General features: G+C 69.0%; 55 protein-coding genes and 1 tRNA gene (2 of these 56 running past the window's edge). 35 read left to right on the top strand and 21 right to left on the bottom strand.

Annotated features, from left to right (window positions below):
* A protein-coding gene (locus BZG35_RS03320) for a M3 family metallopeptidase (RefSeq protein WP_077354351.1) crosses the window boundary here: on the bottom strand, positions 1-1,644 show its 5' portion. 513 nt of this gene lie to the left of the window's left edge; the window shows 1,644 of its 2,157 coding nt (coding positions 1-1,644); its start codon is at positions 1,642-1,644; its stop codon lies beyond the left edge, outside the window.
* A gap of 121 nt (positions 1,645-1,765) precedes the next feature.
* Here BZG35_RS03320 and BZG35_RS03315 point away from each other — a divergent pair, with 121 nt between their 5' ends.
* Positions 1,766-2,629: a glutamate racemase gene (locus BZG35_RS03315; protein ID WP_077354350.1), complete on the top strand. Its 864-nt coding sequence runs from the start codon at positions 1,766-1,768 to the stop codon at positions 2,627-2,629.
* Here the strand turns inward: BZG35_RS03315 and BZG35_RS03310 are convergent.
* Positions 2,626-3,159 (bottom strand): carboxymuconolactone decarboxylase family protein, encoded by a 534-nt coding sequence (locus tag BZG35_RS03310; protein ID WP_077354349.1) that lies wholly within the window; start codon positions 3,157-3,159, stop codon positions 2,626-2,628. The genes BZG35_RS03315 and BZG35_RS03310 overlap by 4 nt on opposite strands.
* An 83-nt stretch (positions 3,160-3,242) precedes the next feature.
* Complete coding sequence (locus BZG35_RS03305; protein ID WP_077354348.1) at positions 3,243-3,797, bottom strand: peroxiredoxin; 555 nt, start codon at positions 3,795-3,797, stop codon at positions 3,243-3,245.
* A 244-nt stretch (positions 3,798-4,041) separates the two neighbouring features.
* Between BZG35_RS03305 and katG the strand changes: the two genes are divergently transcribed.
* The 3 genes from katG to BZG35_RS03290 all read left to right on the top strand — a co-directional run bounded on the left by katG (position 4,042) and on the right by BZG35_RS03290 (position 7,866).
* Entirely contained in the window at positions 4,042-6,282 is a 2,241-nt protein-coding gene (katG, locus tag BZG35_RS03300) for a catalase/peroxidase HPI (RefSeq protein ID WP_077354347.1), read from the top strand.
* Positions 6,283-6,379: 97 nt separating this feature from the next.
* Positions 6,380-7,267 (top strand): hydrogen peroxide-inducible genes activator, encoded by an 888-nt coding sequence (locus BZG35_RS03295; RefSeq protein WP_077354346.1) that lies wholly within the window; start codon positions 6,380-6,382, stop codon positions 7,265-7,267.
* A 77-nt stretch (positions 7,268-7,344) separates the two neighbouring features.
* On the top strand, positions 7,345-7,866 hold the full coding sequence (locus tag BZG35_RS03290) for a hypothetical protein (protein WP_077354345.1): 522 nt from the start codon (positions 7,345-7,347) through the stop codon (positions 7,864-7,866).
* 66 nt (positions 7,867-7,932) lie between these two features.
* Here BZG35_RS03290 and acnA read toward each other — a convergent pair whose 3' ends face one another.
* Positions 7,933-10,626, bottom strand: coding sequence for an aconitate hydratase AcnA (gene acnA / locus BZG35_RS03285; RefSeq protein ID WP_077354344.1), 2,694 nt, complete (start codon positions 10,624-10,626; stop codon positions 7,933-7,935).
* 197 nt (positions 10,627-10,823) lie between these two features.
* Between acnA and ccmA the strand changes: the two genes are divergently transcribed.
* Both ccmA and ccmB read left to right on the top strand, forming a co-directional pair.
* Positions 10,824-11,447, top strand: a complete 624-nt coding sequence (gene ccmA, locus BZG35_RS03280; RefSeq protein WP_077354343.1) for a heme ABC exporter ATP-binding protein CcmA — start codon at positions 10,824-10,826, stop codon at positions 11,445-11,447.
* Entirely contained in the window at positions 11,444-12,109 is a 666-nt protein-coding gene (gene ccmB / locus BZG35_RS03275) for a heme exporter protein CcmB (protein WP_077354342.1), read from the top strand. Before ccmA ends, ccmB begins: the two co-directional genes overlap by 4 nt.
* A gap of 5 nt (positions 12,110-12,114) precedes the next feature.
* On the opposite strand, the gene BZG35_RS03270 is transcribed toward ccmB, so the two are convergent.
* On the bottom strand, positions 12,115-12,423 hold the full coding sequence (locus BZG35_RS03270) for a hypothetical protein (protein ID WP_077354341.1): 309 nt from the start codon (positions 12,421-12,423) through the stop codon (positions 12,115-12,117).
* A gap of 191 nt (positions 12,424-12,614) precedes the next feature.
* On the opposite strand from BZG35_RS03270, the gene BZG35_RS03265 reads away from it, so the two are divergent.
* The 8 genes from BZG35_RS03265 (at position 12,615) to BZG35_RS03230 (ending at position 20,850) form a co-directional block, all read left to right on the top strand.
* Positions 12,615-14,675: an AsmA family protein gene (locus BZG35_RS03265; protein ID WP_077354340.1), complete on the top strand. Its 2,061-nt coding sequence runs from the start codon at positions 12,615-12,617 to the stop codon at positions 14,673-14,675.
* An 83-nt stretch (positions 14,676-14,758) separates the two neighbouring features.
* A complete protein-coding gene (locus BZG35_RS03260) occupies positions 14,759-15,631 on the top strand; it encodes an alpha/beta hydrolase (RefSeq protein WP_077354339.1) in 873 nt (290 codons plus the stop codon).
* A 63-nt stretch (positions 15,632-15,694) separates the two neighbouring features.
* A complete protein-coding gene (locus BZG35_RS03255; protein ID WP_371454834.1) occupies positions 15,695-17,140 on the top strand; it encodes an AMP nucleosidase in 1,446 nt (481 codons plus the stop codon).
* 68 nt (positions 17,141-17,208) lie between these two features.
* Complete coding sequence (locus BZG35_RS03250) at positions 17,209-17,781, top strand: hypothetical protein (protein WP_077354337.1); 573 nt, start codon at positions 17,209-17,211, stop codon at positions 17,779-17,781.
* A 23-nt stretch (positions 17,782-17,804) separates the two neighbouring features.
* Entirely contained in the window at positions 17,805-18,425 is a 621-nt protein-coding gene (locus BZG35_RS03245) for a hypothetical protein (protein ID WP_150125909.1), read from the top strand.
* A gap of 2 nt (positions 18,426-18,427) precedes the next feature.
* Entirely contained in the window at positions 18,428-18,733 is a 306-nt protein-coding gene (locus tag BZG35_RS03240; protein WP_077354335.1) for a transcriptional regulator, read from the top strand.
* Between the two features lie 42 nt (positions 18,734-18,775).
* Positions 18,776-19,555: a tyrosine-protein phosphatase gene (locus tag BZG35_RS03235; RefSeq protein WP_077354334.1), complete on the top strand. Its 780-nt coding sequence runs from the start codon at positions 18,776-18,778 to the stop codon at positions 19,553-19,555.
* Positions 19,552-20,850: an anthranilate synthase component I family protein gene (locus BZG35_RS03230; RefSeq protein ID WP_077354333.1), complete on the top strand. Its 1,299-nt coding sequence runs from the start codon at positions 19,552-19,554 to the stop codon at positions 20,848-20,850. Before BZG35_RS03235 ends, BZG35_RS03230 begins: the two co-directional genes overlap by 4 nt.
* 20 nt (positions 20,851-20,870) lie before the next feature.
* Here BZG35_RS03230 and BZG35_RS03225 read toward each other — a convergent pair whose 3' ends face one another.
* From BZG35_RS03225 to BZG35_RS03215, 3 genes are all read right to left on the bottom strand, one after another.
* On the bottom strand, positions 20,871-21,428 hold the full coding sequence (locus BZG35_RS03225) for a TadE/TadG family type IV pilus assembly protein (protein WP_077354332.1): 558 nt from the start codon (positions 21,426-21,428) through the stop codon (positions 20,871-20,873).
* Positions 21,425-21,904 carry a TadE/TadG family type IV pilus assembly protein gene (locus BZG35_RS03220; protein WP_253189252.1) on the bottom strand — a complete coding sequence of 160 codons (480 nt, stop codon included), beginning with the start codon at positions 21,902-21,904 and terminating at the stop codon, positions 21,425-21,427. Before BZG35_RS03220 ends, BZG35_RS03225 begins: the two co-directional genes overlap by 4 nt.
* A gap of 68 nt (positions 21,905-21,972) precedes the next feature.
* On the bottom strand, positions 21,973-22,365 hold the full coding sequence (locus BZG35_RS03215) for a pilus assembly protein N-terminal domain-containing protein (RefSeq protein WP_077357780.1): 393 nt from the start codon (positions 22,363-22,365) through the stop codon (positions 21,973-21,975).
* Between the two features lie 345 nt (positions 22,366-22,710).
* Between BZG35_RS03215 and BZG35_RS03210 the strand changes: the two genes are divergently transcribed.
* The 9 genes from BZG35_RS03210 to BZG35_RS03170 all read left to right on the top strand — a co-directional run bounded on the left by BZG35_RS03210 (position 22,711) and on the right by BZG35_RS03170 (position 31,972).
* Positions 22,711-22,899 carry a Flp family type IVb pilin gene (locus BZG35_RS03210; protein WP_077354331.1) on the top strand — a complete coding sequence of 63 codons (189 nt, stop codon included), beginning with the start codon at positions 22,711-22,713 and terminating at the stop codon, positions 22,897-22,899.
* 124 nt (positions 22,900-23,023) lie between these two features.
* Positions 23,024-23,536 (top strand): prepilin peptidase, encoded by a 513-nt coding sequence (locus BZG35_RS03205; protein ID WP_077354330.1) that lies wholly within the window; start codon positions 23,024-23,026, stop codon positions 23,534-23,536.
* Positions 23,537-23,642: 106 nt separating this feature from the next.
* Positions 23,643-24,560 (top strand): Flp pilus assembly protein CpaB, encoded by a 918-nt coding sequence (gene cpaB, locus BZG35_RS03200; protein ID WP_077354329.1) that lies wholly within the window; start codon positions 23,643-23,645, stop codon positions 24,558-24,560.
* Positions 24,557-26,119, top strand: coding sequence for a type II and III secretion system protein family protein (locus BZG35_RS03195; RefSeq protein ID WP_077354328.1), 1,563 nt, complete (start codon positions 24,557-24,559; stop codon positions 26,117-26,119). The genes cpaB and BZG35_RS03195 overlap by 4 nt, the downstream gene beginning before the upstream one ends.
* A gap of 8 nt (positions 26,120-26,127) precedes the next feature.
* Positions 26,128-26,811 (top strand): CpaD family pilus assembly protein, encoded by a 684-nt coding sequence (locus tag BZG35_RS03190; RefSeq protein ID WP_077354327.1) that lies wholly within the window; start codon positions 26,128-26,130, stop codon positions 26,809-26,811.
* A gap of 6 nt (positions 26,812-26,817) precedes the next feature.
* Entirely contained in the window at positions 26,818-28,344 is a 1,527-nt protein-coding gene (locus BZG35_RS03185) for a cellulose synthase operon protein YhjQ/BcsQ (protein WP_077354326.1), read from the top strand.
* Between the two features lie 3 nt (positions 28,345-28,347).
* Positions 28,348-29,967: a CpaF family protein gene (locus BZG35_RS03180; RefSeq protein WP_077354325.1), complete on the top strand. Its 1,620-nt coding sequence runs from the start codon at positions 28,348-28,350 to the stop codon at positions 29,965-29,967.
* 6 nt (positions 29,968-29,973) lie between these two features.
* Positions 29,974-30,954: a type II secretion system F family protein gene (locus BZG35_RS03175; protein WP_077354324.1), complete on the top strand. Its 981-nt coding sequence runs from the start codon at positions 29,974-29,976 to the stop codon at positions 30,952-30,954.
* Between the two features lie 19 nt (positions 30,955-30,973).
* Positions 30,974-31,972 carry a type II secretion system F family protein gene (locus BZG35_RS03170; protein WP_371454833.1) on the top strand — a complete coding sequence of 333 codons (999 nt, stop codon included), beginning with the start codon at positions 30,974-30,976 and terminating at the stop codon, positions 31,970-31,972.
* Here BZG35_RS03170 and BZG35_RS03165 read toward each other — a convergent pair.
* From BZG35_RS03165 to BZG35_RS03155, 3 genes are all read right to left on the bottom strand, one after another.
* On the bottom strand, positions 31,969-32,400 hold the full coding sequence (locus tag BZG35_RS03165; RefSeq protein WP_077354322.1) for an SRPBCC domain-containing protein: 432 nt from the start codon (positions 32,398-32,400) through the stop codon (positions 31,969-31,971). The genes BZG35_RS03170 and BZG35_RS03165 overlap by 4 nt on opposite strands.
* A gap of 73 nt (positions 32,401-32,473) precedes the next feature.
* Positions 32,474-33,769 carry an MFS transporter gene (locus BZG35_RS03160; protein WP_077354321.1) on the bottom strand — a complete coding sequence of 432 codons (1,296 nt, stop codon included), beginning with the start codon at positions 33,767-33,769 and terminating at the stop codon, positions 32,474-32,476.
* Between the two features lie 41 nt (positions 33,770-33,810).
* A complete protein-coding gene (locus BZG35_RS03155; RefSeq protein WP_077354320.1) occupies positions 33,811-34,158 on the bottom strand; it encodes a hypothetical protein in 348 nt (115 codons plus the stop codon).
* A gap of 92 nt (positions 34,159-34,250) precedes the next feature.
* Between BZG35_RS03155 and BZG35_RS03150 the strand changes: the two genes are divergently transcribed.
* Positions 34,251-35,564, top strand: coding sequence for an amidohydrolase (locus BZG35_RS03150; protein ID WP_077354319.1), 1,314 nt, complete (start codon positions 34,251-34,253; stop codon positions 35,562-35,564).
* A gap of 38 nt (positions 35,565-35,602) precedes the next feature.
* On the opposite strand, the gene dapE is transcribed toward BZG35_RS03150, so the two are convergent.
* The gene (gene dapE / locus BZG35_RS03145) at positions 35,603-36,790 is read right to left on the bottom strand and encodes a succinyl-diaminopimelate desuccinylase (RefSeq protein WP_077354318.1); all 1,188 of its coding nucleotides are present in this window, start codon (positions 36,788-36,790) and stop codon (positions 35,603-35,605) included.
* A gap of 47 nt (positions 36,791-36,837) precedes the next feature.
* Between dapE and BZG35_RS03140 the strand changes: the two genes are divergently transcribed.
* Complete coding sequence (locus tag BZG35_RS03140) at positions 36,838-37,314, top strand: cupin domain-containing protein (protein WP_077357776.1); 477 nt, start codon at positions 36,838-36,840, stop codon at positions 37,312-37,314.
* Positions 37,298-38,593, top strand: a complete 1,296-nt coding sequence (locus BZG35_RS03135; RefSeq protein ID WP_253189251.1) for an MFS transporter — start codon at positions 37,298-37,300, stop codon at positions 38,591-38,593. The genes BZG35_RS03140 and BZG35_RS03135 overlap by 17 nt, the downstream gene beginning before the upstream one ends.
* A 113-nt stretch (positions 38,594-38,706) precedes the next feature.
* Here BZG35_RS03135 and BZG35_RS03130 read toward each other — a convergent pair whose 3' ends face one another.
* Positions 38,707-39,744: a 2'-deoxycytidine 5'-triphosphate deaminase gene (locus BZG35_RS03130; RefSeq protein ID WP_077354317.1), complete on the bottom strand. Its 1,038-nt coding sequence runs from the start codon at positions 39,742-39,744 to the stop codon at positions 38,707-38,709.
* Positions 39,745-39,868: 124 nt separating this feature from the next.
* On the opposite strand from BZG35_RS03130, the gene apaG reads away from it, so the two are divergent.
* Entirely contained in the window at positions 39,869-40,273 is a 405-nt protein-coding gene (gene apaG / locus BZG35_RS03125; RefSeq protein ID WP_077354316.1) for a Co2+/Mg2+ efflux protein ApaG, read from the top strand.
* A gap of 88 nt (positions 40,274-40,361) precedes the next feature.
* Complete coding sequence (locus BZG35_RS03120) at positions 40,362-42,296, top strand: NPCBM/NEW2 domain-containing protein (RefSeq protein ID WP_077357774.1); 1,935 nt, start codon at positions 40,362-40,364, stop codon at positions 42,294-42,296.
* Between the two features lie 216 nt (positions 42,297-42,512).
* Here the strand turns inward: BZG35_RS03120 and BZG35_RS03115 are convergent, their stop codons facing one another.
* Together BZG35_RS03115 and BZG35_RS03110 are read right to left on the bottom strand one after the other, a co-directional pair.
* On the bottom strand, positions 42,513-43,028 hold the full coding sequence (locus BZG35_RS03115; protein ID WP_077354315.1) for a GcrA family cell cycle regulator: 516 nt from the start codon (positions 43,026-43,028) through the stop codon (positions 42,513-42,515).
* 185 nt (positions 43,029-43,213) lie between these two features.
* Complete coding sequence (locus tag BZG35_RS03110) at positions 43,214-44,452, bottom strand: PQQ-dependent sugar dehydrogenase (protein ID WP_077354314.1); 1,239 nt, start codon at positions 44,450-44,452, stop codon at positions 43,214-43,216.
* A 199-nt stretch (positions 44,453-44,651) separates the two neighbouring features.
* Here BZG35_RS03110 and BZG35_RS03105 point away from each other — a divergent pair.
* Together BZG35_RS03105 and BZG35_RS03100 are read left to right on the top strand one after the other, a co-directional pair.
* Positions 44,652-44,728, top strand: a tRNA-Met gene (locus BZG35_RS03105).
* Positions 44,729-44,881: 153 nt separating this feature from the next.
* Complete coding sequence (locus tag BZG35_RS03100) at positions 44,882-45,217, top strand: 50S ribosomal protein L7/L12 domain protein (protein WP_077354313.1); 336 nt, start codon at positions 44,882-44,884, stop codon at positions 45,215-45,217.
* 14 nt (positions 45,218-45,231) lie between these two features.
* Here the strand turns inward: BZG35_RS03100 and BZG35_RS03095 are convergent, their stop codons facing one another.
* A complete protein-coding gene (locus BZG35_RS03095; protein ID WP_253189250.1) occupies positions 45,232-45,846 on the bottom strand; it encodes a TlpA disulfide reductase family protein in 615 nt (204 codons plus the stop codon).
* A gap of 10 nt (positions 45,847-45,856) precedes the next feature.
* Here BZG35_RS03095 and argH point away from each other — a divergent pair, with 10 nt between their 5' ends.
* From argH to BZG35_RS03075, 4 genes are all read left to right on the top strand, one after another.
* On the top strand, positions 45,857-47,290 hold the full coding sequence (argH, locus tag BZG35_RS03090; protein ID WP_077354311.1) for an argininosuccinate lyase: 1,434 nt from the start codon (positions 45,857-45,859) through the stop codon (positions 47,288-47,290).
* Positions 47,287-47,526 (top strand): hypothetical protein, encoded by a 240-nt coding sequence (locus BZG35_RS03085; RefSeq protein ID WP_077354310.1) that lies wholly within the window; start codon positions 47,287-47,289, stop codon positions 47,524-47,526. Before argH ends, BZG35_RS03085 begins: the two co-directional genes overlap by 4 nt.
* A gap of 13 nt (positions 47,527-47,539) precedes the next feature.
* Positions 47,540-48,814, top strand: coding sequence for a diaminopimelate decarboxylase (lysA, locus tag BZG35_RS03080; RefSeq protein WP_077354309.1), 1,275 nt, complete (start codon positions 47,540-47,542; stop codon positions 48,812-48,814).
* A gap of 86 nt (positions 48,815-48,900) precedes the next feature.
* The gene (locus tag BZG35_RS03075; RefSeq protein ID WP_077354308.1) at positions 48,901-50,448 is read left to right on the top strand and encodes a bifunctional GNAT family N-acetyltransferase/carbon-nitrogen hydrolase family protein; all 1,548 of its coding nucleotides are present in this window, start codon (positions 48,901-48,903) and stop codon (positions 50,446-50,448) included.
* A gap of 2 nt (positions 50,449-50,450) precedes the next feature.
* On the opposite strand, the gene BZG35_RS03070 is transcribed toward BZG35_RS03075, so the two are convergent.
* Complete coding sequence (locus BZG35_RS03070; protein WP_077357772.1) at positions 50,451-51,350, bottom strand: alpha/beta fold hydrolase; 900 nt, start codon at positions 51,348-51,350, stop codon at positions 50,451-50,453.
* Between the two features lie 115 nt (positions 51,351-51,465).
* Between BZG35_RS03070 and BZG35_RS03065 the strand changes: the two genes are divergently transcribed.
* Positions 51,466-51,957: a hypothetical protein gene (locus tag BZG35_RS03065; protein ID WP_077354307.1), complete on the top strand. Its 492-nt coding sequence runs from the start codon at positions 51,466-51,468 to the stop codon at positions 51,955-51,957.
* Positions 51,958-52,000: 43 nt separating this feature from the next.
* Here BZG35_RS03065 and BZG35_RS03060 read toward each other — a convergent pair whose 3' ends face one another.
* The 4 genes from BZG35_RS03060 to BZG35_RS03045 all read right to left on the bottom strand — a co-directional run.
* Entirely contained in the window at positions 52,001-54,178 is a 2,178-nt protein-coding gene (locus tag BZG35_RS03060) for a 3-hydroxyacyl-CoA dehydrogenase NAD-binding domain-containing protein (protein ID WP_077354306.1), read from the bottom strand.
* A gap of 11 nt (positions 54,179-54,189) precedes the next feature.
* Positions 54,190-55,395 carry an acetyl-CoA C-acetyltransferase gene (locus BZG35_RS03055; protein ID WP_077354305.1) on the bottom strand — a complete coding sequence of 402 codons (1,206 nt, stop codon included), beginning with the start codon at positions 55,393-55,395 and terminating at the stop codon, positions 54,190-54,192.
* A 65-nt stretch (positions 55,396-55,460) separates the two neighbouring features.
* Positions 55,461-55,856, bottom strand: a complete 396-nt coding sequence (locus BZG35_RS03050) for a VOC family protein (protein ID WP_077357770.1) — start codon at positions 55,854-55,856, stop codon at positions 55,461-55,463.
* A 117-nt stretch (positions 55,857-55,973) separates the two neighbouring features.
* Positions 55,974-56,273 carry the 3' portion of a ferritin-like domain-containing protein gene (locus BZG35_RS03045; RefSeq protein WP_077354304.1) on the bottom strand. 204 nt of this gene lie beyond the right edge of the window, so only the last 300 of its 504 coding nucleotides appear in the window; its start codon lies off the right edge, out of view; the stop codon is at positions 55,974-55,976.

Below are 56,273 nucleotides of genomic sequence, written 5' to 3'. Positions count from 1 at the left end.
GCTGAGCACCCAGTGCTCGTGCACCTGGGACGGATATTCGACGAAGTCGCGCGGCGTGTTGCCGTACGACGGATAGGTCACGGTCGAGCTCAGATAGTGCAGGGCGTGGCCGAATTCGTGGAACAGGGTCTCGGCGTCGTCGAGCGAGAGCAGCACCGGCTGGCCGGGCTCGGGCTTGGTGAAGTTGTTGTTGTTCGACGCCAGGATGACCTTTGACCCGTCCAGCTTCGAGAACGACCGGTAGGTCGTCATCCAGGCCCCCGAACGCTTGCCCGGACGGGCATAGTCGTCGGTGTAGTACAGGCCGATCAGACGGCCCGAGGCCTTGTCGCGGACCTCATAGGTGGCGACGTCCGGCTCGAAGACCGAGACCGTCCCGGTCGGCTGTTTGGTGAAGGTGAAGCCGTACAGCCGCTCGGCCATGTGGAAGGAGCCGGCGCGCACCGCGTCCAGCTCGAAATAGGGCTTCAGCTGGTTCTGATCGAGATCGTATTTCGCCTTCCGCACCTTCTCGGCGAAATACAGATAGTCCCACGGCTCGATGTCGAAGCCGGCGATCGCGCGCATGTCGGCGACCTCCTCGGCGACCCGCGCCTTGGCCGGGGCCCAGACCCGGTCCATCAGCGACTGGGCGGCCGCCGGGGTCTTGGCCATAGTGTCCTGCATCCGCCATTCGGCATGGTTGCCGTAGCCGAGCAGCCGGGCCCGCTGCTGACGCAGACGCACGATCTCGGCGATCGTCGCATTGGTGTCGTTGGCGTCGCCATTGTCGCCCCGGTTGACGAACTTTTTCCAGACCTGCTCGCGCATGGCCCGGTCGTCGGCGAAGGTCAGGAAGGGGTCCACGCTGGAGCGCGTGTTCATGATCACCCAGCCGGAGACGGACTTGGCCCGCGCGGCGGAGGCGGCGGCCGCCTTGTCGGACGCCGGCAGACCGGCGACCCCGGCCTCGGTCGGGACCACGGTCCAGGCGTTCTCGTCGGCCACGACCTTCTGGCCGAAGCGGGTGAAGGCGGCCGACAGCGCGGTGTTGATGCGCCCCAGCTCGGCCTTGCCGGCCGCGTCCAGATTGGCGCCCGATCGGACGAAGGCGTCGCGGCGGCGTTCGGCCAGGCGCTGCTGTTCAGCGTTCAGGCCGGCGGGGTTGTCGGCCACCGCCTTGATCCGCTGGAACAGGGCGTCGTTGAAGGTGATCTCGTCCGACGCTGCCGACAGCAGGGGCGACACCTCGGTGTCCAGCGCGTCCCACGCCGCGCCGCCGATGTTCGAGGTCATCACGCCATACAGGTTGGTCGCCCGGTCCAGCGGCTCGCCGGCCAGCTCCAAGGCCACGATCGTATTGGCGAAGGTCGCCGGTTCGGGGTTGTCGGCGATGGCGGCGATATCGGCGCGCTGGAGATCGATACCCTCGACGATCGCTTCGCGCAGGGCGGCCGGGGTCACCTTCTCCCACGGCGGCGTGCCGTCGAAGGGGCCCGTCCAGGGCTGGAGCAGTGCGGCGCGCGGGGCCTGGGCCGCCAGCACGGCGCGCGCCGTCTCCGCTTCACTGACGGCGCTGGCACCGGCGGTGTCCATGGCGGCCGTCGCGCATCCCGTAAGAGCCATCAGGCTTGCGCCTCCCACGAGGAGCTGGCGTCTGTGCATCTGCGTAATCCATACATAAATCAACGTTCTTTCAATATGTTAGAGGGATTTCGCGCGAACGTCACGGGACAGACCGGAATCACGTTGGACGAAAGCACACGCTGCGGCTACAGGCCGCTGCATGGCGATAGGCGTGTTCGACAGCGGCGTGGGTGGCCTGACGGTGCACCGGGAACTGACCCGGCGCTTCCCGCAGCGGGATTTCGTCTATCTGGCGGATCAGGCCCATGCCCCGATCGGCTCCAAGAGCGGCGAGGAGATCGTCGACATCACCCGCAACGGCTGCGAGCGGCTGTTCGAGGCCGGGGCCAGCGTCATCGTCCTGGCCTGCAACACGGCGTCCGCGGTCGCCCTGCGGCGGCTGCAGCAGACCTGGGTGCCGGAGGCGAGCGCGCGCCACGGACGTCCGGTCAATGTGCTGGGCATCATCGTGCCGACGATCGAGGCGGCGACCGGCCTGCCCTGGACCTATGAGGCCGAACGCGACGAACGGTTCGGCGGCGACAAGGTCGAGGCCATCGATATCACCGGTGTCTTCTGCACCGCCGCCACGGCCATCAGCCGGGTCTATGAGATCGAGATCGACAAGCGCCGTCAGGACCTGGCGGTCTTCTCCGAGCCCTGCCCCGGCCTGGCGGGCCTGATCGAACTGGGCGCGCCGACCGAAGAACTGCGGGTCGTGATCGCCGACCACGTCGACGCCCTGCGTCGCCGGATCGGCCGCCACCCGGACACGGCCATCCTGGGCTGTACCCACTATGAGATCGTCGCCGACCTGTTCGCGGCCGCCCTGCCGGAGGGGACGACCCTGATCCATCAGCCCAGCGCCGTGGCCGACGCCCTGGACCGCTATTTCGCCCGCCATCCGGAATATGCGCTGGGCGACAGCGGGCGGCGCGCCTTCCTGACGACCGGCAAGACCGGCCCGCAGTCGGACATGGTCAGCCAGTTCTGGGGCGCGCCGCTCGCCTTCGAGGCGGCTTAACCCGCGAGCGCGGTCTCCGAGGCCACGATGCGGCTGGCCGCGTGGACGACGGCGCCGATGCGCAGGGCGGTCTGGATCTGGGCGGCCGGAACGCCGTGCTTGCGCAGCTCACCCTCGTGGGCGTCGAGGCAGGCCCCGCAGCCGTTGATGGCGCTGACGGCCGTGGACCACAGCTCGAAATCCATCTTCTCCACGCCCGGATTGGCCAGGATGTTCATCCGCAGCCGCGCCGGCAGGGTGGTGTATTCGTGGTTCTTCATCAGGTGCAGCGAACGATAGTAGATGTTGTTCATGCCCATGATGGCGGCGGCGGCCTTGGCGGCCGTCAGGGCCTCGGGCGACAGCTTCTCGGCGGCGGCCGCCTCGATGGCGCGGACGACGGGGGCCACGCCCACGGCATGGGCGGAGGCGAGGAAACATCCCCATTTCTGCTGGTCGTTCAGCACGGCTTCGGAGGCCAGCGACGACAGGTTGAGCGAGATGTCCTTGGCATAGGCGGGCATCAGGTCGCGCAGAGAATCGATCGACATGGAAAATCCTTGGATGCGGGTGAAGAAAAGGGCGGCGGCGAGATCGCCGCCGCCCTTGCTTGAGTGTGCCGAGTTCGGCTGGCCTAGGCGGCCAGCGTCTCGCCGCCCACCGGGCGGTTGCAGGCGCACAGTTCGTCGGTCTGCAGCGCGTCGACGACCCGCAGGGTGTCGGCCGGGGCGCGGCCGACGTTCAGGTTGGTGACGTAGACGTGCTGGATCACGTTGTGCGGATCCACGACGAAGGTGGCGCGCAGGGCGACGCCTTCAGCCTCGTCGAGCACGCCCAGGGCGCGGGCCAGCTTGCCGCCGTTGTCGGCGAACTGCCAGATCGGCAGCTTGCTGAGGTCGGCGTGATCGCGGCGCCAGGCCAGTTTGACGAACTCGTTGTCCGTCGAGCCGCCGAGAACGACCGTGTCGCGGTCTTCGAAATCGCGCGCCAGCGAGGCGAACTCGGCAATCTCGGTCGGGCAGACGAAGGTGAAGTCCTTCGGATAGAAGAAGATGACCTTCCACTTGCCTTCGAACGAGTCGTTCGTGACGGTCTCGAAGGCCGAGACGCCGTTTTCTTCGTGGCTGTTGAAGCCCGGCTTGACGCCGATGACTTTGAATTGGGGCAGGTGTTCGCCGACGCCGAGCATGGATGTATCCCTTCGGTAGGCCGCGAGGGCCGTTTTGTCTGATGATGATCGCATGGGGAGACGCGATCGGGCGGTCCTTGCGCCATCACACAGCAGAAGTCAAAGCGCTACGGCGCCGCACTGACGATAGATTCCGTTTATGATACTGCCATAGCCTCAACCTATCGAGCAGAGAACTTTTATCGATTGGCTTTGGGGTGGGCAAGCGGCTTACGGTGGAGCCAACGCAACCCAGGAGGCCATCATGGACGGCGAAAGCGCACCCACCCCTCTGCACAATCCGAAGAAGGAGCCCGCCGCGAGGCGCGCCCTGCTCGGACGCACCAACCGCGACTGGTGGCCCAACCACCTCGCGGTCGACATCCTGCACCAGCAGGGCAAGACCGGCGATCCGTGGGGCGACGAGTTCGACTATGCGGAAGCCTTCCAGTCGATCGACTACGAGGGGCTGAAGCGCGACCTCACCGCCCTGATGACCGACAGCCAGCCCTGGTGGCCAGCGGACTATGGTCATTACGGCCCCTTCTTCATACGCATGGCCTGGCACTCGGCCGGCACCTATCGCACGGCCGACGGGCGTGGCGGCGGCGGCGCGGGCCAGCAGCGGTTCGCCCCGCTCAATTCCTGGCCGGACAACGGCAACCTCGATAAGGCCCGCCGCCTGCTGTGGCCGATCAAGCAGAAATACGGTTCCAAGCTGTCCTGGGCCGACCTGATGATCCTGGCCGGCAACGTCGGCATCGAATCGATGGGCGGACCCGTCTTCGGCTTCGGCGGCGGTCGCGCCGACGTCTGGGAGCCCGAGAAGGACGTCTATTGGGGCACCGAGGAGAAGTGGGTCGGCGAGGAGGGCAATGAGACCCGCCACCAGCCCGACAAGGACATGGTGCTGGAGGAATCCCTGGCCGCCATCCAGATGGGGCTGATCTACGTCAATCCGGAGGGCCGCAACGGCGTGCCCGAGGCGCTGCAGTCGGCGCAGGACATCCGCCTGACCTTCGAACGCATGGGCATGAACGACGTCGAGACCGCGGCCCTGACCGCCGGCGGCCATACCTTCGGCAAGGCCCACGGCAACGGTGACGCGTCCAAGGTCGGCATCTCGCCGGAAGGTGCCGACATCGCCCAGCAAGGCCTCGGTTGGGTCTCGGGTCACGAGAGCGGCATGGGCGACCATACGATCACCTCGGGCATCGAGGGCGCATGGACGCCGACGCCGATCACCTGGGACATGACCTATTTCGACATGCTGCTGGACCACGAGTACGAACTGGTCCGCAGCCCCGCCGGGGCCAAGCAGTGGCAGCCCGTCGGCAATCCGCCAGAGACCCTGGCCCCGGCCGCCCATACGCCGGGCAAGCGCGTGCCGACCATGATGACCACGGCCGACATGGCCTTCAAGGTCGACCCGGACTACCGCAAGATCATGGAGGCCTTCCGCGCCGATCCGGCCTATTTCGGCGACCAGTTCGCCCGCGCCTGGTTCAAGCTGTGCCACCGCGACATGGGGCCGAAGATCCGCTACCTCGGCCCCGAGGTCCCGGCCGAGGACCTGATCTGGCAGGACCCGATCCCGGCCTCCACCGGCCAGCTCAGCGACGCCGACGTCAGCGCGCTGAAGGACCGGATCGCCGCCTCCGACCTGTCGATCGCCGATCTGGTGCGCACCGCCTGGGCCTCCGCCGCCACCTACCGCGCGTCAGATCACCGCGGCGGGGCCAACGGCGCCCGGATCCGGTTCGAGCCGCAGCGCAGCTGGGCGGTCAACGAGCCCGCCAAACTGTCGCGCGTCCTGGCCGTCTATGAGGACATCAAGGCGTCCTCGGGCCTGGACGTCTCGATCGCCGACCTGATCGTCCTGGGCGGTTCCGTCGGGATCGAACAGGCGGCCCGGGCGGCCGGCCACGACATCGTCGTGCCCTTCACCTCCGGCCGGACCGACGCCCTGGAAGAGCAGACCGACGCCGACAGCTTCAAGGTGCTGGAACCGCGCGCCGACGGCTTCCGCAACTATCTGCAGGTGCGGTTCAACGTGCCGACCGAGGAGCTGCTGATCGACCGCTCGCACCTGCTGGGCCTGACCGCCCCGCAGATGACGGTCCTGGTCGGCGGCCTGCGCGTCCTGGGGATCAACCACAACGACTCCAAGGAAGGCGTGCTGACCGATCGTCCGGGTCAGCTGACCAACGACTTCTTTGTCAACCTGATGGACATGAAGACCGCGTGGAAACAGGTCGACGACCATTCCGACGAGACCTTCGTCGGGACGGACCGCGAGACGCACGAGACCCTGTGGACGGCGACGCGCACCGACCTGGTGTTCGGGGCCAACTCCCAACTGCGCGCCCTGGCCGAGATCTACGCCTCGGCCGACGCGGGCGAGAAGTTCGTCAAGGACTTCGTCAAGGCCTGGGTCCAGGTGATGGAGAACGACCGCTACGACCTGAAGTCGGCGCGGATCCGGGCCGAGAAACTGGCGGCCTGACGCCTTGAAGCCCCGCCCCGGCATCGCCGGGGCGGGGTTTTCATAAGCGTGATTGATCGGCTTTGCTTCGTACCAAGCCAGAGCCTATGCTTACCCCATGCTCCCCACGCTTCGCCAACTGCATTATCTGACCCTGCTGGCCGAGCATGGATCCTTCAGCCGCGCGGCCGAGGCGGCGCTGGTCAGCCAGCCGGCCCTGTCCGCCGGGGTCCAGGAACTGGAGAAGGTGCTGGGGGCCCCCGTGGTGGAGCGCACCCGGGGCGCCGTTCAGCTGACGGCGGTCGGGGCCGAGGCCTGTCGTCGCGCCGAGGACGTCCTGGCCCGCACCGAGGATCTGGTCGAGGCGGCGCGCAATGCCGGACGGCCCCTGTCGGGCCGACTGAGACTGGGCATCATTCCGACCGTCGCGCCCTTCCTGCTGCCCGCGACCCTGCCGGGGCTGAAGGCGGCCTATCCGGCCCTGCGCCTGTTCATCCGCGAGGACCTGACGCCGCGCCTGATCGCCGCGCTGAAGGCGGGCCAGCTGGACTGCGCCGTGATCGCCCTGCCCTTCGACGCGTCGGGCATCGAACACGCCCACATCGGCGACGACGAGATCCTGGCGGCCGCGCCGGCCGGCCACCCCCTGGCCGCGGTCGGCGACATCCAGCCCGGAGCCCTGAAGACCGAGGACCTGATCCTGCTCGAGGACGGCCATTGCCTTCGCGATCAGGCGCTCGCCGGTCTGGACATGGAAGCCCCGCGCGGGGAGGACGTCTTCGCCGCCACCTCCCTGCACACCCTGGTGCAGATGATCTCGTCGGGCCTGGGGGTGTCGTTCCTGCCCGCGATGGCGGTGCGGGCGGGTCTGGCCGACGACAAGGGCGTGGTCATCCGCCATTTCGCCGCCGAGGCCCCGAAGCGCGAGATCGTCGTCGCTTGGCGCGCCGGATCCAGCCGGGCGGCCGAGGCGCGGCTGCTGGCCGAGGCGATGCGGCTGGACTGACATTGCCGAAAAGACATTAGGCCTGGAGCGGAAGACGCGGCATCAACCCGGAGAACACCGTATTTTCGGAAGCCGCGATGAAGACCCCTGCCCTCCTGACCGCCGCCCTGCTGCTGTGCGCCGCGTGCGCGCCCGTGACCCAGGGCGGAGCCCCGCTGGCGCTGCCGCCGGGTCTGGCCGAGACCGCCTCCGTCGGGACCGTGCATGTCTCGACCGGATGGGTGGACGTCACCGACGATTTCGCCGCCACCTTCGCCGACGAGGTCGATGAGGAGATGCAGGCCTGCGCCTATGGCACCTATCCCCTCGACCTGCGCATCCATGTCGAGGAGGTCCGCCGGGCGGGACGCGTCCAGATGGCCCTGACCGGCGAAGGCGAGCACGAGATCCGGGCCGTGGCCGAACTGCTGGATCCCCGCCGGAACGAGATCCTGGGACGCTATCCGCTGGTCGTCCGGGTCGACGCGGGCGGTCGGCTGGCCGGGGTGCTGGGCGACCGGCAGATGATCGCCTCGGAGGCCTTCGGGCGGGCCCTGTGCGACGCCGCCTTCAGCCGCAATCCCCGGCGACCCGGCCCGCACAACGCCACCGCCGGCTGAGGCCATGAACGAAAAAGGCCCGGCGCGCGCTCGCGGCCGGGCCTTCAACGGTCTCGGTGACGGGCCTTAGCCGGCCAGGTTACGCAGCACGTAGGGCATGACGCCGCCGGCCTTGAAGTAGTCGAGTTCGGTCTGGTTATCGATGCGGCAGCGGACCGGGAAACGGGCCATCTTGCCGTCCGACGGACGGAAAAGCTCGACCCACAGGTCCTGACGCGGGCGCAGCTTGCCGACGTTGACGTCGGACAGGCCACGAATGGTGACGATCTCCTCGCCGGTCAGGCCCAGCTTGGACCAGCCGTCCGCCTTGAACTGCAACGGCACCACGCCCATCCCGACCAGGTTGGAACGGTGGATCCGCTCGTAGCTCTCGGCGATGACGGCGCGGACGCCCAGCAGGCGCGTGCCCTTGGCCGCCCAGTCGCGCGACGAGCCTGTCCCGTATTCCTTGCCGGCGAAGACGACCAGCGGCCGCCCCTCCGACTGGTAGCGCATGGCCGCGTCGTAGATCGACATCGTGTCCTGCGACGGAAAATGCTTGGTCACGCCGCCCTCGATGTCGGGCGTGATCTTGTTGCGGATGCGGATGTTGGCGAAGGTGCCGCGCATCATCACCTCGTGGTGGCCCCGGCGAGCCCCGTACGAGTTGAACTCCGCCGACTCCACGCCGCGGCCGGTCAGGTACTGGCCGGCGGGCGAGGTCGTCTTGATCGAACCGGCCGGAGAGATGTGGTCGGTCGTGATGGAGTCGCCGAAGATGGCCAGGACGCGGCCCTCGACGATGTCGGTGACCGGGGTCGGCTCCATCGACAGGCCCTCGAAATACGGCGGGTTGGCGACGTAGGTCGAGGTCTCGTCCCAGGCGTAGGTCTGGCCGCCTTCAAGCGCGATGGCCTGCCAGTGCTCGTCGCCCTTGAAGACGTCGGCATAGCGTTTGGCGAACATGGCCGGGGTAACCGACTTCTTCTGGATGGAGGCGATCTCGGCCGAGGTCGGCCAGATGTCCTTCAGGAAGACGTCGTTGCCCTTCTTGTCCTGACCGAGGGGCTGGGTGGTGATGTCGATCCGCATCGATCCGGCCAGGGCATAGGCCACGACCAGGGGCGGCGAGGCCAGGTAGTTGGCCTGGACGTCGGGGTTCACCCGGCCTTCGAAATTGCGGTTGCCGGACAGGACGCTGGTGGCGACCAGGCCGTTCTCATTGATCGTGGCCGAGATGGCCGGATCCAGCGGGCCCGAGTTGCCGATGCAGGTGGTGCAGCCGTAGCCGACCAGGTTGAAGCCGAGCGCGTCCAGCTCCTTCTGCAGGCCGGCGGCGGTCAGATAGTCGGTGACGACCTGCGAGCCGGGAGCCAGCGAGGTCTTGACCCAGGGCTTGGTCTTCAGACCCAGTTTGTTGGCCTTCTGGGCCACCAGACCGGCGGCGATCAGGACCGACGGGTTGGAGGTGTTGGTGCAGGAAGTGATGGCGGCGATCACCACGTCGCCGTCGCCGAGGTCGAACGTCTCACCGGCGACCGGCATGCGCGGGGCGTCGATCGGGCGGCTGAACACTTCGCCCAGCGCCGTTTCGAACGAGGGCGCGGCGACGTCCAGGGCGACCTTGTCCTGGGGCCGTTTGGGGCCGGCCAGCGATGGGACGACCGTGGACAGGTCCAGTTCCAATACGTCGGAGAAGACCGGGTCTTCCGAGGTCTCGTCGATCCACAGGCCCTGGGCCTTGGCATAGGCCTCGACCAGGGCGACGCGCGCCTTGTCGCGGCCCGTGGCGGTCAGATAGCCGATGGTCGCGGCCGAGACGGGGAAGAAGCCGCAGGTGGCGCCGTATTCAGGGGCCATGTTGGCGATGGTGGCCTGGTCCTCGATCGTCATGTTCGGCAGGGCGTCGCCGAAGAATTCGACGAACTTGCCGACCACGCCCTTCTTGCGAAGCATCTGGGTAACGGTCAGCACCAGGTCGGTGGCGGTGGTGCCCTCCGGCAGACGGCCGGTCAGTTTGAAGCCGACGACCTCGGGGATCAGCATCGGGATCGGCTGGCCCAGCATGGCCGCCTCGGCCTCGATGCCGCCCACGCCCCAGCCCAGAACGGCCAGGCCGTTGATCATGGTGGTGTGGCTGTCGGTGCCGACCACGGTGTCGGGATAGGCGACGGTCGCCTTGCCCTCGGCCAGGGTCCAGACGGTCTGGGCCAGGTTCTCAAGGTTCACCTGGTGGCAGATGCCGGTCCCGGGGGGCACGACGCGGAAATTGTTGAAGGCCGACGAGCCCCAGCGCAGAAACTTGTAGCGCTCGATGTTGCGCTCGTATTCGCGCTCGACGTTCTGGCCGAAGGCCTGCGGCGTGCCGAAATTGTCGACCATGACCGAGTGGTCGATGACCAGATCGACCGGCACCAGCGGGTTGATCTTGGCGGCGTCGGCGCCGAGCTTGGCCATGGCGTCGCGCATGGCGGCCAGATCGACCACGGCGGGCACGCCGGTGAAGTCCTGCATCAGGACGCGGGCGGGGCGGAAGGCGATCTCGTGCTCGACCGCGCCCTTGTTCTCGATCCAGGCGGCAATGGCCTTCAGGTCGGCCTCGGTGACCGAGACGCCGTCCTCGTTGCGCAGCAGGTTCTCCAGCAGCACCTTCATCGAGCGCGGCAGACGGTCGATCCCGTCGAGACCGGCTTCCTGCGCGGCCGGAAGGCTGTAATAGGCGTATTTCTTGCGTCCGACCGCCAGGTCCCGGCGGGTGGAAAGGCTGTCGACTGACGGCATGGGAGTTTTCCTCTGGTCAAAGCCGCCCGAACATCCGGTCGCGCCGTCTCGCGGCAAACGCTGGGGCGCACAGGTCCCCAACGCGCGCGGCGACAGCCTGCTGCGGCGACGCTGGCTATAAACGCCGTCTGCGGGCGCGTCCATGTATCCACGGTGGCCGTAGGGACATTGAGAACGGGTCGCAACGAGCCGGCGACATGATCACGGCGCTGACGATCTCCGACCTGGCCCTGACGCGGGGCGAGCGGACCCTGTTCCGCGCCCTGGATCTGTCCCTGGCCGGCGGAGAGGCCGTCGCCCTGACGGGCCCCAACGGCGCGGGCAAGACCAGTCTGCTGCGCGCCATCGCCGGCTTCCTGCGCCCCGAGGCGGGCGACATCCGCTTCGGCGGGATGGACGGCGAGACGATCGAGGCGGGCGAGGCCCGGGCGCATCAGGTGCATATGCTCGGCCATCTGGACGGGCTGAAAAGCGGGCGGATCGCGCGCAACGAGCTGATGTTCCAGTCGCAATGGCTGGGGCGCAGCCACGACGGCATCGCCGAAGCGATCGAGACGTTGAGGCTGAAACCCCTGCTGGACCTGGAGGTGCGCAAGCTGTCGGCCGGTCAGAGACGCCGTTTGGCCCTGGCCCGGCTGATTGGATCGCCCCGCGCCCTGTGGCTGCTGGACGAGCCGCTGAGCCCGCTGGACGCCGGCTGGCGCGCGGCCGTGGGGGCGATGATGGCCCGGCATCTGGCGGGGGGCGGGCTGATCCTGGCGGCGGTGCACGATCCCCTGCCGATCCCCGCGCGCGGCTTCGACCTGGGGGCGAGACCATGAGCGCGGTCTCGGTCCTGTTCCGGCGCGAACTGGCCCTGGCCTGGGGCGGGGGCGGCGGGCCGCTGCTGGCCTGCGGCTTCTTCGCCTGTCTGACCACCGTGGTGCCCCTGGCGGCCGGCGGCGATCCGGCGGTGCTGAAACCGGTGGCGGCGGGGATCGCCTGGCTGGCCCTGGCCCTGGCCTCCCTGCTGTCGCTGGAGCGGTTGTTCGAGCGCGACCTGGACGACGGGGCGCTGGATCTGCTGGCGACCGGCCCCCTGCCGCTGGAGGTGGTGTTCGCGGTCAAGGCGGTCAGCCAGTGGCTGGCGACCGGCCTGCCCCTGGCCCTGACGGCCCCGGTGGCGGCCCTGGCCCTGGGCCAGTCGATCGAACTGGCCCCATTGACGGCTGTTGCGGCCCTGATCGGCGGGCTGGGGTTCGCCTTCACCGGGGCGTTGGGCGCGGCCCTGGCCCTGGGGGCCAGGCGGGGCGGCCTGCTGATCGCGGTGGTCGTCCTGCCGCTGTTCATCCCGCCGGTGGTGTTCGGATCCGGCGCGCTGGACCGGGCGGCGGCGGGGCTCAGCCCGATGGCGGCCCTCGCCCTGCTGACCGCCTATGTCCTGTTCGCCATGGTCATCGCCCCCCCGGCGGGCGCCGCGGCGATCCGCAGCGCCCAGGGATAGTCGACCTAGCGCGCGGCGTAGGCGCTCAGCGTCTGCGTCAGACGGGCGTGCTCGCGTTCCGTCATGCAACGCGGCGCGGTCCAGGTCTCGCGCGCGGTCCGGGCGCGCAGGGCGTCGTCGGCGCTGACGAAGACCGGACGGGTGCCGAAATCACGCTGGAAGGAGGCGCGGGTCGCGGCGTCGGTGGCGCACAGCATGACCACGCGCTGAGCGCGCTCCGGGGCTGGGGTAGGCGCAGGCGATTGCGCGAAGGCGGGGACGGAAGCCGAGGCGGCAATGGCGGCGACGGCGGACAGGATAGCGAAACGATTCATGGCGGGCTCCTCCCGATGACCTGAAAAGTGTCAGGGTTCGGAGCATTAATGCGCTCGTTTTCGGCTATGTAAAGAAAATACGACAACTGCGCGCAGTGCGGACGAAACAGCGCAGACGGGCGTGGGCCGGCAACCGGCGCGTGGCCCCAAACAGGCGCTCGCGCGTTGTGGTCGCTCGAGGAGCGCCTCATTTGACCAAGCCACTGAATTTGCCGACCCTCTGGGAGGGCGTTCGCACCCGGGGCCTCGCCCCCGCCGGGGCCCGCCTGCGCGGCTGGCACGACTGGGTGGCCGAGCACGATCCGGTCTATCAGTCGTTCCGACGCCCCGGGCGTTCGGAGAAGATCGCCGCCTCGGTGGTGCTGCTGCTGATCCTGGCGATCACGATCTTCCTGCTGCTGTTCGACTGGAACTGGCTGCGCGGCCCGATCGGGCGCTGGGCTTCGGAGAAGTACGACCGGGAGATCGCGCTGCAGGGCGATCTCGACGTCAAGCTGTTCAGCTGGACCCCGGCGGTCATCGTCAACGGTTTGAAGTTCGGCGGGCCGGACTGGGCACGCGAGGAAGACACGGCCAACGTCGAGCGGATCGAGGCGCAGTTCCGTCTGCGCAAGCTGTTCGCCGGCCAGATCGAGATGCCCCTGCTGTCGATCACGCGTCCGAACGTCGTGCTGATCGCCACCGAGGACGGCCGTCAGAGCTGGGATCTGGAACCGGACAAGCCGGATGACGGCGAAGGCGCGAAACTGCCGCTGATCAACCGGCTGGTCATCACCGACGGCCGGTTGTCGGTGGACGAGCAGAACCGCGATCTGACCCTGGAAGCCGCCGTCACCGCCCAGGAGGCCGCGTCGGACGCCGACGGCCAGAGCGGCTTCGTGCTGGAAGGCGAGGGCTCGATCAACGGCTCGCCCCTGACGCTGAAGATCGAGGGCGGGCCCTTCATCAACATCCGCCGCAACCGGCCGTATCAGTTCCAGGCCACCCTGGCCGGAGCCGGCTCTCGCCTGGTCGCCGATGGCGCGATCACCCGGCCGTTCGATCTGGGCCAGTTCACCTCGACCCTTAGCCTGCAGGGGCAGAACCTGAACGACCTCTATCTGCTGACGGGCGTCACCCTGCCCAATACCCCCGCCTATCGGCTGGCGGGGGCGCTGACACGGGACGACAACATCTGGACCTTCAACGACTTCAGCGGTCGGGTCGGGGCCTCCGACCTCGAAGGCGACATCCGCGTCCAGGGCGGCGGGCGGCTGAAGGTCGATGCGACCCTGAGCTCGAAACGGCTCGACATCGACGACCTGACGGCCATCTTCGGCGGCCGCACCCAGACCAATGCGGCCGGCACCAACACGACGACGGTCAGCACCGGCGACACGGTGGGCAAGCTGTTGCCGGACGCCACCCTGCAGGTCGAGCGCCTGCGGTCGATGGACGGAACGATCACCTATCGCGCCGCCAGCGTGAAGGCCAATGAGATGGACATCCGCGCGGTGCGGCTGGGCGGCGATCTGAAGGACGGGGTGCTGAACCTCGATCCCGTCGCCTTCACCTTCAACCGCGGCAGCCTGACCGGCACGGCCACGATCGATGCGACCCGAGACGTGCCGTACAACAAGATCGACTTCCGCCTGGCCGGATACCCACTCGAATCCATCATCCCGGCCCGGAACGGGGTCGCCCCGGTCAGCGGAGCCGCCCTGGGGCGCGCGCGGCTGGAGGGGTCCGGAAATTCGATCCACCGCTTCGCCGCCGCCTCCAAGGGCTCGCTCAGCCTGGTCGTGCCCCAGGGGCGGATGCGCGCCGCCTTCGCCGAACTGCTGGGCATCAACGCCAGCGCCGGCCTGCTGAAACTGCTACGGGGCGACGATTCCCAGAGCACCATCCGCTGCGGCGTGGCCGATTTCGACGTCACGAATGGGGTCGCGCGGGCCAAGACCCTGGTGGTCGACACCGACGTCGTGCTGGCCAGCGGCACCGGCTCGATCAACCTGGGCACCGAGACCATGGACCTGCGGATCGACGGGGAGAGCAAGCGCCCGCGCCTGCTGCGCCTGTGGACGCCGATCCTGGTCAGCGGCCCGCTGACCGCGCCGCGCGTGGGGGTCGACACCAGCCAGATCCTCGGTCAGGGCGGACTGACGGCCGTGCTGGCCGCCATCGTGGCCCCGGCCGCCGCCCTGTTCGCCTTCGTCGATCCCGGCCTGGCCGAGGACGCCAACTGCGGGTCGCTGATCGCCAACGCTCGCTGAATTGGTCGCAGGTCGGCGGTTGAGCCGATCCGGCCGGTCGTGCGTATCTGTCGTCCGCATCCAGGACCGCAGACCGAGACGTCATGACCCGCAGAGGCCTCCTCCTCCCCGCGCTCGGCGCGATCGTCGCCGCGACGGCGGCCGCCTGCAGCCCGCTGGGCGTGCTCAATGCCGTGGCTCCGCGCGACCCCGGCGTCCGGCGCGTGGCCCGCGACCTGCCCTATGGCTCCGAGGCGCGCCAGACGTTCGACGTCTTCGCCCCGGCCGGGGCGACGCCCGCTACGCCGCTGCCGGTGCTGGTCTTCTTCTATGGCGGGGGCTGGGATTCCGGCTCCAAGGATCTCTATGGCTGGGCGGCCCAGGCCCTGGCCGCCCAGGGGTTCGTGGTCGCCGTGCCCGACTATCGGCTGGTGCCGGAAGTGCATTTCCCGACCTTCGTCGAGGACGCCGCCGCCGCGACGGCCCGTGTCGCCGAGGTCGTGGGAGCCTATGGCGGCGATCCAGCTCGCCTGGGGGTGCTCGACCACTCCGCCGGGGCGCATCTGGCCATGATGATCACGCTTGACCGCCGCTACATGGCCGCCGTGGGCCAGCCGGACCGGATCAAGGCCGCCGCCGGACTGGCCGGGCCGTATGAGTTCCTGCCGTTCGACGTCCCCGCCTCGGTCAACGCCTTCGGCCAGTGGCCCGAGCCGCGCGAGACCCAGCCCCTGACCTATGCCCGCGCCGACGCCCCGCCGCTATGGCTGGGCCACGGCACGGCGGACGTCACCGTGCACGACGAGGACTCCATCCTGCTGGACGCGAAGATGCGCGAACTGGGCGGGCGGTCCGAGCTGAATCTGTATCCCGGGCTGAGCCACGAGGACCTGATCGCCACCTTCGCCCCCCTGTTCCGCAAGAAGGCCCCGGTGCTGGCCGACGTCAGCGGCTTCTTCCACCGCGTCCTGGGATAGCCCCAGACGGCGCCGTCTCGCCAAGGTCACGTTGTTTCGCTAGAGGAGGTCATGATAGAACACATGACCGGGGCGCTGTCGGCGCCCGAGGCGCTGGATCGCCTCGAAACCCTCTACACCCAATCCGTCGCCGCCCTGCGCGCGGCCGTGCGGACCTTCGTCGCCACCGGCGAGCGCGCCGACCCGAAGGCGCGCGCCGAAGGCCTGTTCGCCTATCCCCGCCTGCGCATCCGCTGGTTCGGCGACCGGCCCGAAAACCTGACCCAGCGTGCCTATGCCCGGCTGTCACGTCCGGGGGTCTATTCGACCACCATCACCCGACCCGACCTGTTCCGCAGCTATATCGCTGAGCAGCTGAGCCTGCTGGAGCAGGACTATGGCGCGACCTTCGAGGTCGAGCCGTCGGACCAGGAAATCCCCTTCCCCTATGTGCTGGACGGGGCGGACGTGGCGCTGGACCGGTCAATGACGGCGGCCATCGCCCGGCATTTCCCGACCACTGACCTGGCCCATATCGGCGACGAGATCTCCGACGGCCTGTTCGACCTGGCCGAGGACTTCCCGCTGTCGCAGTTCGACGGCCTGCGCACCGACTTCTCCCTGGCCCGGCTGCGGCACTACACGGGGACGCCGGTCGAGGACGTCCAGTCCTACATCCTGTTCACCAACTACCACCGCTACGTCGACGAATTCGTCCGCTGGGCCTGCGCTCAGCTGGCGGACCCCCACTCGGCCTATGAAACCCTGTCCTGCGCCGGCGGGGTGGTGATCACGCGCGACCATCCCGACCCTGAGCTGGCGATCCTGGACACGGCCTGGCGCCGCCACCAGATGCCCGCCTATCACCTGACGGCGCCGGGCTGGGACGGGATCACCCTGGTCAACATCGGGGTGGGGCCGTCGAACGCCAAGACGATCTGCGACCACCTGGCCGTCACCCGGCCCCACGCCTGGATGATGATCGGCCACTGCGGCGGCCTGCGCCCCAGCCAGACCATCGGCGACTATGTCCTGGCCCACGCCTATCTGCGCGACGACCATGTGCTGGACGCGGTGCTGCCGCCGGACATTCCCATCCCCTCGATCGCCGAGGTCCAGCGCGCCCTGTACGACGCCGCCAAACAGGTCTCGGGCATGCCCGGCGAGGACGTGAAACGCCGTCTGCGCACGGGCACGGTGGTCACCACCGACGACCGGAACTGGGAGCTGCGCTATTCGAAATCGGCGCTGCGCTTCAACCAGAGCCGAGCCGTCGCCATCGACATGGAGAGCGCCACGATCGCGGCCCAGGGCTACCGGTTCCGGGTGCCCTACGGCACCCTGCTGTGCGTCTCGGACAAGCCCCTGCACGGCGAGATCAAACTGCCCAACCAGGCCAACCGCTTCTACGAGGGCTCGATCTCGGAACATCTGCAGATCGGCATCCAGGCGGTCGACCTGCTCCGCAAGGAGGGATCGAGCCTGCATTCCCGCAAGCTGCGCGCCTTCGACGAGCCACCCTTCAGGTGATAAGAAAGCACTTTACGTTATAAAGCTAATAGGTCAGGGTGTCGTTATTGACCCCCGGAGCTTCGGCCATGACGTCCCTCACCCTCGACACCCCCCCTGTCGCCGCATCGGTACCGCCACTGGCTGTCGCTGCCGGCCGCAACCTGATCGCGGCGGGTTCGATCTTCGGCCTGGCGAATGTGGCCGAATGGGCGATCCTCAGCGGGACCCTGCCCGTGCACCCGGCCCTGCTGGGGCTGACCTGGCCGGTGGCCGTGATCGCCTTCATCGTCATCCTGCGGCGGCTGCGCGCGACGGGAGGCGCGGCAACGGCGCGGGCCGTCGGCTGGTCGCGGGCGTCGATTCTTCTCCAGCTGGGAATAGCGATGGCGCTGGCGGTCGCATCGGGCGTCACCGGCCATTGGGCGCTGATGATGTGGATGTCGCCCATCGGCCTGTCGGTCTATGCGGTCGGCTGGCTGATCGCGTCGCGACGCGGTGGGACGCTTTGGATGAGCGGCGTAGGACTAGGCGCCGCGGCAGCGGCGGGCGGGGTCGCGCTTCTGGTCGGGACGCCGGTCCAGTATCTGGCCTATGCCATGGGCCTGTTCGCCTTTGTCCTGGTGCCCGGGATCGTCCTGGCCCTGGGTCGCACGCGCTGATCGCTGAACGGAGGGAATTGCAGATGACCGAGACCCGGAACGACACCACCGACATCGCCTGGATGCGCCAACTGGCCGAGGAAGGCGGGCGATCCCCGATGCGCGGCGCGGCGATCCTGATGGCGGCCGGCGTCATCTTTGGCTGCGCCAGTCTGGTGCACTGGGCCGTCGCCAGTGGCCTTGTGACGATGCCCACCGCCGCGTTCAACCTGTTGTGGCTCGCGGCCACCGGCCTGTTTCTGATGATCGTCGTCGGGGTCAGCGTTCGGCTGAGGCGCGTCGGGGGCGTTCGCACCACGGCCGCTCGCGGCGCGAGCGCGGCCTGGACGGCCGTGGGCTGGGGCATCTTCGCCCTGTTCACCTCCCTGGCCGTCATCGGGTCGCGCATGGGCGCGGAAGGCCTGCCGATGATGTTCAGCCTGATCCCGTCGGTCATCATGGCCTTCTACGGCCTGGGCTGGTCGGTGACCGCGACGCTGCAGAAGTCACGGCCCCTGAGCGTCCTGGCGATCGCCTCCTTCCTGGCGGCCCCGCTGCTGGCGCTGATGGCCGGGATGGCGGCGCAGTATCTGGCCTATGCAGCCGCCCTGTTCGGCCTGATGGCCCTGCCCGGCTTGCTGCTGATGCGGTCGGCGAAGGCCTGAGCGTGCCCGACGATTTCGACATCGGGCGGATCGACGACGTCATCCACGGCCGCGTCCGGCTGGGGGTCATGGCCGTGCTGGCGGGGGTCGAGACCGCCGACTTCAACACTTTGAAGGCCCGTCTGCAGACCACCGACGGCAACCTGTCGGTCCACCTGCGCAAGCTGGAGGAGGCGGGCTTCGTCGCCGTCACCAAACGGTTCGTGGGCCGCAAGCCGCTGACGGAGGCCGGCATGACCGAGGCCGGCCGCGCAGCTTTCGTGGCCTATCTGGATGCCATGGCCGGTCTGGTCGCTCCGCGCGCCTAGGCCCCCTGTCCCGCTCCCCGGCGCCTGGGCTATAGAGGCGGCATGACCGGTCGCATCCATGCCTTCGAGGCGCTCGACAACTTTCGCGACTATGGCGACTACGCCACGACGGCCGGAACGCGGGTGCGACCCGGCCGCCTGTTCCGGTCGGCCCATCAGGCCAGCGTGTCCGACGCCGACCTCGAGCGTCTGTCGCGGCTCGACATCGGCACGGTCATCGACCTGCGCCGGCCCGTGGAACGGCGTCGCCAGCCGTCCAGACGCCCGGCCAACTTCACCGGTCAGGTGGTCGAGAGCGACCTGGACGAGACGGGCGAGGCCCCGCACATCACCTTCCTGAAGACTGCGGACCTGACGCCGGACTCGGGTCGGCGGTTCATGACCGAGACCTATCGGGAACTGCCCTTCGCCCCCGCCCATCTGGACCTGTTCGCCCGCTATTTCCGCGCCCTGGGCGAGACCGACCGCCCGGTCCTGATCCACTGCGCGGCGGGCAAGGACCGGACGGGGATGCTGGCGGCCCTGACCCATCACCTGCTTGGCGTCGGCCAGGACGATCTGGTCGAGGACTATCTGCTGACCAATATCGCGGTGGATCTGGAGGCGCGGGCTCCCGGCATCGCCGAACAGCTGAAGGCCTTCACTGGGCGCACGGCCTCGCACGATGCGGTGGTGGCCTTCATGGGGGTGGAGGCGGCCTATCTGGAGGCCGCCATCGCGGCCATCGAATCCCAGCACGGCTCGATCGACGCCTATCTGGAACAGGCCCTGGGCGTCGATGCCCCCATGCGCGACCGGATCACGGAGCGGCTGGCGGAGTGAGCGGCGCGGATCGGTTCGTCCTGCAACTGCCGTGGATCGCGCCCCTCGCGGTCGCCGCCCGGGTGTCGCACCGCCCGGGGGCTCTGTGCCTGCTGTCCGACGGCGGGCCGAACGGGCGCGTGTCCTGGGTCGGGGCGGATCCCGATCGGATGGAGGTCGGCCCGGTCGACGACGCCGACCCCTTCGCCCGGCTGAGGCAGCCAGGGTTCGACCGCCACCTGGTCGGGCTGGCGGCCTATGACGCGGGGGCCCGGCCGGCGACGGGGCCCCGGCCCGGCGGCGCGGACGCCTGGCCCGACTTGATGCTCGCCCGCTATCCGGCGCTGCTGCGCTTTCACCACCCGACGGGGACCGTTCAAGCCATCGGAATCGGACCCGAGGCCGAGGCCGAGGCGCATCGGGCGGCCGGATGGATCGCGGGGGCGACCCAGCCGACCGAACCCCCGCCCCCGGCCGCGGCGCTGGAGCCGGAGCAGCCGGCCGAGGCCTATCGCGACGCGGTCGGCGACGTTGTGGCCCGCATCGCCGCCGGTGAATTGTTCCAGGCCAATATCGCCCGGGCCTGGACCGGATCGCTAAAGCCCGACGCCGACCCGTTCGACGTGTTCGTGCGACTGGCCCGGGGAAGCGCGCCCTATGGGGCCTTCTGGCGGATCGGCGACCGCGCCCTGGTGTCGAACTCGCCCGAGCTGTTCCTGACCTTCGATCCCTCCGATCGCCGCATCGAGACGCGACCGATCAAGGGCACGCGGCGGCGGGATCCGGATCCGGCGCGAGACGCAGCGCAGGCGGCGGATCTGATCGCCAGCGCCAAGGACCGGGCCGAGAATCTGATGATCGTCGACCTGATGCGCAACGACCTGGCCCGAGTCTGCCTGCCGGGATCTGTGGCGGTCGAGCGTCTGTTCGCGCTCGAAACCTTCGCCACCGTCCACCACCTGGTCTCGACCGTGGTGGCGGAGGCGGTGCCGGGCACCGATCCCGCCGCGGTCCTGACCGCCACCTTTCCTCCCGGCTCGATCACCGGGGCCCCGAAGCATCAGGCGATGAAGGTCATCGCGCACCATGAACCGCCGCGCGGCCCGTGGTGCGGTTCACTGTTCCTGCTGGATGACCGTGGGCGGATGACCGCCTCGGTCTTGATCCGCACGGCCTGTTTCCGGCGCGAGGCGGGCCGGTGGCGGGTCCGCACCCTGGCGGGGGCCGGCATCGTGGCCGACAGCGATCCGTCGGCGGAATGCGCCGAGACCGAGACCAAGATCACGGCGATCCGGCGCGCCCTGGTCGGCGGCTGACGTCGACCAGGGGCGCGGGTCTAGGCGCAGTCGCTGCAGGTGATCTTGTTGACCAGACGCGGACGCAGATAGAAGGTGCGGCTGAACACGACCATTTCCGGCACCAGATAGCCCAGTGGTGAGCTGTAATCGTAGGTCGCCTCGCTGAGGATGACGCTTTCGCCGTTCTCGATGACCCCGGCCGGGATCGTGACCACGGCGTCCCGAAGCAGCGGCGTCATGCCGTCCGGGCGGCTCCAGTCGACCTTGGCCACGCCCTCGGCGTTGCGCGTGACGCTCGAGACCCGCATCTTCAACGGCGCGGTCGGATAGGGCGTCATGATCAGGCCGGCGATCGCCATGGTGTCGCTCAGCTCGTTGACGGTGACGGCATTGTCCTGGGAGGTGATGTCGGCCAGCTGGGCCGTGGCATGGCCGAGCCGCTTCTGGGCCATGAAGGCCTGGCAGAACTCGGCGGCACCGAAATACAGGATGATCAGGACGGGGGCCAGCAGGGCGAACTCGACCGCCGACACGCCGCGGCGATCCTGCCAGAACCGGCTCAGCAGCCCCGGTTGTTTCGCGACGCGGGGCATCATTCGTAAGGCTCGCTGCGGAACGCGGTGGTGACGTTCAGCAGGAGATCGCCCGACTCCGGGCGCGACACGGCCTGGGACAGGGTCGGCACGAACAGGGCCTGGCGGTACCAGACCCGCACCACCACCAGGCTGCTGGCCTGGGCGTTGGTGTAGGCGAGCCCGGCTTCATTCAGCACCCCGTTCACCACCGGGTTCGGCAGGGTCTGATTGCGGAACTGAGGGATCTCGCGGATATCGACGGAGAGGCGATTGGGGCACTCGGCCTGGAACACGCTCATGCGCGCGCACAGTTCGCTTTCGAACTGCGCCTGGGTCAGGCTGCGATCGAACGCCTCGCCGGTGCGGACCAGTCGCGCCGTCTGCATGGTCGCGCTCTCGAGCAGGGAGTCGAGCAGGAACAGGAAGGCGATCTGCATGATCGCGAAGATCAGAAAGAAGAAGGGCGCGGCCACGAACGCGAATTCCACGGCGGCCACGCCCGATCGATGACCCCGCCGTCGGCCGGTCTTGCGTACAGGGGGAAGAGGCGACGTGGGCATGCAGATCACTCCCGCGTGCTGGTCCAGCAGGATGCGGCGCAGATCACTTCCTTGTCTTCCGCGCCCCGCCAAACCCGGACCGCCACGCCCGAGCCGCCGGTGACCACGACCTCGCTCTCATAGACCGTGCGACCGGCCCGATCGACCGCGACCACCTCCGTCACGCCATAGCCCTTGCCCGTCACGAACAGGGTATTGGCATCCACCACCGTCACATCGGCGATGGCGGGGTTGCCGACGATGACCGAGGCGACCGCGCCGTGCACGGCCACACGCGTCAGTCGATCGATCTCGACGTTCAGCGACTGGGCCTGGGCGACGCCCGCCAGGAACAGGCTTGCGATCCCGCCGAGGACGGCGGCCGGACGGGCGAGAGGTGAGGCGAAACAGCCAGCCATGGTCGGCATTCCCTAAAGGCGACGCGAGCGCGGGCGTCCCACGCGCACGATCAGCGGGAAACCTCAAGAAAGTCTGAAACGCCCTCCGCACCGGGAACCGTAAAGGCTGACGACCCGGCGATCAGCGGCCGGTCCAAGGCAACGCTTACTGACTTCGATCGATACGGGAGCGGACATATACTGTCGATATTCTAGATAAGATAGTAAATGCGCCGCTAACCATGCGCCGTGACTGCGTTTTAACCGATGGGAGTGATTATGCTCCTGTGTTTGGGGGTAATGCGGGCGACCGGAGCCTCCCAGCAGCGTCGCTCGCCTCACCATTTTTCAGCAAGGAAAACTTTCATGACCAAGTTCCTCAACAAGTTCGCCAAAGACGAGTCCGGCGCGACGGCCATTGAATATGGCCTGATCGCCGCCCTGATCGCCGTTGTCCTGATCGCCGTCATGGGGACGCTGAGCGACGGCCTGACCAACGCCTTCGAAGGCATCGAAACCGAGCTCAACACCGCCGGTGACGCGCCCGCCGCCTGATAGACAGGCCGAAGGGTCTTGAGACCGGGGGCCGGGGCGGGAAACCGCTCCGGCCCTTTGTCTGTGGCCGAAGCGAAGGGCTCCGGAAACCCGGGCTTAACCCGCGGCCGCTAGGCTGCGGTTCATGGATAATTTGACCCTTCTCCTGCTCGGCGCGCTGCCCGCGCTCGCGATCGTCGCGGCCTTGTCCGACCTGACGACGATGAAAATTCCCAACTGGATCTCGGGCCTTCTGATCCTGAGCTTCTTTCCGGCGGCCTTCGCGGTCGGTCTGTCGGTGCCGAGCGTGGGTCTGCACGCGGTCGTCGCCGTCGTGGCCCTGGTGGTCGGCATGGGCCTGTTCGCCATGAACGTGATCGGCGGCGGCGACGCCAAGATGATGGCGGCGGCCAGCCTCTGGATGGGCCTGCAGGGCGCGGGCCTGTTTTTCCTCTACACGGCCCTGTTCGGCGGCCTTCTGTGCCTCAGCCTGATCGCGGCGCGGCGGATGCTCGTCCTGCCGGCGCAGGGGACCCCGGGCTGGGTCACGACCCTGATGCAGCCGCGCGGCGCCCTGCCCTATGGGATCGCCATCTGCGCCGGCGCCCTGGCGGCCTATCCGTCCAGTCCCCTGCCGAGCCTTTTCGCGGCGGGATGATGCGAGGGCCTGCGGGCTTAGGTTCGCGTTAACCCCCTCTCGGCATGATCGTTAACGGTGGACCGCTCGCGTTGTGATGGCGCGTGGTCTTCGCCGGAGACCCTGGATGAAACCCGCTCGTATCGCCGTCATCTGTATCGCCGCCGTGTCCGCTATCGGCCTGGCGTTCGTGGTGCGCGCCATGGGATCGTCCGACGAGCCGACGGCCGTGGCGACGGCCGCGGCGGCTCCGGCCCGGCCCATGGCCAAGGTCCTGGTCGCCGCCCGCGACCTGCCCCCCGGCCAGCGCCTGACCGACGCCGATCTGGCGTGGAAGGAGTGGCCGGCCGACGAGGTCAATCCGGCCTTCATCACCGACGGCTCCGTGCCCGTGCCCGCCGCGCCGCAGCCCGATGAAAAGCCCGAGGCCAAAACCGAAGCCGCGGGCAATGCCGTGGCCCGCGTGACCCGCACGGCCACCGACATGGCCACCGGCGGCGCCAAGGCGGATTATTTCGGATCGGTCGTGCGCGAGCCCATCCTGGCGGGCGAACCGATCGTCAGTCGCAAGATCGTTCGCGCCGGAGACAGCGGCTATATGGCCGCCTATCTGGACCCCGGCATGCGCGCCATGGCCATCGGCGTCTCGGTCGAAAGCGCGGCCGGGGGCTTCATCCTGCCAGGCGACCGCGTCGATGTGATCGTGACCGTCGAACAGGAGGTCGCCCCGGATTCGGGCCAGGCCAAGTTCGCCAGCCGGATCGTCATGCAGAACGTCAAGGTCCTGGCCATCGACCAGTCGACGCGCGCCGGGGACGATCAGCAGGCCGTGGTCGGCGCGACCGCGACGCTGGAGCTCGCCCCGGCCGACGCCGAGGTCCTGGCTCTCGCCAAGTCCGCCGGCACCCTCTCGCTGGTCCTTCGATCCTATGCCGACACGTCCGGCCCCTCCGGTCGCGTGGCCAGCGCGCCGCGCCCGGTCGAGCGGGCTCAGACGATCCGCGTCTTCCGGGGCGGCGACCCCCAGGTGGTGAACGTTCCATGAGCCGGTCCCGGACCCCTTTCGTGGCCGTGGCCACCGCCGCCTTGATGGCGACCATCACCGCCGGCATGACCGCCGGCGCGGTAGCGCAGGACTATGCCAGCCGGCAGACCGTCGCCGCCGGAGCCGCGCCGCGCCTGATCAGCCTGCCGAGAGGGACGTCCTTCGCCGTCGACCTTCCCGCCGACGCCCGCGAAGTCATCGTGTCCAACCCGGCCGTGGCCGAGGCCAATGTGCATTCGCCGCGCCGCATCACCGTCATCGGCATCGCGCCGGGCGAGACCGACGCCGTCTTCATGGACGCCGCCGGCCGCTCCATCCTGACGCTGCGGGTGCGGGTCGACGCCGGCGTCACCGCGCTGCAGGACACGCTCAGCCGCGTCGCCCCCGGGGCCCAGGTCCATGCGGAAGCGGTCAACGACAGCATCATCCTGACCGGCCTGGTGACCAGCGCGGCCCAGTCCGCCCAGGTCGCCCAGGTCGCCCGCGCCTTCGTCTCGACGCCCGAGAAGGTGCTCAACATGCTGACCATCGCCGGGTCCGACCAGGTGACGCTGAAGGTCCGCATCATCGAGGTGCAGCGCAACGCGATCAAACAGCTGGGCTTCGATACCAAGGCCGTGCTGGGCCAGATCGGCGACACCCAGTTCCTGCTGAGCCAGGCGGCCAGTTTCGCGGTCAACGGCAGCCTGCTGGGCGGCATCAGCGCCGGCGCGTCGATCGACACGACCCAGAATTACCAGATGGAACGTCCCTGCGGCGGGGCCTTTCTGCCCGACGCCCTCTGCCCGTTCGTCGTCGACGGTCCGGAAGACTCGCCCAACTGGGACACGGCCCAGCCGGGAACCGGCCCCGGGTCGGACGGCCTGAACAAGGGCGACGCCACGATCAAGGCGTTCGAACGCGTCGGCCTGGTGCGGACCCTGGCCGAACCCAACCTGACCTCGGTCAACGGCGAAAGCGCGAGCTTCCTGGCCGGGGGCGAGTTCCCGGTCCCGACCGGCCGGGACCGCGACGGCAACGCCACCATCGAGTTCAAGCCCTATGGCGTCAGCCTGGGCTTTCGACCCATCGTCCTGTCGGAGGGTCGGATCAGCCTGCAGATCTCGGCCGAGGTGTCCGAACTGACCCAGACGGGGGGCATCACCCTGGGGGCCGGAACGCCGACCGCCGTGAGCGTCGCCGGCCTGAACGTCCGGCGGGTGCAGAACACCGTCGAGATCCCGTCCGGCGGATCCATGATGATCGCCGGCCTGCTCCAGGAATCGACCCGACAGGCGATCGACTCCCTGCCCGGCCTGGGTGGCCTGCCGGTGCTGGGACAGTTGTTCCGTTCGCGGGACTACCTGTCCGGCGAGACCGAACTGGTCGTGATCGTCGAGCCCTATATCGTCTCCCCGACGTCGCCGAACCGCCTGCAGACGCCCGCCGACGGCCTGCGGATCCCGACCGACGCCCAGACCATCTTCTTCGGCCAGCTGAACCAGGCCTACGGCTCCCCCGCACCGACGACGTCCCCGTCGGCCGGATGGCAGGGCCCGGTCGGCTATGTGATCGAGTGAGCACGCCCATGACCCGATCCCCCTTCCTCGTGCCCGCGCTTCTCGCCGGGGTCGCCCTGGCTTTGGCCGGCTGCGTCGGTCTGCCGGCCGAGGGCCTCGACCCGGTGCCCCTGACGCCCACCTCCCGCTACAGTCTGCAGGTCGAGCCGGGTCTGGAACGGGTCGCGCTCGCCGTGCACGACACGGGCCTGTCGGCCAATCAGGCTGCGGCCCTGCGCGACATCGCTCAGCGCTTCTCGGCCGAGGGCGCGCCGGTGCTGCGGATCGAGGCGCCGTCCGGCAACGACCCCGTGGCCGGCGAGCTGGCCTGGCGGATCCGGGGCGAGCTGGAAGCCTACGGCCTGTCGCCCTATCAGCTCCAGGTCGTCACCTATGCGGCCCCGGACCCTCGGGCGCCGGTCCTGGTCGGGTTCGACACGGTTCGGGCGATCGTGCCCCGGTGCGGCACCGAATGGACCAACCTGACGCGAACCGCGGCGAACGCCGGCTACGCCAATTTCGGCTGCGCCATCCACGCCAATCTGGCCGCCCAGATCGCGAACCCGCGCGACATCGTCCAGCCTCGGACGATGACTCCGGCCGACGCCAGCCGCCGGACCGTGGTCTTCGACAACTACCGGCAGGGCCGGACGACTGCGGCGCCTCAGGAAGCCCTGGTGGCGGCCGCCCAGGTCTCCAGAGCGGTGAACTGAGCCGTCATGAGCAAAGCTTTCGCCTCCAACGCCTTTGACGCCGTCGACGACGATTTCGACGCCGACATGGATTTCGTCACCGTCGAGGGCCCCTTCGCCGGGGACATCAACCCCCGCGAGCCCCTGCAGTTCACGGCCTCCGGCGCGGGCGTTCCCGTCCCGGCCGCCGTCGTCGTCAGCCACCCCCATGCCGCACTGAACCCGGGTCAGCCGGGCCTTCCCGCCACCGGGTACAACCCCGTCGGCGACATGGTGGCCGGAGCCACGACGGCGCTGTCGCCTGGCGCCGCCGGTCTGTCCGCCGAGGTCAATGTACCCCGGATCGCGATCCACGTGTTCGGGGAGCGCCAGGACACCCTGGCCGCCGCCGAGCGCGCCGGTCAGGACCGGCGCATGTCGCGGGCCACGACGCAGATCCGCGTCGGCGGCATCCCGGCCGCGGTCGAGGCCTATGGCCAGGAACCGACCCCGCCGCTGATCGTGGTCGAATGTCTACAGGATCCGCAGACCCTGCTCTGGCAGGTCGACCGACTGGCCGAGGTCTGTGACGCAGGCACCAAGGTCGTGGTCATCGGCGCCACCAACGACATCATCCTGTTCCGCGAACTGATGAAGCGGGGCGTCAGCGAGTACATGGTCGCCCCGATCCAGCCCCTGCAGCTGATCGCGGCCATCGGCGGGCTGTTTTCGGACCCGGCCCAGCCCTTCGTCGGGCGTTCGATCGCCTTCGTCGGCGCCCGGGGCGGGGCCGGCTCCTCCTCGGTCGCGCACAACACCGCCTATGCGATGTCCGAGAAGATCGGGGTCAACACCGTCATCGTCGACTACGACCTGCCCTTCGGCACGGCGGGGCTCGACTTCAACCAGGACCCGCTCAGCGGGGTGGCCGACGCCTTGGGCCAGCCCGACCGGCTGGATCCCGTCCTGCTGGACCGGATGATGGTCCGCTGCACCGACAAGCTGTCGCTGTTCGCCGCCCCCGCGACCCTGGACACCGACTGGGAGATCGACGCCGACGCCTTCGAGGAGGTCACGACCCAGATCCGGTCGACGGCGCCCTTCGTCGTTCTGGACCTGCCCCACCTGTGGTCGGGCTGGATGCGCAAGACTTTGATCGCCGCCGACGAGGTGGTGGTGGTGGCGACGCCGGACCTGGCCTCCCTGCGCAACGCCAAGAACATGATCGACCTGATTCGCTCGGGCCGGCCGAACGACGCGCCCCCCCGCCTGGTGCTGAACCAGGTCGGCGTGCCGGGTCGTCCGGAGATTCCCGCCAAGGAATTCGGCACGGCTCTGGGCATCCACCCCTGCCTGTCGATCCCGTTCGACGCCAAGCTGTTCGGCGTCGCCGCCAACAACGGCCAGATGATCCAGGACGCCGGGGCCAAGTCGAAATCGGCCGAGGCCTTCCAGACCCTGGCCCAGATCGTCTCGCGTCGCGAGCTGCCCATGCTGGCCGCCCCGGGCAAGGCCCCCAAGACCAAGGCCGCGAGCGCGTCGATGTTCGCGGGCCTGTTCAAGAAGAAGCCCTAGATCGTGTTCGGTAAGCGTACAGGTCAGCCCGGCGGCGTCGATACGGCTCCGCGCCCCGCGCCGGCGCCGGCGCCCGCACCAGAAGCGATGGCCCCACCGGCCGAGAGTCAGCAGACCCAGGCCTTCGCCTATGCCGCGGAAAAGGCCGCGCCCGCCGACGGCTTCACCCACGCCAGCGGCCGACCGGCCGACGCCCCGCCTTCGCCGGCGGCCGACCGCCTGGACGCCCTCGCCTCCCGGCCCCGTCCGGCCGCCGCGCCGAAGCCGACCCCCGGATCGGGTCCCAAGGCCACGCCGGGCTTCGAACAGCTGAAGAAGGCCCAGGCCGTCGCCGAGATCGTGCGCGAGCAGAGCGACTACTACCACGCCACCAAGACGACGATCTTCAACGCCCTGATGAACACGATCGACCTGGCCCAGCTGGCGCAGCTGGACACCAAGGCCGCGTCGGAAGAGATCCGCGACATCGTCGCCGAACTGGTGGCGATCAAGAACGTCTCCATGTCGGTGGCCGAGCAGGAGCACCTGGTCCAGGACATCGTCAACGATGTTCTCGGCTACGGCCCGCTGGAGCCCCTGCTGAGCCGCGACGACATCGCCGACATCATGGTCAATGGGGCCGGACGCGTCTTCATCGAGGTGAACGGCAAGGTCCAGCTGACCAACGTCCGCTTCCGCGACAACACCCAGCTGATGAACATCTGCCAGAGGATCGTGTCGCAGGTCGGTCGTCGCGTGGACGAAAGCTCGCCCATCTGCGACGCCCGCCTGCCCGACGGCAGCCGCGTCAACGTCATCGCCCCGCCCCTGGCCATCGACGGCGCGACCCTGACGATCCGGAAGTTCAAGAAAGACAAGCTGACGATGAAGAACCTGGTGGAGTACGCCTCCATCAGCCCGGAAGGGGCCCGCGTCCTGGGCGTCATCGGCGCCTGCCGCTGCAACATCGTCATCTCGGGCGGCACCGGCTCGGGCAAGACCACCCTGCTCAATACCCTGACCGCCTTCATCGACCCGACCGAGCGCGTCATCACCTGCGAGGACGCCGCCGAACTGCAGCTGCAGCAGCCGCACGTCGTCCGTCTGGAGACCCGCCCGCCCAATCTCGAGGGTCAGGGCACGATCACGATGCGCGATCTGGTCAAGAACTGCCTGCGGATGCGTCCCGAACGGATCATCGTCGGCGAGGTCCGGGGCCCCGAGGCCTTCGACCTGCTGCAGGCCATGAACACCGGCCACGACGGCTCGATGGGCACGCTGCACGCCAACTCCCCGCGCGAGGCCATCAGCCGGATGGAGTCGATGATCACCATGGGCGGCTACGGCCTGCCGTCCCGGACGATCCGCGAGATGATCGTCGGGTCGGTCGACGTCATCATCCAGGCGGCCCGCCTGCGCGACGGCTCGCGCCGCATCACCCACATCACCGAGGTGGTGGGCCTGGAGGGCGATGTGATCGTGACCCAGGACCTGTTCGTCTATGAGATCACCGGCGAGGACGAGAACGGCAAGATCATCGGCCGCCACCGCTCGACCGGCATCGCCCGTCCTCGCTTCTGGGACCGCGCCCGCTATTACGGCCTGGAGCGCGAGCTGGCCGAAGCCCTGGACGCGGCGGAGTAGAGCGCGATGTTGCCCATCCTCGCGGCGATCCTCGCCTTCATCACCATCGGCGGCCTGGGCTGGGTCTTCGTCGGCGACGAAGACTCGTCGTCCCAGGCGCTGAAGCGCGCCGAAAACTTTTCCAACCCGGCCGCCCGCGCCGCCCGCGCCAAACAGGCCCGGGCCGAGGCCAATACGCCCGAGGCGCGGCGCAAGGCGATCGAGCTGCAGCTGAAGGACGCCGAGCGCAAGGAGCGCAAGGCCCGCATGACGATGGCGGCCCGGCTGAAACATGCCGGCATGGCCCTCAACATCCGCACCTTCTGGATGATCAGCGCGGGCCTGGGCGTCGTGGCCCTTCTGGTGCCTCTGGTCTTCGGCCTGAACATCCTCCTCGCTGTGGGGATCGCCGTCGTCGTGGGGCTGGGCCTGCCGCGCTGGGTCGTCGGCTTCATCGGCAAGACGCGGCTGAAAAAGTTCTCGGGCGAGTTCGCCAACTCGGTCGACGTCATCGTCCGGGGCATCAAGACCGGCCTGCCGGTCCACGACTGTTTCAAGATCATCGCCAAGGAAAGCCCTGCCCCCGTGGGGCCGGAGTTCCAGACCCTGGTCGAGGGCCTGGGCGTTGGCCTGACGCTGAGCCAGGCCCTGGACAAGATGTACGAGCGTATCCCGACGCCGGAACTGCGCTTCTTCGCGATCGTCATCGCGATCCAGCAGAAGACCGGCGGCAACCTGGGCGAGGCCCTGTCCAACCTGACCACGGTGCTGCGTTCGCGCCGCATGATGGTCGAAAAGATCAAGGCCCTGTCCGGCGAAGCGGTCGCCTCGGCCGGGATCATCGGCTCCCTGCCGATCATCGTGATGACCCTCGTCGGCCTGACCAGCCCCGCCTACATGGGCCTGATGTTCACCGACTTCCGCGGCCAGATCATGCTGCTGATCGCGGGCATGTGGATGGCGACCGGCATCTTCGTGATGAAGAAGATGATTTCGTTCAAGTTCTGAGGAGGGCGACGTGGACAGTATTCTGCAAGCGATCGTCGAACCCCGGACCCTGCTCAGCATCGTCGTCGGCGTTCTGGTGTTCGCCACCCTGCTGACGCTGACGAGTTCGATCGGCGGCGGCGTCAATCTGGACAAGCGCATGCAGGCGGTCGCCGTGCGGCGCGACGAGCTGAAGCGGCGTTCGCGCCAGGCCATCGCCAGCAATCCGGGCGGGCTGCGCCACACCGACGACGGGTTCAAGAAGCGCGTCGTCGAACGCCTGAACCTGACCAAGCTGCTGGAAGATCCGAAGGTGGCCGAGCAGATGATCCAGGCCGGGTTTCGGGGCCCGCGCCCCCTGACCACCTTCTATTTCTTTCGTTTCGCGACGCCCTTCGTCTTCATGTTCCTGGCCGCCGTCTACGTCTTCGTGGTCAACGATTTCGGCCTGTCGCTGACGTTGCGGTTCGGGGTCGTCGTCGTGGCGACCATGCTGGGCTTCTATGGTCCCAATATCTTCCTGCAGAACCGGATCGCCAAGCGGCGGATTTCGATCATGCAGGCCTTCCCCGATGCGCTGGACCTGATGCTGATCTGCGTCGAATCCGGCATGTCGATCGAGGCCGCCGTCGTCAAGGTCAGCCAGGAGATCGGCACGGCGTCGGTGGAACTGGCCGAGGAGCTGGCCCTTCTGGCGGCCGAGCTCAGCTATCTGCCGGAGCGGCGTCTCGCCTATGACGGCCTGGCCCGACGGACCAACCATCCCGGCGTGCGGTCGGTCGCCACCGCCATGATCCAGGCTGAACAGTACGGCACGCCGCTGGGTTCGGCCCTGCGCACCATGGCCAAGGAAAACCGCGACCTGCGTCTTTCGGCGGCCGAAAAGAAGGCGGCGGGCCTGCCCGCTCAGCTGACCGTGCCGATGATCATCTTCTTTCTGCCGGTGCTGTTCGTCGTCATCCTGGGGCCCGCGATCATCAACATCCAGGACACGATGAAGGCCAATGCGGCCGCGGCCGCCGCTTCATCCGCAGACTAGCCGGCCTCGGCCCTCAGGCGCAGGGCCTCGCCCACGCTCTCGCAGCCGGCGCGCAGAATCTGCCGGTGCTTGTCGTGGAACCCCTCGCCGCGGAAGCCCGAGAAGATGAAGCCGTTGGCGACGATACAGCTGCCGGGCTCCAGCTGATCGATCCTGTAGTAACGGGTGCTCTGGAAGAGCCAGCCGCGCTTCTCGGTCCAGAGCAGCTGCCCACTGGGCTGCCAGTCCCCGATGCGTCCGACGACCTGACGATCCGGCAGGCCGGGGACGGCCTCGGTCAGGGCGAGGGTGCCCCCGAAAGCGATCGTTCCGGACACGCCGGTCTCGATCGGGTTCCAGTCATCCCAGCCCTGGAGGTCGGAGATGACCTCCCAGATGCGTTCCGAAGTGGCTTTAACGCCGACGCGTTTTTCGACCTTGAAGTTCATGGTTTCCGATGTCGCAAGGGACCGGGCCGAGCGCAAGCAGGGCGGTTCGCGCGTGCGCGATTTGCCTCAGGGATCAGCTGTTGCCCTCCGGGCCCGGCTGGGAGGCAGGGGCCATTTCGGCGGCGGGGGCCTCGTCGTCCGCACGCGCCGCCAGGGCCTTCAGCGCCGGGCTGAGCCAGGCCACGGCCACCGCCCCCGCCAGCAGCACGGCATTGCCGACGAAGGGCGCGAACTCTCGGAACTCGTAGAGGGCGACCCCGATGACCGGCGGGCCCAGGAAGCTGAGCCCGGCCAGGGACATCATCAGCCCGGCCACCGCCCCCTGCTCATGCGGCCCGACCGCCAGCGACGACCCCGCGGTGAAGCCCGGGCGGGCGAAGCCGGCGCCCATCGACACGACCGCATAGCCGACCACCACGCCGAAATAACCCGGCGAGGCGATGCTGAGCAGATTGCCGAGCAGGGCCAGGGCGGCCCCCCAGCGCATCAGCTCGCGCGGGCGCAGCTTCAGCAGCGGGATCAGGCCCCACTGCACCATCAGGGTGGCCACGGCCCCGGCGAACATGGCCAGGCCGATGAAGGGCTGGGCCGCCCGGGCGTCGAGGCCGGTCGCGGCCATCTCGTCGATGATGTGGAAGCCGAGCACCGAAATGTTGACCGCCTGGGCCCCCGTCACCAGCAGGCCGTAAAGCAGGAAGTCGCGCACGCGCGGGTCGCGCCACAGACCCTTGCCGGTATCGCCCCGATGACCGCTGGCCGAGGGAACCCGCACGACTTCGCCCGACGGCAGGAAGCGCAGGACGATCACCAGCACGATCGCCCCGAACAGGGCGAAGACGTACATCGGCCCCGCCAGGCCGACGAGCGGCAGGATGAAGAAGGGCGACAGCACCGGCCCGATCACCGTGCCCAGCCCCTGGGCCGAGGCCAGCAGCGACATGGCCTGGGTCCGCTCGGCCGGGCCGGTGCGATCGGCGACATAGGCCTGGGACGCGATCGGGGCGGCCGAGCCGAACACGCCGTAAATGGTCCGCGCCGTGGCCATCAGCACGAAGGCCGTGATCGCCCCCAGCCAGCCCTCGATACCCGAGGTCGCGGCCAGGCCGAACCCCAGCATGGACACCACGAAGCCCGACAGGCCGATCAGGATGACCCGCTTGCGGCCCAGCCGGTCCGACAGCCGCGCCCAGACCGGCGAGGCGAAAGTCCACATCAGGGCCGAGACGGCGAAGGCGGCCGCGACCAGGGTGTCGGACAGCCGGAACGCGCGCCCGATGTTCGGCAGCACCGACTGCAGCCCCATGTTCCCCGCCGCCGCGATCAGGCTGACGACGAACAGGATCATGAAGGCGGGGGACTTCGGCGACATGGGTCCAGACTAGACCGGGGATCGGCCGCGGGTCACCCGGCTTAATCGATGACGGTCAGGGCGGGTTTCAGCCGCCGGCCGTCGTCCAGTCCCAAGCGCGCCTTGACCTCGAACAGGTCGGCCCCGGTGGGTACGATCAGCAGGGCCTTGGGGTTGGCGGCATTGACGGCGACCACCGCGTTCTTGGGGCAGATGTCGAAACAGGCGGTCTCGATGACGGCCAGCTCGGCCTTGCGCCCCTTGCCGCCGCCCGGCAGCAGATATTTGCGCAGCGCCTTCTTCAGCGTCTTATCGCCGTCGGGGCCGAAGCCGCCGTCCAGCTTCTTCTGGCATTTCTTGCAGACCAGCACGACGTCGCGCCACTCCGTCTTCGCTGTCTTGATGGCCATGCGTCCTAGATCGGAGGGTTCGGGGTCGACCGCAAGCGCTTGCGTCATCGCGTCGCCTGATCGCATCATCGCGCCCGTTCCGGAGAGTGTCGATGATGCGTCCCTCCCTGATCGCCGCGACCTTGAGCCTGGCCGCACTCCCCGCCGCGGCCCAGACCGGGCCGGTCAGCGCGACCGAGGTGGCGTCGGCGGCGGAAGCGGTGAAGGCCGAGGTCGTCGCCTGGCGCCGCGACCTGCACCAGCACCCCGAGCTCGGTCTTGCCGAGACCCGCACGGCCGCCTTCGTGGCCGAGCGTCTGCGCGGCATGGGGATCGAGGTGCGCGAGGGCGTGGGTCGGACCGGCGTGGTCGGGGTGCTGCGCGGCACCGGCTCCGGACCGCAGCGGGTGGTGGCCCTGCGCGCCGACATGGACGCCCTGCCGGTGCTGGAGGCGACCGGCCTGCCCTTCGCCTCGACCGCCACCGGCACCTATCAGGGGGCGACCGTGCCCGTGGCCCACGCCTGCGGCCACGACGCCCACGTCGCCATGCTGCTGGGGGCCGCCGAGGTGCTGAGCGGGATGACGGACCGCTTCAGCGGCACCATCGTCTTCCTGTTCCAGCCGGCGGAAGAGGGGGCCCCTCCCGGCGAACCGATCGGTGGGGCGCGGCTGATGATCGAGGCGGGTGCGCTGAAGGATCCGAAGGTCGAGGCCATCTTCGGCCTGCATGTCGTGCCGGGCGCCCCGGGCACGCTCTTCTATCGGCCGCAGGGGTTCATGGCCGCGTCCGACCGGGTCGACATCGTCCTGCACGGCCGCCAGACCCACGGGGCCTGGCCCTGGCGCGGCGTCGACGTCATCGCGGTCGCTGCGAACGTGATCCAGACGATCAACACCCTGACGGCCCGCACGGTTGATCCGACCACGACGCCGACCGTCTTCACCATCGCCACGGTCGACGCCGGCGTCCGCTACAACATCATTCCGGAGGCGGCGACCCTGGCCGGAACGTTGCGGACGTTCGACATCGCCCAGCGCGACGCTCTGGTGGCCCGGGCCGAGGCGGCCGTGGATCACGTCGCCGAAGCCTATGGGGCCACGGCCGACTTCGCGGTGCGCCAGAACGCGGCCCTGGTGTTCAACGACGCAAACCTGTCAGCCTGGCTGGCCCCGGTCCTGACCGAGGCGGCGGGCGAGGGCAACGTCAATCCGGCCGCCCCGCCGACCACCGTGGCCGAGGACTTCTCCTATTTCCAGGGCGAGGTGCCGGGCGTCTTCTACCACCTGGGGGCCACCCCCGACGGCATCGATCCGGCCACCGCCGCGCCCAACCATTCGCCCCAGTTCGACGTCAACGAGGCCGTCCTGCCGGTCGGGGTCCGCGCCCATGTGCTGACCGCCCTGCGCTTCCTGGAGCGGGAGTAGAGCCCTTCCCCATCCTTCAAGGGGGAAGGGCTTCCACGTCAGGCTCTTGCCAGCACCGTCTCGATGACGCGCCGATAGGCGGCCGTCAGGGCGATCAGCTCGGCAACCGGCACCCGCTCGTCGACCTGGTGCATGGTCTGCCCCACCAGACCCAGTTCCAGCACCGGGCACATCGCGCGGATGAAGCGCGCGTCAGAAGTGCCGCCCGTGGTGGAGGCCTCGGGCCGCACGCCGGTCGCGGCCTCGACCGCGTCCTGCACCGCCAGGACGAAGGGGCCGACAGGGGTCAGGAAGGCCTCGCCCGAACACATATGCTCCAGCGTGATCTGCAGGCCGGTCTCGGCCTGGACCCGACCCGCCTCGCGGTTCAGCCAGTCGATCAGGCCGTCGCCGGTCTGGGCCGGGTTGAAGCGGATGTTCAGCCGCGCCCTCGCCTCTGCCGGGATGACGTTGGTGGCCGGATTGCCGATGTCGATGGTCGTGATCTCTAGGTTCGACGGCTGGAAGGCCTCATAGCCTTCATCCAAGACATGCGCGTCCAGCGCCGCCAGCAACCGCACCAGCACCGGGGCCGGGTTGGCGGCGCGGGCGGGATAGGCGACGTGGCCCTGTTTGCCGTGCACCGTGATCCAGCTGTTCAGCGAACCCCGCCGGCCGATCTTGATCATGTCGCCCAGCTGCATCTGCGACGAGGGCTCGCCGACCACGCAGGCGTCGATGACCTCGCCCTCGGCTCTCAGGGCCTCGACCACCTTCTTGGTGCCGTGCAGGGCCGGGCCCTCTTCGTCCCCGGTGATGAGGAAGGACAGGGAGCCCGCAGGGTCGCCTTCCGCGAGGATCTGGGACACCGCCGCGACCCAGGCGGCAATGCCCCCCTTCATGTCCACCGCGCCGCGACCGTACAGGACTCCGTCCTTCACCTCGGCCTCGAACGGGCCCGCCGACCAGGCCGCCGCCTCGCCGGTCGGAACCACATCCGTATGTCCGGCGAAACAGAGGTTGGGCGAGGCGGTCCCGCGCCGGGCGTAGAGGTTCTCGATCCGCGCATCGACGCCGACCCCCGTCGGTCCCTCGAACGCCATCCGCCGGCAGGTGAAGCCGAGGTCGGTCAGGACCCGCTCCAGCGTGTCCATCGCCCCGGCGTCGGCCGGGGTCACCGAGGGTCGGCGCAGCAGGTCGCGCGTCAGTTCGACAGGATCGATCACAGGAGTTGATGCGGCGCTCATACGGTCATGCTTTAGGGGGACGCGACCACGTCGAAAAGGGGACCGTCCTGCCGAAGATCGACCTCGACGCCGCACCCACGGGGCACGGCACCACCTATCCGGACGAACACGCAGGACCCTGCCTGCCGCGACGGCGCTGGCGGCTGGGCGACGCGGCGGGGCTGAGTCAGTTCGGGGTCAATCTTCTGCGCCTTCCGGCCGGGGCCTGGTCCAGTCAGCGCCACTGGCACGCGACGGAGGACGAGTTCGTCACCGTCCTGTCCGGCGAGGTCGTGCTGGTCGAGGACGACGGCGAGACCCTGCTGCGCGCCGGGGACTGCGCCGGTTTCAAGGCCGGCGTGCCGAATGGACACAAGATCGAGAACCGATCGGGTTCAGAAGCCGTTCTGCTGGAAGTGGGCACGCGCTCGAAGACCACCGACGCCTGCGACTATCCCGACATCGACATGGTCCTGCCCGCCGGGTCGGAACAATATTTTCACCGAGACGGAACGCCCTACCCCAAACATGACCGACGCACCTGAGGCTCCCGAGCCGATCACCGGGCCGAATGCCAAGGCGGCGCTCGAGGCCCACGGTACCAATCCGTGGAAGATCAACGACTTCCGCCTGATCTGGCTAGGCCGGCTGGCGGCCGTTCTGGCGATCCAGATCCAGTCCTCGGCCCTGCTGTGGCAGGTCTATGAGATCGCGCGCCGGGACCATCCGATCGCCGAGGCCAGCCTGTATCTGGGCCTCGTCGGCCTGGCCCAGTTCATCCCCCTGCTGGCCCTGACCCTGCCGGCGGGCGAGATGGCGGACCGGCGCGACCGCAAGCGCACCGTCTCCCTGGCCATCGTCGCCGAGGGCACCTGCGCCGCCGCCTTCCTGGCCATGGCGCTCCACGGCAATCCGCCGCTGTGGGGCCTGCTGGCGGTGGCCGTCGGATTCGGGGCGTCGCGGGCCTTCCTGGCCCCGGCCAGCCAGGCCTTCCTGCCCATGGTGGTCGGCCGCCCCGCCCTGCCCCGCGCCATCGCCGCCCAGTCGATCGCCTTCCAGACCGGGGCCATCGCCGGGCCGGCCCTGGGCGGCGTCATCGTCGGCTTCTCCGTGCCCCTGGCCTATGGCGTGTCGCTGGGGCTGTTCGCCCTGGGGCTGGTCTGTTTCCTGATCATCCGCACGAGCGGCAAGCCCGCCCCGATCGAGGGGGGCGTCGGCCGGTGGCAGTCGGTCAAGGATGGGCTGAAATACGTCTGGGACACCAAGATCGTGCTGGGGGCCATCTCGCTGGACCTGATCGTGGTCCTGTTCGCCGGCGTGGCCCTGCTGACGCCGATCTTCGCGCGCGACATCCTGCAGGTCGGTCCGGAAGGGTTCGGCCTGCTGCGCGCGGCCTTCGGGGGCGGGGCCTTCACCATGGCCCTGGTGCTGGCCCGCTATCCGATCCCCGGCAAGGGGGGCCTGCTGATGTTCGCCTCGGTGGCCGTGTTCGGGATCTGCACCATCGTCTTCGGCCTGTCGAAGATCGTCTGGATCAGCGCGGCGGCCCTGTTCGTCGGCGGCATGGCCGACATGATCAGCGTCAACATCCGCCAGACCCTGATCCAGCTGTCGACGCCCGACCACATGCGCGGCCGGGTGTCGTCGGTATCCATGCTGTTCATCGGCGCCTCCAACGAGCTGGGCGAGGCCTATTCCGGCGTCATGGTGCGTTTCCTGGGACCCATCGGGGCGGCGGTGTTCGGCGGCGTCGGGGCCCTGGCGGCGACGGGCCTGTGGGCCAAGCTGTTCCCGGGGCTGAGGAAGGCCGACAAGCTAGTGTGAGGCTGGTGGCTGGTGGCTGGTGGCTGGTGACTGCAGGGTCAAAGGCCGTGGCTCATACGGCAAAGGCGGTGACCGCATCGACCACTAGCCACCCGCCACAGCCACCCTCTTCCCTACCCCCACGTCCGGAAATGCTTCGACAGCTTCAGCCCCTGCCGCTGGTAGTGGCTGCCGCCCTCGCCATACAGCCGCGTCGGCCGTTCGGTCAGGGGCTCATAGACCAGCCGGGCGACGATCTGGCCGTGCTCCAGCAGGAAGGGGGTGTCGTGGGTGCGGACCTCCAGCACGCCCTTGGATCCGGCCCCGTGCGCCTCGTCGGTGCCGAAGCCGGGATCGAAGAAGCCGGCGTAGTGGACCCGGAACTCGCCCACGCTGGGGTCGATCGGCGTCATCTCGGCGGCCTGGTCGACCGGGATCTCGACCGCCTCGTTGGAGGCCAGGATGTAGAACTCGCCCGGGTCCAGCAGCAGCTCGCCGCGGCGCAGGGCCAGGGGCTCCCAGAAATCCTTCGGGTCGTGGCCGTCGATCTTGTCGAGGTCGACCACCCCGGCGTGCCGGCGGCCGCGGAAGCCCACGATGTCGCCCCCCTGCAGATCGACGCCGACGCTGCGGGTCTCCAGCTTCGGCGGTTCCCCCGCCTTCAGCCGCAGCTGGTTCAGCCGGGTGCCCGGCCGGACCAGGATGGAGAAGGTCTGGGGCGCGATCTCCAGATACAGCGGCCCTTCATAGCCTTCGTCCACGTCGTCGAAGGATCCGCCCCGGTCGGTGAGCAGCCGCACGAACACGTCGACCCGCCCGGTCGAGGACTTGGGGTTGGCGCGGGCGATCAGGCCCGGCGGCAGGCTCAAACGCTCCTGCAGCAGGGCGATGTAGACGCAGCCCTTCTCCAGCACATAGCCGCCGGACAGGTCGATCGAATGCATCGACACGTCCTCGATCCGGTCGGCGACCAGACGGCGGCCGGGCAGGAAGGAGGCCCGGACCCGCCAGGCCCGCTCGGACAGGCGCAGGTCCAGGCTGGCCGGCTGGACCTGATCGACGTCGAACGGGGTGGCCGAGGCGATCGCGCCGCCGGCGATCAGGGTCTCGATGGACTGGCAGGGCAGGATGCCGGGGGTCGGGAAGGCAAGGTTCGGGAAGGTTGGGGTCATGCTCCACGCCATACACATGGAAGCTGCCGGACGCACGTCCGGCCGGGACCGCTATCGCGCACGACTCGATCGCGCGCTGCTTGAGCGCGCTTGAAACCACCTCTCTGCCGCGCGACCATAGGCCATGCATGACAGTCGCCCCTACGAAGCCGAGACCGAAGGCGTGATCGTTCGCGTCCGCCCCGCCTATCTGGCCGGCCAGTCCGATCCCGACGAGGGGCGCTGGGTCTGGGCCTATCAGGTCGAGATCGAGAACCGGGGCTCGCAGGCCGTTCAGCTGATGGCGCGCCGCTGGATCATCACCGACGGCACGGGCCATGTGGAGACGGTCGGCGGTCCCGGCGTCGTCGGCGAACAGCCGTTGATCGCGCCGGGCGACAGCTATTCCTACGCCTCGGGCTGCCCCCTGCCGACTCCGTCGGGCCTGATGGCCGGGGCCTATACCATGACCGACGCCGCCGGCCGCTCGTTCGAGGCCACCATCCCGACCTTCAGCCTCGACGTGCCCGAGGGACGGGTGCTGAACTGAGGCCCAGGCGACGACGCGGGATATTGTCAGACATTTGCGAACCGGCCAAGGTCTGACCCCGGGCGCCGTCGCGCCGATGGAGCCGTTCATGCGCCCTCTCCCGAACCGCGTCGGTCCGAGCCTGCGCCGGCGCTTCGTGGCGCTGGCGGCGGGGCTGGCCCTGCTGACGCCGGGCGTCGCGGCCGCCCAGACGGACCCGCTGGCCCCGACCGGCCGCTGGAGCGCCAACACCCGGGGGGCGGCCCCCGTGCCGCCGATGGGCTGGAACAGTTGGAACGCCTTCTACAGCGACATCGACGAAGAGAAGATCATGGCCTCCGCGACGATCCTGGTCGACACCGGCCTGGCCGCCCGGGGCTATCGCCACGTCAATATCGACGACGGCTGGTGGCTGAAACGGCGACAGTCGGACGGCCGGATGGTCATCCGCACCGACAATTTTCCGTCGGCCATCGTGGGCCCAGGCGATCAGACCAGCTTCCGCCCATTGACGGACCGACTGCACGCCATGGGGCTGCGGGCGGGCATCTATTCCGACATCGGGCGCAACTCGTGCGGCCAGGTCTATACCCCCAATTTCGCCAACCAGCCCGAGGGCACGGTCGCGGAGCGGGAGGTGGGCCTGCATGGCCATGTCGACCAGGACATCCGGCTGTATTTCGCGGAATGGGGCTTCGACCTGATCAAGGTGGACGGCTGCGGCATCCGCGGGCTGGCGGCCGACACCGACCATGTCCGCCAGGATCACTACCGCGAATTTCCGCCGCTGATCGACATGAACGCCCTGGGCCGCACCGACATCGCCGCCGTGCAGGCGTTGTACGAAGAGGTCGGACAGGCGCTGCACGACCACAATCCCGACGGGGACTATCTGTTCTCGGTCTGCCTGTGGGGCTCGTCGAACGTGCGGGCCTGGGGCAAGAACCTGGGCAACCTCTCGCGCACCAGCGACGACATCACGCCGCAGTGGACGCGGATGCTGACCAATCTGGACACGGTGTCGACCCGCGCCCTCTATGCCGGGCCGGGATCCTGGAACGACCCGGACATGCTGTTCGTGGGCTCGGGCGATTTCGACGCCGCCCACATGACCGAGGCGCGCTCGCATTTCGCGCTGTGGGCCATCCTGAACGCCCCCCTGATCATCGGCTACGACCTCCGCAAGGCGACCCCCGAGCAGATCGCCCTGTTCGGAAACCCCGGCCTCGTCGCCCTCAACCAGGATCCCGCCGGGCATCAGGCGGTCCCGGCCTATCAGTCCAGCGAGTTGCAGATCTTCGTCAAGACCCTGGCGGACGGCGACAAGGGCGTGGCGATCTTCAATCGCGGCCTGGCCGCCATCGAGACGCAGCTCAGCGCCCGACATCTGAAGTTCCGCGACGATGCCGAGGTGAGCCTGACGGATCTCTGGACCGGCGAGCGGCAGACCTTCACAGGGGAGACGGCCTTCCGCCTCGAACCGCGCCAGACGCTGGTGTTCCGCGCGTCCGGGGCCCGCGCCCTGCCCGACGGCCTCTATGTGTCGGAGGTGCCCGGCGATGTGAACCCGGCCGAGGACGGCGTCACGACCCCGCAGCACGATCCCGCCATTCATCGCGGCGTCATCGGCTGGCAGGGAACCCGCGGGTCGGGCGAGCATCCCCAGTACGGCGGGTTCGGCGGCGCCCAGGCGGACCGCTCCCCCTTCGGAGAGCCGCTGCGCATCGCCGGGACGCGGTTCGACAGCGGCATCGGCGCCCTGGCCAACTCCCGGCTCGAGGTCCGCAACCACGGCTATGCGCGTTTGACCGCCCGCGTGGGGATCGACGACAGCGCGGTGTCGCGGGAGCGGCCCGTCACCTTCCTGATCTATGGCGACGGGAGGCTTCTGGCGCGCTCGGAGCCGCAGGCGTTCGGCGCCGCGCCTCAGGCGCTGGACGTCGACATCCGCGACGTGGCGATCCTGGAGATGGTGGTGCGCGCCGAGGGAGAGGCTGTCGCCGCGCTTCCCGTGGTGTGGGGGGACGCCGCCCTGCTGCGCTGAAGCGCGGGGTTTGGGGCTGCGTCAACCCGGATAACCGCAGCCCCGCCCCGATCCCGGGGCGAGCCCCCGGGGCGGATGCCTCCCCGCCTGCGCGGGGATGACAAGCGACGAGCGCCTCGCTCTCGCAGCGAGAGACCGCGTCGCGAAAGATGGCGCCCGAAATCACGCGCTCAAGCAGCGAGCGACCGCGTCGCGAGCGTTAGCGCGTTTCTTCGCTTAGATGTAACGCCGCAGGCTGCGGGCCAGTTCTTCCTTGCCGCCACGTTTCATCTGCGGCTGGTAGGCGACGCGGGCGTGTTCCTGGCAATAGACGCCCTCCGAGGCGCGGCGGCCGCAGAAGCTGAACTCGGTCGAGGACGGGTCGCCGATCGGCCATTTGCACATGTGAGCCCCCAGGGTCATTACTGTCGCCGTGCCGGCCATCTCGGCCACGGCCGGCAGGCTGGGCGTGGTCACGACGGGCCGCGGCGCGGGCTGGACGGCCTCGATGCGGCGCGGGGCGGACGGCTGGGCCGGGGGCGTGGTGCGCGTGCGCGCGGGCCGGAAGGTGGAGGTGCGGGCCGGCTGGGAAGGGGTCGCGCGACCCGACAGGCCGAGGCGGTGCACCTTGCCGATGACGGCGTTGCGGGTGACGCCGCCACCCAGCTGTTTGGCGATCTGCGAGGCCGATTGGCCTTCCAGCCACAGCTTCTTCAGCGCGCCGACACGATCTTCGGTCCAGCCTGCAGTCATGACACCCTCCGGGTCGAGCGATTCAAGATGTGGCGCCTAAATCCCCGATCGGGTCTCCCGAGCCACAACTAATCGTAAACTAGCCCTTAAGGGACGCAAGATGTGCGACTCACTCCGTCCACAGAAACCACATCTTGAATCGACGTTCGGCGAGGCGGCGGAGAGTCCGCCTCGCCTCGGCGGTCCTATTGCGCGGAAATCCGGATCAGCTGACCGTCTTCCTCGTCGGTGATGGCCCAGACCGCGCCGTCCGCGCCCACCGCCACGTCGCGGATCCGCTTGCCGAAGTCGGTGATCAGCGCCTCTTCTCCCACGACCCGGCCGTCCTCGAGCACCAGTCGGTTGATCGACTTGCTGCCGAGGCCCGCGACCAGCAGGTTGCCGTCCCAGCCCGGGAACATCGCCCCGGCGTAGAAGGCCTGACCGCCGGGCGCGATCACCGGGTCCCAGTAGTAGTCCGGCTGTTCCAGCCCTTCGCGCGCGGTGATCCCCTCATTGATCGGCCCGCCCTGGTATTCGACGCCATAGGCGATGATCGGCCAGCCGTAGTTCTTGCCGGCCTCGGTCAGGTTCAGCTCGTCCCCGCCCTTGGTGCCGTGTTCGATGGTCCAGATCGCGCCCGTGCCCGGCTGGACCGCGATGCCCTGGACGTTGCGGTGCCCGAGCGACCAGATCTCCGGCAGGGCCCCGGCCTGGCCGACGAAGGGATTGTCCTCGGGCACCGATCCGTCCGCATTGATGCGGATGACCTTGCCCATGTGCGAGCCCAACTGCTGGGCTTGCGGCCGCATCGGCTTGTCCGAGCGCTCGCCCAGGGTCACGAACAGCTTGCCGTCCTGCGAGAAGGCCAGGGACGAGCCGAAATGCTTGTCGCCGTCATAGGTCGGCAGGGCGCGGAAGATGACCCGCACCTCGGTCACCGAAGTCCCGTCGTCGGACAGGCGGCCGCGCGCGACCGAGGTGGCATTGCCGCCGTCCCGAGGCGCCGCATAGCTCCAGAAGATCGTCCGGTCGCTCGCGAAGGTCGGCGACAGGACCACGTCCAGCAGGCCCCCCTGACCGCGCGCGTCGACGGCCGGCAGGCCGCTGATCGGCGCGCCGATCTGGCCCTCGGCGCTGATGATCCGCAGACGGCCCGGCCGCTCGGTCACCAGCCAGCGGCCGTCCGGCAGCAGGGCCAAGCCCCAGGGATGCACCAGGTTCGAGGCGACCACCGCCGTCGACAGCGCCTGTTCGGTGCGGACGCCCGGCGCGCGGGTCTGGCCCTCGAAGGCCGGCGTCTGGCCAACGCCGTTGGCGGGCCGCGACTCGATGGGCGCGCCCTCAGCCTCCGTCTGGGCCGTCTGGGCCGTCTGGCCGTTGGCTCCACAGGCGGCGGCGAGCACGAGCAGCGAGGATGAGGCAACAAGAAGAAGCGGACGCATGGAAGTCTCCGGACGGTTACGAAAATCGATATCGTTTGGAACGGTATGGCAACGCTGCAGTTCCGGTTCCGGATTGAGGCGCGGCGGCCCGTCGCAGCAACTTGCCGGTCACGCCGTCGTCGATGCGACTTGAACCCGAGCGCCCACGACGATATAGGCACGCCTCCCGCGATCCCGCTTGTGGATGCGCGCTGTGCTGGGCTGGGTAGCTCAGATGGTTAGAGCGGTGGATTCATAACCCACAGGTCGGCGGTTCGATCCCGCCTCCAGCCACCAGCACAGACATCGGCAGCCGCGCCAGCGGCGAGCGTCGGGGCGCGGTCTCGCGGCAGCGGAAGACCCGACCCGCCCGGGTCTGGGGCCGCTCGCGCAACCCGATGGCAAGACCCGCGTTAACGGCCAAGGTTCAACGCCAATCGAGGGTTTCCCATGACCATCCGCTTCCCGTCCGTGCTCGCTGTGTCGGCGATCGCCGCCCTGTCCATCGGCACCCTCGCCTGCACCGAGGCCGAACAGGACCGCACGGCGGTCGAGGCCGACGCGGCCGGCGACAATGTCGAGGCCGCCACGTCGGAAGCGGGTCAGGAGATCCAGGAGGGCGCCGCCGCCGCTGGCGAAGTCATCGAATCCGGTGCCATGAAGGCGGCCCAGGCCGTCGAGACCGGGGCCGGCAACGTCGCCGACCGCCTCGAGGCCGAACAGGCGGAAGCCGCCGCCGAAGGCCGTCCCGGGGCCGTGGATCCGGTGACCGACGAACGACAGTAGGTGGAGCGAGCGCGCTAGGGCGCGCCCTCGGCCAGGACCGCGTCGATCAGGGCGCGGGCCTCGGCGCTCGACCAGTCGGCCTCGCCCGAGAAGGCGGCGCGGATCTGCCCCTGACGGTCCAGCAGGATCGTCTGGGGCATCTTGCCCTTGCCGGGAAACTCGAACGGCAGCTGGAATTTCGGGTCGCCGTAAAAAGGCAGCGGCTCGTGCACGTCGATGAAGCTCTTCGCGTCGGCCACGGCGTCGTCACCCACATCGACGCTGATGGGCAGGACCATCATATCCCCCTCGGGGTAGGCGGCGGCGAGGGCGGCCAGCGTCGGCATCTCGGTCCGGCATGGCGCGCACCACATGGCCCAAAGATTGACCAGGACCACCTTGCCCCGAAAGTCGGCGAACCGGACATCGGCTCCGTCGCGGGTCTTGAACACATAGTCCGGCGCGGGCATCAGGGCCGCGGGGGTCTCCAGAGCCGCCAGCGATCCCGTGGCGAACCGCGCCAGATCGCTCTTTTCGGCCACGGCCGACGCGGACGCTTTGAAAGGTCCGGCCTTCATCGCGTATAGGGTGCCGATCGTCCCGCCCGCGAGGACGCCCGCGACCGCCCCGGCGATCAAAACGACTTTCAACGAGCCGCCCATGCCTCAATCCCCAGTGCCGACGCCCGAACCGGGCGGGGCGGCGACGTCCCCATCGGGCCAGACCCTATGGGGTGGACGCTTTTCCGCCAAGCCCGCCGACATCATGCAGGCCATCAACGTCTCGATCGGGGTCGATCGCCGCCTGTGGGCGCAGGACCTGGCGGGCTCCCGGGCCCATTGCCGCATGCTGATCGACCGCGGCATCGTCACGCCGGACGACGGCCGGGCCATCCTGTCCGGCCTCGACACCATCCAGGCCGAGATCGAGGCCGGCACCTTTCCCTTCCGCGACGAATACGAAGACATCCACCTGAACGTGGAGGCCCGTCTGTCGGAACTGATCGGCGAGCCGTCGGGGCGGCTGCACACGGCGCGCAGCCGCAACGACCAGGTCGCCCTGGACTTCCGCCTGTGGGTCCGCGACGCCTGCGACCGGTCGGTGGCGCAGCTTCAGGCCCTGCAGCGCGCCCTGCTGGCCCGCGCCGAACAGCATGCCGGCGACCTGATGCCGGGCTTCACCCATCTGCAAACGGCCCAGCCCGTGACCCTGGGCCACCACCTGATGGCCTATGTCGAGATGTTCGGCCGCGACGCCTCGCGGTTCGCCGACGCCCGGGCGCGGATGAACGAAAGCCCGCTCGGAGCCGCGGCCCTCGCCGGCTCGCCCTTCCCCATCGATCGCCACGCCACCGCAGCGGCCCTGGGTTTCGACCGGCCCATGGGCAACAGCCTGGACGCCGTGTCCGACCGGGATTTCGCCCTGGAAACCCTGGCCGCCGCCTCGATCACGGCCGGCCACCTGTCGCGCTTCGCCGAGGAGATCGTGGTCTGGATGACGCCGATGTTCGGTTTCGCCAGCCTGCCCGACGACCTGACCACCGGCTCCTCGATCATGCCGCAGAAGCGCAACCCCGACGCGGCCGAACTGGTGCGGGCCAAGACCGGGCGGATCCTGGGGTCGTTCGTGGCCCTGTCGACGGTGATGAAGGGCCTGCCCCTGGCCTATTCCAAGGACATGCAGGAGGATAAGCCGCCGGTGTTCGAGGCTCTGGACGCCCTGGACCTGGCCCTGACGGCCATGACCGCCATGGTCTCGGCCCTGCAGCCGAACACCGCCCGCATGGCCGAGGCGGCCGGCTGGGGCTTTTCCACCGCCACCGACCTGGCCGACTGGCTGGTGCGCGAGGCCGACCTGCCGTTCCGCCAGGCCCACCATGTGACGGGCGCGGCGGTCAAGCGGGCGGAATCCCTGGGCGTGGGTCTGGCGCAACTGCCGCTAAAAGAACTTCAGGCCCTGCATCCCTCCGTGACGGAAGCGGTTTACAAGGTGCTGACCCCCGAGGCCTCCTGCGCCAGTCGCCAGAGTTTCGGGGGCACCGCGCCGGAACAGGTCCGCGCGCGCATCGCCGATTGGAAAGAGCGTCTCGCATGAACAAGCTGATTGTCGCGGGCGCCCTGGCCCTGACCGCCCTCGCCGCCGCCGGCTGCGGCCGGATGGCCGACCTGGAAAGCCCCGCTCCGCGCGAGACCGAGCGCGCCCCGCGCGACGCCCGCGCCCCCGCCCTGCCCGATCCGGCGACGGTCAACCGCCCGTCCAGCCAGGTTCCGATCGACGGCGGCCCGACGAACCCGTTCGGTTCGGCCGCGGCGACGCGCGATCCGCAGTAGGTCTTCACGCGCCTTGGATCATTTTGAACCGCGTGACGGCGCGCTCTGGGCCGAAGGCGTCAGCCTGTCGGCCCTGGCCGCCGAGGTCGGCACCCCTGCCTACGTCTATTCCACCGCGACCCTGACGCGCCATTACAGCGTGCTGCGCGACGCCGTGGCGGCCCATTCGGCCGCCTTCGGCGACGCCCTGATCGCCTTCGCGGTCAAGGCCAACTCGAACCTGTCAGTCCTGGCGACCCTGGCCCGCCTGGGCTGCGGCGCGGACACCGTGTCGGAAGGCGAGATTCGCCGGGCGCGGGCGGCGGGCGTGCCGGCCGGGAAGATCATCTTCTCCGGCGTCGGCAAGACCGACGCCGAACTGGCCTTCGCCCTCGACGCCGGCGTGCGCCAGATCAATGTCGAGAGCCCGGCCGAGCTGGACCGGTTGATCGCGGTCGCGGCGGGCAAGGGGGCCTGCCCCGACATCGCCATCCGCGTGAACCCCAAGATCGGGGCCGGCGGCCACGCCAAGATCACCACCGGGGGCGAGGGCGACAAGTTCGGCGTGCCGTCCGACGAGGCCATGGCCCTGTACGCCCGGGCCGCCGCCAGCCCGCATCTGAACCCCGTGGGCCTGGCCTGCCACATCGGCAGCCAGATCACCGACCTGGCCCCGCTGGAGGCCGCCTTCCGCCTGCTGCGGCAGATGACCGAGACCCTGCGCGGCCAGGGCCTGTCCGTGACCCGGCTGGATCTCGGCGGCGGTCTCGGCGTGCCCTATGCGGGGGGAGCCCACTCCGTCTCACCCGCCGACTATGCCGCCATGGCCGCCCGGGTTCTGGACGGCCTCGACGTCGAGGCGGCGTTCGAACCGGGCCGGCTGCTGGCCGCCAATGCCGGGGTGCTGCTGAGCCGGGTCATCCAGATCACCGAGCGGGCCGATGGCCGGCGCTTCGTGGTGCTGGACGCCGCCATGAACGACCTGCTGCGTCCCGCCCTCTACGACGCCTTCCACGAGGTGAAGGCCGTGACCCCCCGTCCCGGGGCCAAGATCGCCTGCGACATCGTCGGTCCGGTCTGCGAGACCGGCGACACCTTCGCCCGCGACCGGGCGCTGCCGCCGCTTCAGGCCGGAGACCTGGTCGTCTTCACCGGGGCCGGGGCCTATGGGGCGGTGATGGCCAGCGAGTACAACTCGCGACCTCTGGTCCCCGAGATCCTGGTCGACGGCGACCGCTGGGCCCTGGTTCGGACCCGACCCACCTATGAAGCGATGCTGGCGCGCGAGACCATGGCGCGCTGGCTCTAGGCGTCAACCGCGACCGATCGGCGTGAGAAGGAAGAAAAGCGGCCGGCCGGGTTGATCCGGCACCGTCGCCGTGCGTTCACCGGCGCATGAAGAAACCCAACAAGCCCGCGCTGCTCAACATCCGCAACGCCAAGCTCAGCGACGTGGACGGCATCTCCTTGCTGGTCGCCAAGGTCTACAAGGACATGCCGGCCCTGACCCCCGGCATGCTGCGGGGCCAGATCGCCGCCTATCCGGATGGTCAGTTCGTGGTGGAGTACGACGGCGAGCTGATCGGCTATGCCGCCGGCTTCCGCATCGACGAGGCGACGGCGATGTCGCCCCACACCTGGACCCAGATCACGGGCGGCGGCTATGCGGCGCGCCACGACCCGACCGGGGACTGGTTCTACGGCATGGAGGTCTGCGTCGATCCCGACCGCCGCCGCCTGCGCATCGGCCAGCGCCTGTACGACGCCCGCCGCGACCTGTGCGAGGCCCAGAACCTGCGGGGCATCGTCTTCGGCGGTCGCATGCCGGGCCTGGGCCGACGCAAGGCCGCCTATCCGGATCCGCGCGAATATCTGGACGCCGTCACCACCCGCAAGCTCAACGACCCCGTCATCGGCTTCCACATGCGGTCCGGTTTCGAACCCATCGGCGTGCTGGAGAACTATCTGAGCTCCGATACCGCCTCGATGGGTCACGCCGCCCACATGGTCTGGCGCAATCCCTATTACGCCGAGACCCACGGCCGGGGCGCGGCCTTCGCCGTCAAGGAGACGGTGCGGGTGGCCACGGTCCAGCTGCAGGCCCGCAAGGTCGCAAGCTTCGAGGAGTTCATTTCGAACGTCGAATATTTCGTCGACGTGACCTCGGACTACCGGTCCGACTTCGTGGTCTTCCCCGAGCTGTTCACCCTGCAGCTGCTGTCGCTGGAGTCCAAGAAACTGTCGCCGGTCGAGTCGATCGAGGCCCTGACCCGCTATACGCCGCGCTTCGTCGAGGCCCTGTCGAAGATGGCGGTCGAGTACAACATCAACATCATCGGGGGCTCGCACCCCACGCGCACCGAGGACGGCGACATCCAGAACGTCGGCTATGTCTTCCTGCGCGACGGCTCGGTCCACGAGCAGGAGAAGATCCACCCGACGCCGAACGAGCGCCACTGGTGGAACATCAAGGGCGGCGACCGCGTCCACGCCATCCCGACCGACTGCGGCCCGATCGGCGTGCTGATCTGCTACGACTCCGAGTTCCCGGAACTGGCGCGGCGGCTGGTCGACGAGGGGGCGCGGCTGCTGTTCGTGCCGTTCTGCACCGACAACCGACAGGGCTATCTGCGGGTCCGCTACTGCTCCCAGGCGCGGGCCATCGAGAACCAGTGCTACGTCATCCTGTCGGGCAATGTCGGCAACCTGCCGAACGTCGAGAACATGGACATCCAGTATGCCCAGTCCTGCATCCTGACCCCCTGCGACTTTCCCTTCGCCCGCGACGGGGTGGCGGCCGAGGCCAGCGAGAACGTCGAGACGGTGACCGTGGCCGACCTGGACCTGTCCGACCTGGCCTGGGCCAAGGTCCAGGGCACGGTCCGCAACCTGCGCGACCGCCGCTTCGACCTGTACAAGACCGTCTGGGCCGACGGGGGCTGAGGTCAGGCCAGGAAGCGCGTCACGGCGGCCAGGAAACGGGTAGGCTGGTCGATCATGACCATGTGCTCCGCCCCCTCGATCCGCTCGAACCGGGCGGGGCGGGACAGGTTGCGATAGCCGGCCTGGAACAGGCCATCCAGCCGGGCGCGGGGCGACGCATCATCGGCGCTCCAGCCATAGACCACGGTCACGGGGGCCGCGATGTCGGGCAGGCGGTTGCGCAGGTCGGTGGTCATGACCTCGTACAGGCCCTGGGCCAGGACCGTCCGGTCGCCGCCCTGCCAGCCGACCGAGTTGAAGATCCCGTCCGCCGCCCCGCCCAGCTGGGCGCCCAGGGCCGTTCCCTGGCGACGCAGGGCCTCGTCGCCCAGGAACAGCAGGGCCTGATAGGCGATCTGGGCGATCGGCTCGACGTCGCCCACGGTCGCGCCCGGGCTGATCAGGGAGGGGAAGAAGGGCGTGGCGTCCACCACCATGACCCGGCCCACGGCCGCGCCCCGGCGATCCCGCCCGGCGTCGGCGGCGACCCGCAGCGCCACCAGCCCGCCCATCGAATGGCCGATCAGGGCCGGGCGGTCCAGCCGGTTCTGGGCGATGTAGCGGCGCAGTTCCGCGGCGACGGGCGCGACCAGGGCCCCGCTGGTGTTGGCCCCCGCGGGCACGTCGCCGAAGCCCCGCACGGAGACGATATGGACCCGGTGACTGTCGTCCAGCCGGTCCGCCGTCCGCTGCCAGACCTCCCCCGTCGAGGCCAGGCCGGGGATGAGGATCACGTCCGGCCCCGCGCCCCGCACGCTGACGACGATCCGGTCCGAGGCGAACGCGGCGGTCGGCCGGTCCTGGGCGGCGGCTAGGCCGGGCAGGAGCAGAAGGGCGAGGGCGAACAGCAGGGTGCGGGTCATGACGCCTCCCTGAACGCGCATCGGGGCCTTTCGTTGGCCGGGTCGCCCTCTTGATCTTTCACGGCATCAGGCGCGAACTGCCGTCAAAGCAACAGCGTTCGGGGGAACGACGACAATGGAATGGTTCACACTCAGCAGCATCGCCCTGGCGGCAGCGCTCGGTCTGGAGACGGCCTCGGCACAGGAGGCGCCCGCGCCCGACCCGGCACCGACAGACGCCGCAGCCCCGGCCGGGCCGGACTGGCGGGTCGTGTCACGGGCCACCGACCGGGCCAATCTGATCGACGTCAACAGCCTCGCCCCCGGCGCCGACGGGGTGACCCTGAAAGCCGCCCGGGTGCGGACCACCTCCCGCGCAGGCGACTACAGCCATACGGTGAACCTGTTCGCCGTGCGCTGTCAGGCGAATGAACTGCATCTGGTCGAGGAGAGCGACATCGCGGCCGACGGCACGACGGCGGACACCTACCCCGCCGACGAGCCCTGGCTGCCGGTGGAGCCCGGGAGTTTCGACGAGGGCATCAAGATGATCGCTTGCGAGGAGGGGAGCCTGGCCGGGCCCGGCTATCCCTCCATCCGCGCCTTCATCGACGCGGGTCGGCCCTAGAACAGGAAGGCGGCGACCGGCCCGGCCGCCGCCCTTTGGTCGATCAGGCCGCGGCCTTCGCCCCGGCGAAGTTGCCGTAGAAGGTCTCGCCCCGGGCCGCCATGTCGCGCAGCAGCTGCGGCACCTGGAACCGGTCGCCGTAGCGTTCGGCATAGACGTCCGCCTGTTCGACGAAGGCCTTCAGCCCGATCTGGTCGATCATGGTGATCGGCCCACCCGTCCAGGGCGCGAAGCCCCAGGCCAGGATGGCGCCCACATCGGCCTCGCGCGGATCGTCGATCACGCCCTCTTCCCAGCAGCGCGCGACCTCGACGGCCTGGCGGTACAGCAGGCGGCGCTTCTGGTCTTCGATCAGCTCGGGGGTCGAGTCGTTGATGGTGACGGCCGCCAGGTCCGACAGGCCGGCCCACAGGGTCTTGGGCTTGGTATCGTAGTCGTAGAAGCCCTTGCCGTTCTTGCGGCCATAGCGGCCCAGGTCCTCGACCATCTTGCGGACGATCTCGGCCCCGGCCAGGGGCACATAGGCGTCGCCCAGGTCCTCGGCCGTCTGTTTGGCGATCTTGACCGACAGGTCCAGGGCCACGTCGTCGTGCATCTCCAGCGGACCGCGCGGCATGCCGGTCATCCGGCCCAGGTTGTCGATCAGGGCGGGGGCGTAACCCTCCTGCAGCATGGCCAGGCCCTCGGCCACATAGGTCGAGAAACAGCGCGAGGTGTAAAAGCCGCGGCCGTCGTTGACGACGATCGGGGTCTTCTTGATCTTGATGATATAGTCCAGCGCCTTGGCGATCGCCGCCGGGCCGGTCTTCTCGCCGAGGATGATCTCGACCAGCATCATCTTGTCGACGGGCGAGAAGAAGTGGATGCCGATGAAGTCCTCAGGCCGCACGCTGGCCTCGGACAGGCCGGTGATCGGCAGGGTCGAGGTGTTGGAGCCGAACACCGCGCCGGGCTCCAGCTGGGCCTCGGCGCGCCGGGTGACGTCGGCCTTGATCTCGCGGTTCTCGAACACCGCCTCGATCACCAGGTCCGAGCCCTTGATCTGGTCGTAGTCGGTGGTGGCGACGACCGAGGCCAGCAGGGCGTCGTACTTGTCCTGGGTCAGCTGACCGCGCGACAGGCGTTTCTTCAGCAGTTCCTCGACATGGGCCTTGCCCTTGTCGGCGGCGTCCTGGTCGCGGTCGATCAGGATGGTCTGGATGCCGGCCAGGGCCTGCACATAGGCGATGCCCGCCCCCATCATGCCGGCCCCGATGACGGTGACCTTCTGGGGATCGGACTGCGGAATGCCGACCGGGCGCACGGCGCCCTTGTCCAGCTCCTGCTTAGACAGGAACAGGCTGCGGATCATGCCCTGGGCCTCGGGCGTCATCAGGGTCTTGATGAAATAGCGGGTCTCGATCCGCAGGGCCGCGTCCATCGGCACCTGGGTGCCCTCATAGACGGCCTTCATCAGGTTCAGCACGGCCGGATAGTTGCCGTAGGACTGTTTGCGGATCATGGCATTGCCGACCAGGAAATTCTGAATGCCGGCCGGGTGGTAGGGGCCGCCGCCGGGCAGTTTGAAGGATTTGTCGTCCCACGGCTGGACGGCCTTGCCGCCGCCCTTGATCCAGGCCTTGGCCGCCTCGACCTCGGTGCCCGCGGGCACGACCTCATGCACCACGCCCGCGCCCTTGGCGTCGTTGGGACGCCACGACGAGCCGGCGCTCATCGCCGTCATGGCCGCCTGGACGCCGATCAGGCGCGTCAGGCGCTGGGTGCCGCCGCCGCCGGGAAACAGGCCGACCTTGATCTCGGGCAGGCCCAGCTGGATCTTGGGGCTGTCGCCGACGACGCGGTAGTGACAGGCCAGGGTGACCTCCAGCCCGCCGCCCAGGGCCAGGCCGTTAATGGCGGCCGCCACCGGCTTGCCGCAGGTCTCCAGCGCGCGCAGCGCCCCGTTCATCTTCCAGCCGGCGTCGTACGCCGCCTGCAGGTCGCCCGAGCCTGACAGCAGGCCGGACGCCATGTCGCCCAGGTCCGCCCCGGCGCAGAAGCCCGAGGCCTTGCCCGAGGTGATGACCGCACCCTTGATGGCGTCGTCGGTCTTGATGCGTTCGACCAGCTGCGGCAGCTCATCCATGACCTGGCCGGTCAGGGTGTTCATCGACCGGCCGGGCACGTCGAAGGTGATCAGGGCGATGCCGTCGGCGTCGACGTCGATCTTGAAGTTTTCCATGGTCGTGATCCTCAGACGCGTTCGATGACGGTGGCGGTGCCCATGCCGCCGCCGATGCACAGGGTGATCAGGGCGGTCTCCTTGCCGGAGCGCTCCAGCTCGTCCAGGGCGATGCCGGTGATCATGGCTCCGGTGGCCCCCAGGGGATGGCCCATGGAGATGCCGCCGCCGTTGACGTTCATCTTGTCGTGCGGGATGTCCAGCGCCTGCATGTAGCGCAGCACGACGGCGGCGAAGGCCTCGTTCAGCTCCCAGACGTCGATGTCGGCGACGGTCATGCCGAGCTTGCCCAGCAGCTTCTTGGTCACGAACTCGGGGCCCGTCAGCATGATCGAGGGCTCCGACCCGATCGAGGCGGCTCCCTTGATGCGGGCGCGGGGGGTCAGCCCCAGGGCCTTGCCGGCCTCCAGCGTGCCGATCAGCACCCCGGCCGAGCCGTCGACGATGCCCGACGAGTTGCCGGGCGTGTGGACGTGATTGACCCGCGCGACCTCGGGGTAGCGCTGGCTGATCACGGAATCGAAGGCCATCTCGCCCATCATGGCGAAGGACGGGTTCAGCCCGCCCAGGGTCTGCATGTCCGTGTTCGGGCGGATGGTCTCATCGCGGTCCAGCTGGACCAGGCCGAGCTGGTTTTTCACGGGGATCACGGACTTGGAAAAGTTCCCGGCGGCCCAGGCGGCGGCGGCGCGCTTGTGGCTTTCCATCGAATAGGCGTCGACGTCATCGCGGCTGAAGCCGTATTTCGAGGCGATCATGTCGGCCGACACGCCCTGGGGCACGAAATAGGTCGGGAAGGCGCTGGACGGATCGACCGGCCAGGCCCCGCCGTCCGAACCCATGGGCACGCGGCTCATGGCCTCGACGCCGCCGCCGACGGCGAAATCGGCCTCGCCGGACTTCACCTTGGCGGCCGCCATGTTCACGGCTTCCAGGCCCGAGGCGCAGAAGCGGTTGATCTGCACGCCGGCGACGCTCTGGTCCCAGCCGGCGGCCAGGACGGCGGTGCGGGCGACGTCCGCGCCCAGTTCGCCGATCGGGGTGACGCAGCCCAAGATCACGTCGTCGACCTTGGAGGTGTCCAGATTGTTGCGGTCGCGCAGGGCTTCCAGCACCTGGGTCGCCAGGCTCAGCCCGGTGATCTCGTGCAGCGATCCGTCCTTCTTGCCCTTGCCGCGCGGGGTTCGTACCGCGTCATAGATATAGGCTTCGGTCATCGGGTGGGTCTCCAAAGAGGACGGTTTCGACGCTGCCGCGTCTAAAGCCTACGTTTACGTCAACGTCAAGTAAGAAGGCCGTCGGCGTCGTGACAGACCGCCTCGATATTGAACCCGTCGGGATCGATCACGAAGGCGGCATAGTAGGTCGGTCCGTAGTGCGGACGCAGACCCGGCGCGCCGTTGTCCGTGCCGCCCGCAGCGAGCGCGGCGGCGTGGAAGGCATCGACGGCGGCGCGCGTCTCCGCCCGGAAGGCGATATGGTTGCCGCGGCCCGGGGCCTGGTCCCTGGCGATGACGAAGTCCGGCGTGTCGATCCCGAACAGGACCACCGTATCCGCGCCCGTGGCGCCGGGATCGCTCGCGTCCAGGACCCGATAGCCCAGCGGGGCGAGGGCCGCTTCATAGAAGGCCCGCGAGCGCGCGACGTCGCTGACGTCGACCCCAATGTGATCCAGCACGACCGCCTCCCGTTGCTTATCGTCCAACGCGCGAAGTATCGGGTGAGCGCAGACGGACGAAGGCCGGCGAGGATGTCCCTCGCCGGCCTCGCGTTCCGGTCGATCGTTCGGCGTGGCCTAGGCGGCGACGGCCTGCATGGCTTCGGCGTTGACCGTCGCGTCGGCGATCGTCGTCAGGTCCTCGTCGGTCTGGGACTCTTCCTGCAGGGTCTCGTCCAGCAGGGCGGCGGCGTCCTCCAGGCCGAGCACCAGGGCCCAGCGCTTCAGCGTGCCGTAGCGGGTGATCTCATAGTGTTCGACGGCCTGGGCGGCGGCCAGCAGGCCGGCGTCGAGCGCCGGCGTGTCCTTGTACTCTTCCATAATCTCCTCGCCCTCGGCCAGGATGCCCTCGATGGCGTCGCAGGTCTTGCCGCGGGC

This window comes from Brevundimonas sp. LM2, assembly GCF_002002865.1.
In the GTDB taxonomy this organism is placed as follows: domain Bacteria; phylum Pseudomonadota; class Alphaproteobacteria; order Caulobacterales; family Caulobacteraceae; genus Brevundimonas.
The sequence above is the reverse complement of the archived record's forward strand: the minus strand, read 5'-3'. Positions and strand labels throughout refer to the sequence as shown.

Bases quoted from the DNA above. Each gene is read 5' to 3' on its own strand.
- dapE (WP_077354318.1), bottom strand. From the start codon at position 36,790: ATGAGCGCCGCATCAACTCCTGTGATCGATCCTGTCGAACTGACGCGC.
- BZG35_RS03250 (WP_077354337.1), top strand. From the start codon at position 17,209: ATGACGTCCCTCACCCTCGACACCCCCCCTGTCGCCGCATCGGTACCG.
- BZG35_RS03225 (WP_077354332.1), bottom strand. From the start codon at position 21,428: ATGATGCCCCGCGTCGCGAAACAACCGGGGCTGCTGAGCCGGTTCTGG.
- acnA (WP_077354344.1), bottom strand. From the start codon at position 10,626: ATGCCGTCAGTCGACAGCCTTTCCACCCGCCGGGACCTGGCGGTCGGA.
- BZG35_RS03185 (WP_077354326.1), top strand. From the start codon at position 26,818: ATGAGCAAAGCTTTCGCCTCCAACGCCTTTGACGCCGTCGACGACGAT.
- BZG35_RS03160 (WP_077354321.1), bottom strand. From the start codon at position 33,769: ATGTCGCCGAAGTCCCCCGCCTTCATGATCCTGTTCGTCGTCAGCCTG.
- BZG35_RS03100 (WP_077354313.1), top strand. From the start codon at position 44,882: ATGACCATCCGCTTCCCGTCCGTGCTCGCTGTGTCGGCGATCGCCGCC.
- BZG35_RS03235 (WP_077354334.1), top strand. From the start codon at position 18,776: ATGACCGGTCGCATCCATGCCTTCGAGGCGCTCGACAACTTTCGCGAC.
- BZG35_RS03315 (WP_077354350.1), top strand. From the start codon at position 1,766: ATGGCGATAGGCGTGTTCGACAGCGGCGTGGGTGGCCTGACGGTGCAC.
- BZG35_RS03175 (WP_077354324.1), top strand. From the start codon at position 29,974: ATGTTGCCCATCCTCGCGGCGATCCTCGCCTTCATCACCATCGGCGGC.
- argH (WP_077354311.1), top strand. From the start codon at position 45,857: ATGCCTCAATCCCCAGTGCCGACGCCCGAACCGGGCGGGGCGGCGACG.
- BZG35_RS03115 (WP_077354315.1), bottom strand. From the start codon at position 43,028: ATGACTGCAGGCTGGACCGAAGATCGTGTCGGCGCGCTGAAGAAGCTG.
- BZG35_RS03130 (WP_077354317.1), bottom strand. From the start codon at position 39,744: ATGACCCCAACCTTCCCGAACCTTGCCTTCCCGACCCCCGGCATCCTG.
- cpaB (WP_077354329.1), top strand. From the start codon at position 23,643: ATGAAACCCGCTCGTATCGCCGTCATCTGTATCGCCGCCGTGTCCGCT.
- BZG35_RS03190 (WP_077354327.1), top strand. From the start codon at position 26,128: ATGACCCGATCCCCCTTCCTCGTGCCCGCGCTTCTCGCCGGGGTCGCC.
- BZG35_RS03065 (WP_077354307.1), top strand. From the start codon at position 51,466: ATGGAATGGTTCACACTCAGCAGCATCGCCCTGGCGGCAGCGCTCGGT.
- BZG35_RS03135 (WP_253189251.1), top strand. From the start codon at position 37,298: ATGACCGACGCACCTGAGGCTCCCGAGCCGATCACCGGGCCGAATGCC.
- BZG35_RS03245 (WP_150125909.1), top strand. From the start codon at position 17,805: ATGACCGAGACCCGGAACGACACCACCGACATCGCCTGGATGCGCCAA.
- BZG35_RS03215 (WP_077357780.1), bottom strand. From the start codon at position 22,365: ATGGCTGGCTGTTTCGCCTCACCTCTCGCCCGTCCGGCCGCCGTCCTC.
- katG (WP_077354347.1), top strand. From the start codon at position 4,042: ATGGACGGCGAAAGCGCACCCACCCCTCTGCACAATCCGAAGAAGGAG.
- BZG35_RS03150 (WP_077354319.1), top strand. From the start codon at position 34,251: ATGATGCGTCCCTCCCTGATCGCCGCGACCTTGAGCCTGGCCGCACTC.
- BZG35_RS03305 (WP_077354348.1), bottom strand. From the start codon at position 3,797: ATGCTCGGCGTCGGCGAACACCTGCCCCAATTCAAAGTCATCGGCGTC.
- ccmA (WP_077354343.1), top strand. From the start codon at position 10,824: ATGATCACGGCGCTGACGATCTCCGACCTGGCCCTGACGCGGGGCGAG.
- BZG35_RS03195 (WP_077354328.1), top strand. From the start codon at position 24,557: ATGAGCCGGTCCCGGACCCCTTTCGTGGCCGTGGCCACCGCCGCCTTG.
- BZG35_RS03210 (WP_077354331.1), top strand. From the start codon at position 22,711: ATGACCAAGTTCCTCAACAAGTTCGCCAAAGACGAGTCCGGCGCGACG.
- BZG35_RS03075 (WP_077354308.1), top strand. From the start codon at position 48,901: ATGAAGAAACCCAACAAGCCCGCGCTGCTCAACATCCGCAACGCCAAG.
- BZG35_RS03070 (WP_077357772.1), bottom strand. From the start codon at position 51,350: ATGACCCGCACCCTGCTGTTCGCCCTCGCCCTTCTGCTCCTGCCCGGC.
- BZG35_RS03255 (WP_371454834.1), top strand. From the start codon at position 15,695: ATGACCGGGGCGCTGTCGGCGCCCGAGGCGCTGGATCGCCTCGAAACC.
- BZG35_RS03260 (WP_077354339.1), top strand. From the start codon at position 14,759: ATGACCCGCAGAGGCCTCCTCCTCCCCGCGCTCGGCGCGATCGTCGCC.
- BZG35_RS03155 (WP_077354320.1), bottom strand. From the start codon at position 34,158: ATGGCCATCAAGACAGCGAAGACGGAGTGGCGCGACGTCGTGCTGGTC.
- BZG35_RS03085 (WP_077354310.1), top strand. From the start codon at position 47,287: ATGAACAAGCTGATTGTCGCGGGCGCCCTGGCCCTGACCGCCCTCGCC.
- BZG35_RS03270 (WP_077354341.1), bottom strand. From the start codon at position 12,423: ATGAATCGTTTCGCTATCCTGTCCGCCGTCGCCGCCATTGCCGCCTCG.
- BZG35_RS03110 (WP_077354314.1), bottom strand. From the start codon at position 44,452: ATGCGTCCGCTTCTTCTTGTTGCCTCATCCTCGCTGCTCGTGCTCGCC.
- BZG35_RS03205 (WP_077354330.1), top strand. From the start codon at position 23,024: ATGGATAATTTGACCCTTCTCCTGCTCGGCGCGCTGCCCGCGCTCGCG.
- BZG35_RS03295 (WP_077354346.1), top strand. From the start codon at position 6,380: ATGCTCCCCACGCTTCGCCAACTGCATTATCTGACCCTGCTGGCCGAG.
- ccmB (WP_077354342.1), top strand. From the start codon at position 11,444: ATGAGCGCGGTCTCGGTCCTGTTCCGGCGCGAACTGGCCCTGGCCTGG.
- BZG35_RS03055 (WP_077354305.1), bottom strand. From the start codon at position 55,395: ATGACCGAAGCCTATATCTATGACGCGGTACGAACCCCGCGCGGCAAG.
- BZG35_RS03310 (WP_077354349.1), bottom strand. From the start codon at position 3,159: ATGTCGATCGATTCTCTGCGCGACCTGATGCCCGCCTATGCCAAGGAC.
- BZG35_RS03290 (WP_077354345.1), top strand. From the start codon at position 7,345: ATGAAGACCCCTGCCCTCCTGACCGCCGCCCTGCTGCTGTGCGCCGCG.
- BZG35_RS03120 (WP_077357774.1), top strand. From the start codon at position 40,362: ATGCGCCCTCTCCCGAACCGCGTCGGTCCGAGCCTGCGCCGGCGCTTC.
- BZG35_RS03165 (WP_077354322.1), bottom strand. From the start codon at position 32,400: ATGAACTTCAAGGTCGAAAAACGCGTCGGCGTTAAAGCCACTTCGGAA.
- BZG35_RS03060 (WP_077354306.1), bottom strand. From the start codon at position 54,178: ATGGAAAACTTCAAGATCGACGTCGACGCCGACGGCATCGCCCTGATC.
- apaG (WP_077354316.1), top strand. From the start codon at position 39,869: ATGCATGACAGTCGCCCCTACGAAGCCGAGACCGAAGGCGTGATCGTT.